Source organism: Bacillus sp. FSL E2-8887 (assembly GCF_038007205.1).
GTDB lineage: Bacteria > Bacillota > Bacilli > Bacillales > Bacillaceae_G > Bacillus_A > Bacillus_A mycoides.
In genome coordinates this window covers 2,536,130-2,592,324 of record NZ_JBBOWS010000001.1, presented here as the reverse complement: position 1 = coordinate 2,592,324, position 56,195 = coordinate 2,536,130, and the positions used below count along the sequence as shown (strand labels likewise).

Sequence of the window (56,195 nt, the reverse complement as noted above, 5' to 3'; positions counted from 1 at the left end):
GCGGTATTGTCGAAGTCATTGCAGAAGGAATGCCAATTGGAGTTGGTAGCTACGTTCATTACGACCGCAAATTAGATGCAAAACTTGCCGGTGCTATTATGAGCGTGAATGCGTTTAAAGGTGCTGAGATCGGAATTGGTTTTGAAGCGGCAAGACAGCCGGGAAGTAAAGTGCACGATGAAATTTTATGGGATGAAGAAAAAGGATACACGAGAAATACGAATAATGCCGGCGGTTTAGAAGGCGGTATGACAACAGGTATGCCAATTGTCGTAAGAGGCGTAATGAAGCCAATTCCTACATTATATAAACCGTTAGCAAGCGTAGATATTGATACGAAAGAAGCGTTCCAAGCGAGTATTGAGAGATCTGATAGCTGTGCAGTACCAGCAGCAGGTGTTGTAGCTGAAGCTGTCGTTGCATGGGAACTTGCCGGTGCACTAGTCGAGCAATTCGGAAAAGATCGCATGGAATTACTAAAACAAAATATTTCGCAACATAACAAATACGCAAAAGAATTTTAATGAAAAGGTGGATTTAACATGCGAGTAAAAGATCAACTATCATCATTACAACCGTATAAACCAGGTAAATCACCAGAGCAAATGAAAGAAGTATACGGGAATCATTCATTTGTTAAGTTAGCATCAAATGAAAATCCATTTGGCTGTTCACCTCGTGTTTTAGGAGAATTACAAAAATCGTGGCAGGAACATGCTTTATATCCTGACGGAGGTGCTGAAGTACTCCGTCAAACAATTGCAGAGAAATTACAAGTGCAAATGGAACAAGTGCTTTGTGGTAGTGGACTTGATGAAGTCATTCAAATTATAAGTCGTGCAGTGCTCTGTAAAGGAGATAATATCGTAACTGCTGGCGCGACATTCCCTCAGTACCGTCATCATGCAATTATTGAAGGCTGTGAAGTGAAAGAAATTACTTTAAAGAACGGTGTATATGATCTCGATGAAATTTCTTCAGCAGTTGATGAACATACAAAAATCGTATGGATTTGTAATCCGAACAACCCGACAGGCACATATGTGAATGAGCGAAAATTGACTCAATTCATTGAAAGCATTAGTGAAAATACGTTAATTGTCATTGATGAAGCGTACTATGAATACGTAACAGCAAAAGATTTCCCTGAGACATTACCGCTTCTAGAAAAACATAACAACATTCTTGTACTTAGAACGTTTTCTAAAGCGTACGGATTAGCTTCTTTCCGCGTTGGTTATGCGATTGGACAGGAAGAGTTAATCGAGAAATTAAATGTCGTACGTTTGCCATTTAACGTATCTTCATTAGCGCAAAAAGCAGCGACGATTGCTTTTAACGATGAAGCGTTTATTGAAGAAATAGTTCGTGTTAATACAGAAGGATTACAACAATACGAAAGTTTTTGTACAGAAAATGAAATTCCATTTTATCCGTCGCAAACGAACTTTATCTTCTTGCCGGTAGATGATGCTGGGGAAATTTATGAAGCTTGTGCGCATGCAGGGTTTATTATTCGTCCGTTCCCAAATGGTGTCCGTATTACAATCGGAATTAGGGAACAAAATGAAGGAGTGATTTCAGTGTTAAAACAACACTTTGAAAATAAAAAAGGTAAGTCTCGAGATGAGGCAAATGTGTAAAAAGGTAGTATTAATCGGTACTGGATTAATAGGAGGCTCTCTTGCATTAGCGATTAAAAAAGAGCACGATGTAACGATTATCGGTTATGACATATTTAAAGAGCAAGTAGAGCGCGCAAAAGAATTACATGTAGTTGATGAAGTAGCAGTAGATTTACAGCGTGCATGTGAGGAGGCAAATTTAATTGTATTTGCCTCTCCAGTTGAAGAAACGAAAAAGTTGTTACACAAACTTGCATCATTTCATTTACGAGAAGATGTCATTGTTACCGATGTAGGAAGTACGAAAGGGACAATCATGAATGAAGCGGAAGCTTTATTAACAAAGAAAGTTTCATTTATCGGCGGTCATCCGATGGCAGGTTCTCACAAAACAGGAGTTGAAAGTGCAAAGGCACACCTTTTTGAAAACGCATTTTACATTTTAACGCCAATGAATCACGTGCAGGCGGATCAAGTAGACGAGCTAAAAGAATGGTTAAAAGGAACAGGCTCTCATTTTCTTGTATTAAATACAAAAGAACATGATTATGTAACAGGAATAGTTAGTCATTTCCCACATTTAATTGCAGCAGGATTAGTAAAACAAGTTGAGAAACATGCTGGTGATAATCCGCTTATTCATCAACTAGCGGCAGGCGGATTTAAAGATATAACACGTATTGCATCAAGTAGTCCGAAAATGTGGAGTGATATCGTAAAGCAAAATCGCGGGCATTTATTGGAACTATTAGAAGAATGGATTTCAGAAATGGAAGAGCTATATAAGACGGTTTCTAAAGGAGATGCAGGAGAAATACAAAGTTATTTTGCAGATGCGAAAGAATATCGTGACTCTTTACCAGTTCGAAAAAGAGGGGCGATTCCTGCCTATCACGACTTATACGTCGACGTTTTAGATAAAGTAGGGGCATTAGCCCATATCACAAGCATTCTAGCAGAAGAAGAAATTAGTATTACGAACTTGCAAATATTAGAAGCGCGAGAAGGATTGCTCGGAGTTTTACGAATTAGTTTCCAAAGAGAAGAAGATCGAACGCAGGCAAAAATTGCGCTCGGAAAAGAAGAATACCAAACGTATGAAACAATTTAATGAGGAGGGTGACAACGTGAAAGAAAAAACAGTACAAACTGTAAATAACGGATTGAATGGTACAATTACAATCCCTGGAGATAAATCAATTTCCCATCGCGCTGTCATGTTTGGCGCAATCGCGGAAGGTAAAACAACAATTAAAGGATTTCTTCCTGGTGCGGATTGTTTAAGTACTATTTCTTGTTTTAAAGAAATGGGAGTAGAGATTACACAAAATAGAGACGAAGTTACGGTAATTGGAACAGGATTAGAAGGTTTACAAGAGCCAAAAGCTGTATTAGATGTTGGTAATTCTGGTACAACGATTCGATTAATGTCAGGAATACTTGCAAACACACCATTCTTTTCTTGCGTGCAAGGTGATGCTTCAATTGCGAAGAGACCGATGCAACGTGTAACAAATCCACTAAAGCAAATGGGTGCAAAAATTGATGGCCGAAAAGAAGGAACGTTTACGCCGCTCACAATACGAGGCGGGAATTTAAAGGCGATTGAATATACTTCACCGGTAGCAAGTGCACAAGTGAAATCAGCTATTTTACTTGCAGGCCTTCGCGCAGGAGGTGTAACAACTGTTACAGAACCTCATATTTCCCGCGATCATACAGAAAGAATGCTTGAGGCGTTTGGCGTTACAGTAACTCGCGTGGGGAAAACAGTGAAACTAGCAGGAGGACAGAAGTTAACCGCAACAGATGTTCAAGTGCCAGGTGATGTATCATCAGCGGCATTTTTCTTAGTAGCAGGTGCAATTGTTCCAAATAGTAAACTACTATTACAAAATGTGGGAATGAATCCGACTCGTACAGGTATTATTGATGTTCTTGAGAAAATGGGCGCTACGTTTACTGTAGAGCAGATTAACGAAGGAGCATCAGAACCTGCTGCAAATATTACAATTGAAACATCGCCGCTGAAAGGAATCGAAATCGGTGGAGATATCATTCCACGACTGATTGATGAAATCCCAATTATCGCTTTAGCGGCAACACAAGCAGATGGAATTACAGTCATTAAAGATGCACACGAGCTAAAAGTGAAAGAAACGAATCGTATCGATACAGTCGTTGCGGAACTAACGAAACTAGGAGCTCGTATTGAAGCGACCGACGACGGAATGATTATTTACGGTAAATGTAAGCTAAAAGGAAATACAGTACATAGTCACGGTGATCACCGCATTGGAATGATGCTTGCGATTGCCGGTTGTATAGCTGAAGGAGAAACAACGATTGAAGATGCAGAAGCAGTAGGTGTATCGTATCCTACATTTTTTGAAGAACTGCAAACGTTAGCTAAATAAAGTGATGAGAAGCAGATATGCAATGTATCTGCTTTTTTATGTTGGCTTTTTTCGTAAATAATGTTGCTTTATTGCGTAAGAATTTTATCCTTATTGATTTTATGAGATTTTTACGCATAATTGTAACTAAGGGAGATGGTTCCAAGTTGAGTAAACAGAATATCAGCACAACAGTTTCAGGGGATTTAATTGTTACCCATCTAATTGGCAAGATTAATACAGCTGATGTTTATGAATGGTTTAATGGCTTCGAGCAGGTTTGTCAGCAATTCATTTCCGAGGGTCGGAAATACAAATTGTTGGTGGATAGAAAAGGATACACGCCAGATCATTTTTCTGTTCAAAAAGCATGGAAAGATAAGTTCTTCAATGAAACCATTTTGAATCACAGTAAGGCAATTGCGTTTCTCCTTGAAGAAGGGGAAACAATGAATTATTTACAACAATCCAATACAAAAGAATCCGTAAAATTTTTCGATGATTATGAACAAGCATTAATTTGGTTGAATGAATATCCAATATAAACCTTTATTGAACCAGTTTCTCTCAATCAACTGGTTTTTTTATGTCCGTAATGTTGCCGTTGTCATAAGTTTCATCACTTTCAATGGTACCTCTTAGCTTCGCAAACCCAAGAGAACGCAAGGCTTTTAATATTCTTATGCCGCCAATAGAAAGCAGTTGAAAAGAGCCTTTATGTTAGAGTGTTTCTAAATCGATATCTTTTGTTGAAACATCCTCGTAATTTCACTTACCGAACTATAATAGTTTGAATTATGATATAATTCAAACGAGGAATGGAGGAGAAATATATGAACGTTATACAATTAAAAGAAGATAAGTTTAGAGAAGCATTACGTTTATCAGAATATGCTTTTCAATATAAAGCAAATGAAGAATGGATAGAGCAGAAAATTGCAAGAATGAAGGAAAGCCATCAAATATACGGTATTATGGAAGGAGAAGAGTTAGCTGCAAAGTTGCACTTAATTCCTTTTCATATTTACATAGGAAAAGAAAAGTTTAAAATGGGCGGCGTTGCGGGGGTAGCGACGTATCCGGAATATAGAAGAAGTGGATATGTAAAAGAGTTACTTCAGCATTCACTGCAAACTATGAAAAGAGATGGATATAGTGTATCGATGTTACATCCATTTGCCGTTTCATTTTATCGTAAATACGGCTGGGAACTTTGTGCGAATCGAATCGTATGTCAGATGACAAAGAGCGATTTAATAATTAAAAAACAAGTGAATGGTACAGTGAAACGTTTTAGTAAAGATAATCATCCAGAAGAAGTAGAGAATCTATATGAAACATTTGCAGAACGATTTTCTGGTATGTTAGTTCGCGGACGTAAATGGTGGCTACAAGCGGTGTATCATGATTTAACATTGGCAGTTTACTATGATGAAAATAAAACGGCGGCTGGTTACATTTTATACAAAATAGAGAATTCTAAAATGAAAGTAGAAGAATTTGTCCCATTACATAATGAAGCAAGAATTGGTCTTTGGAACTTCATCTGCCAACATGATTCTATGATTAAAGATCTAGAAATGATACTAAGTGAGACAGAACCACTTCTTTACACATTACAAGAACCACGAGTAAAAGCAGAAGTAACTCCATATTTCATGGGAAGAATTGTAGATGTAGAACAGTTTTTCAAACAATATGAATGGAACTGGAACAACGAAGAGCAAGAAGTAATTTTACATATTACAGATTCATTTGCACCGTGGAATAACGTAACGGTTCAACTTAAAAATAACGAAATAACAATCGTTAAAGAAGAAACAGCAAAAGAAAATGGAATTCAAATCGATATTAATGCGTTATCTACTATTATGTTTGGTTACAAGCGACCGCTAGAATTAAATGAAATAGACTTAATAAGCGGTAGCGAAGAGGAGATACGTGCATTTGAGAATGTAGTGCCGGTGCGTAAGCCGTTTATTTATGATTTCTTTTAATTAATGTCATGTGCTATGTATGAGTAACAAAGTACTATAATGATAAACTTTTTATTATAGTACTTTTCTATTTAATAGAGTGGAATCATTGTTTTAGGAGGAAAAGTAAAATGATTAGGCAAGCCGTAGGTGCGGTCGTATTCCAACACAGTGAATTTTTATTGGTACATAAGGTGAAAATTAGCGACATAGATGGAGAATATGCTATGTCAAAGGGGGAATGGGATTTTCCTAAAGGTGGAGTGAAACATACAGATAATGATTTAGAGAGTGCTATGTTGAGAGAGCTGGAAGAAGAAACTGGATCTACAAAGTTTAAAGTTATAAAGCAATTTGAAGATAAAATTTGCTTTGGCTTTCCTGAAGAACTCAAAATGAAAATTGGATATGAAGAGCAAGAAACTACTATGTTTTATGTAGAATATATAGGTGACAGAATAGATTTACATCCAAAAGATAATGAAATAAGTCAAGTTCAATTTTTTAAGATACAAGATGTATTGAGGGTTTTAAGTCATGATGATACAAAGAAATTTTTTGATGGGATAACGCAAAAAATGTATTAATATCTTAATTGAGTGTGTTATTTGATAAATGTTTCAATAGCGTATTTACACACTTGACTTTTAATTCATGTAATTTATAATTAAAAACGGAATGAATTTTCATTCCTGGAAATTGAGGTGAGAAAAATGGCTAAAAATAAACAAGAAGACATTTTTGATGCTGCTATAAAACTTTTCGCAGAGCGTGGTTACGATGGTACGACAATTCCGATGATCGCTGAAAAAGCAAATGTCGGCGCTGGTACTATTTATCGCTATTTTGAAAATAAAGAGGCACTCGTTAACTCATTATTTTCAAAAAGCATGCTACAGCTATCTGAAACAATAAAGACTGATTTTCCTGTTGAAGCAAATATTCGAGAACAGTTTAGTCATACGTATAACCGTTTATTTGAATTTGCGAGAAACAATGTGGATGCTTTTCTTTTTACAAATTCTCACTGTGATAGTTATTTTCTTGATGAACAGAGTAAGAAAATATTTGACGATTTTATAGGCTTCTTTATGAATATTATTGAAGATGGAATCGAAAAAGGTTTTCTTCGTCCATTGCCTATAATTGCTTTAATTATTATTGTATATCAACCACTTGAAAAATTAATAAAAGTAATGGCGACAGGGCAGTTAGAATACTCAAAAGAATTAGTAAAAGAATTGGAAGAAAGCTCTTGGAATGCTATTAGAATCATTTGATTCTATAGCCTTATAAGGACAGGAATGAACATTCATTCCTAAATAAATATAAAAAACGATTACAGGAGTTGATATAACTGCACAATTTAAGGAATGAATATTCATTCCGTGGGTAGTGATTTGATAAAATTGAAAAATAATTTAATAGGATAATAGGAATGAACGTTCATTCCTAAATGATATTTTCAAAAATAGGGAATGAATATTCATTCCCTATGCACCATGAAACTCTAATAACAGGAGATGATTCAAATGAGCAAGCTAAAAAGTTGGAGAAGTTTATCTTTTCTATTATGGATAGTTATTACTATTGCAATGATCGTAACGATGCCTAATATGGATCAGTTAGTGAAGGAAAAAGGGCAAATCACGATTCCTAATACAGAACAAAGCAGTATTGCTGACAAGATGATAAAGGAGATGGATAAAGAAGGGGCTGAAAAGTATGAAATTATAGCTGTCTTTAATAGTGGAAGTAAGAAGGCTTTAACAAATGAGCAAAAAGAGGAAATAACGAAAACGATCAATGCCCTGCAAAATGAAAAAGAGCAATTAGGAATTAAGGAAGTCGTTTCACATTTAGATAATAAAGAACTGCAGAAACAATTAGTTTCTAAAGATAATACGACTATTTTAACGCAAATATCGGTAGATAAAAAACATGGTAAAATGTCAAAAATTGCAAATAATCTTCATAAAAAAGTGCAAACGAAAGGAGTTACAACGTACTTAACAGGAAGTGATTTAATAGCGGGTGATTTTCTTACATCCTCTCAAGAGGGCGTGAAAAAGACAGAAGTTATTTCGATCATTTTCATTCTTGTAGTATTAATCATTGTATTCCGTTCACCAGTTGTTCCGATTATTTCTCTTCTTACAGTTGGTGTTTCGTATTTAATTTCAATGGGGATTATTGCCCATCTTGTAGATCAATTTAATTTTCCGTTTTCAAACTTTACGCAAGTGTTTGTAGTAGTCGTCCTGTTTGGAGTGGGAACAGACTATAACATTTTATTATATACAAGATTTAAAGAAGAATTAAGTAAACAAGAAAATGCATTTTTGGCTACGAAAGAAACGTTTAAATCGGCAGGTAAAACCGTTTTATATAGCGGGATAGCAGTACTAATTGGCTTTGCATCTCTTGCTTTAGCGAGTTTTAAATTATATCAATCTACTTCAGCGGTAGCAATTGGTGTCGCAGTACTACTACTCGTATTAACTACTTTAAATCCATTTTTCATGGTGCTTTTAGGAAAAGGAATGTTTTATCCAGTTAAAACATTTAAAGGTCATGAGGATAGTCGCTTATGGGGATTCTTTGCAAAAAATTCAGTAGCAAGACCATTTATCGCTTTAATTATCGTATTCGTGATATCGATTCCATTCGTATTAAAATATTCTAACACGCTTAATTACAATGATTTATTTGAAGTGGATAATAAATATGAATCAAAAATGGGGATTAACGTAATAGAAGAGCATTTTCCGCCTGGTTTTTCTTCACCAAGTACGTTAGTCATTCAATCGGATAAAAAGTTAGATGAGGCAACTTCTTTACAAACTTTAGATGAACTTACTGATAAAATCTCGAAAGTTAAAGGAGTCTCAGAAGTATATTCACCGACGCGTCCAACTGGAGATAAGATTAAAGAATTATATATAAATAAACAAGCCGGAGAATTGAATACAGGCTTAGGCGATGCAAATGGTGGCATAAAAGAAATTAATGAAGGATTAACTGATGCGAAAGATAAAATGGGTAGTAATGACTCAAATAGTCTTGCAAATGTTCAAAAATTAATTGATGGAACAAATGAAGCGAAAAATGGCGTATCAGCCTTAGGGACAGCTTTAAATCAATTATCGAATGGAATAAACAATGGAGCACAAGGAGCGAAGCAAATAGAGGATGGGCTAGCATCATTAAACGGAAATATCAATGCCCTGTCAAATGCAACTTCGCAGCTTCATGCTGGTTATGCTCAGTTAGAAAAAGGTTTAAGTTCGTACGATCAATATTTCGGAAGTATTTCTCAAGCGATTGATGGTGCGAAAAAAGGATATGAACAAATTGAAACGTTAATGAACAATTTCATTCAAACAAAACCAGAATTAGCAAATGATCCTAATGTGCAGCAAACATTAGGAATTGCTAAAGAAGCTCAAAAACAATTAACTGGACTTTCAAAAGAATTAAATCAATTGGCGGTGCAGCATAAAGCAGCGATGAATTCATTTAAAGAAGCGAATCAATCGTTACTGAAAGTAGATAACGGTTTAAAAGAAATGAACAATGGAGTTACCAAGTTACAAAAAGGGGCTGCTGAGCTGAACAAAGGATTGAGCGAAGGGGCTACAGGTTCAAAACAAATTGCGAACAAATCGGCTGACTTACAATCTGGATTAACGAAAATAAACGATGGGCAAGGACAGTTATTAACTGGACTGAAAGATTTACAAGAAAAGATGGGGCAATTGCAATCAGGTTTATCTAAAAGTACAGAGGGTTTAGGAAAAGTAAGTAACGGTCTAGGTGACGCTCAAAAATATTTAGGAGAGCTAAATGAGTCGAAAAGCTCTGAGAAATTTTATATTCCGAAAGAAGTTTTAGAAGGAGAAGATTTCCAAAAAGCATTGAATACGTACATGTCACATGATAGAAAGACTGCTAAAATGACAATTATTTTAGACGTAAACCCGTATTCAAAAGAAGCGATGCCTATCATTCAAGAAATTAATAAAACGATAGATGGTACGTTAAAGGGAACAGAACTAAATGGTGCGAAAAAAGCAATTGGCGGGACAACAGCTAGAAACGTTGATTTAAAAGAAGTAACCGGGCAAGATTTCCTACGTACTGCTACGATTATGTTATTAGGGATTTCGCTTGTATTAATCGTGATTACACGCTCATTCTTAAACTCAATCTTTATTATTGGGTCCTTAATTTTAGCGTACTTTGCATCACTTGGTATAAGTGAACAAATTAGTGCACATGTATTAAACGTAGAGTCATTAAGCTGGAATGTTCCATTCTTTAGCTTCATTATGATTGTCGCTTTAGGAGTGGATTATAGCATCTTCGTTATGATGCGATACAATGAGCTAGAAGGGGATTCAGTAACGAAAATTGTAAATGCATCTCGTCACATAGGAGGAGTCGTATTATCAGCGGCACTTATTTTGGGAGGGACATTTGCAGCGTTAATTCCTTCAGGAGTATTGACACTTATACAAGTAGCATCCGTTGTTGGTGTTGCTCTTTTACTATTAGCTTTAATTGTAATGCCGATATTGTTACCTGCTTTAATAGGATTGACGAGTAAATTGAAGAGTTATAAAGAGAAAATAATAAATACGAAATAAGAAAAACCTGTAGGGAATGTTTTCTCTACAGGTTTTTTGTATATAAAATATGAAATGAAAAAATGATTCAATGTATTACAGAATGAGTAGCGAATAGGGATATTAGAAAGAGGTCGATGATATACAAAAAATAGCTAGGGGAATGGATAAAAACTATTCGATTTCGTTGTAGAAAGCTAATCAACCGTTGCTATTCATCCAGCTTCTACTATATAATAGCTATAGTCTACAATAATTGAGTCGTAATATGCGATTTTTTAAGACAATCGGTGAGAAAACGCTGAAATAAGCGGTATTAGTAGGAGGACACAAATGATTACAGTAAGTAACGTTAGTTTGCGTTTCGCGGATCGCAAATTATTTGACTCCTCTATAAAACCTATATAAATCCAGTTATAACAACCCCTAGTTTGCGGTTCTGCTTTATTGAATCGTAAACTGGGGGTTTTTTAATGGTTAAAAAAAGTAAAACGAAAAGAAATTTCAGATTGTCTATGGAAGAATTAGATGTTCTCGGAGAATTGGAAGCAGCTGAGGAATATATCGAGAGTTGGGAGGAGGCTTTTGAACTTTTTCACAAAGCGGGCATTTTAAAAGGATTGAGGGAAGCGACTTTATTTCACTATCAAGCCCAATTGAAATCACTTTTAAGGTCATTACCTGTTGGAATTAAGCCATACGAGGTAACGAAAGAACATATAGAGGATGCTATTGTATTCTGTAAAGTAAAAAGAAATTTGCAGCCATCAACAATCAACATTGTAATAAGGGCAAATAAAACATTTTTTAAATTTCTATTTGAGAACAAACACATCCCCATAAATCCAATAAAAGATATTAAAAAATTAAAAACTCGTACAAAAGAGGTTGAAGTTCTTACGCCAAAACAGCTTAAAACTTTACTTTCTAAGGTAGAATGCGAAGTGTGGTCGATTATATCGAAGGGTTAGACGTATGTAACGACTGTATGGCGCTTATAGGTAGTGGCGTGAGAGTACAACGGGCTACGGATATAGAGAATGGTAATACGGTACAAGAGGCACGTATAGGCTCAAAGATACTTTACATTACAGAGTGTTCTGAATGCGGTGTAAGATTAAATTCGAAGATTACTAAACGATGTAGCACTTGTAAAAAGGAATTTATTAGGGTGCATGGTCAGAATAGACGGGCAAGAATTAAAGCATTGCCACACACATTAACGGTTAAAGAAAAATTAGAAATTATGGCACGCGGTTGCTTTGTAACTGGCGAGAAGGATATCGATAAACTAGCACTAGACCACCTTGTCCCGATTGTATGGGGATGGGGTGGTACAACAAAGGCGAATTGTATAGCGTTGCGTCGTGATTTAAACGCTAGTAAACACGCGTCAAACGTATTTGAGTGGCTAAAACGTGAAGATATCCGAGCAATAGCAGATATGGAGCGAGTACACGACGAACTAGAGTTAAAGGCGCAACAAAACGGCATCACATACGAAGATTTAGAGATAGATATGTATTGGTACGAAGCGAATAAAAGAGAGGTCGAAGGTGTTAAGGTTGCGGAGAAAGAGCCTCAATTGCAATTTACAGCCGAAGGACTGGCACTTTTAAAGGATGTTGCAAAACAATGATAAAAGAAACTATTAATCTATCAATATCGGCGCTATTATTGTACTTGAATAGGCGCTACATTATGTCTTGATGGCGCTTCGTATGATACGCGGTACACATAGGCTCATTTAATGCGCTGAAAATCGGAATGAATCCGAAGGAGGTAGCGCAGACACTAGACAGAAACGCAGAACGAGCGGTAAAAATTCAAATGAGGGATGTAGAAACGGGTGGAAACATCGAGGTATTAGAGTACACGTATAACGCACCTGCGGCAACGGTGAGTGTAACATATAAGGACGGCGTTTTGTACACCGCAACGCATACAGGGACACAAAGGAAGGGAAATAATTACGGCGGAGCTTAAACAGGAGGCAGCATAGTGTGGCGTATAGTTTTTACAAGAAAGATCAGGAGCGCGCATTTGTAAAAATGTGTATTTATTAGAACGTGCATTCGTGTTGTGCGGAAAAATATAGACCTATATAATATTAATTGTAAAGCAATCGGCTCACCACTGGCGCAAGATATACGCAGCCATGCCGATAATATAAATCACCACAGGACGGCAATAGCCGTTATACAGAAAGGCGCAGGATTAACCACCCTAGCGCTTTTCATTTTATATGGATGTAATTAATTAGGGATACTGAGGAAAGAGAGGGGTTTACATGCTTCGAATTAAGATTAAGAAGGGGCGGAAACCGTCTATTATATTACTTACGCTGGCTTTATTCGCATTGTGGCTGCTGAATGTATCGGGTAACTTTTACATACAATTATTTTCGGCACTATTCGCCTTATCTGTCATAGCCGCACAGCTTACGGAAACGGCGTTACGCTGTCGAGATAAGAGAGTATAACGATAATAGGTAATAATAATAGTAATAAGTGATAGCGTGAGAGGGGCGATGTGTAATGGCATTGCCTCTTTTTTATGCGCATTTCTTCGTTAATATCCATTGTTTTAACATTTGCATGCGCCTTTTCTTCGATGTCTAGCAGTTGTGTACGCACTTCTTTCGCGAATAAAAAAAAGAGCGCCATTTATGCGCCCTGTTCCTCTTATTTAACTTAAAGAATCAATAGGTTTATGGTGGAACTCAAATCCATATCCAGATTCTCCTAATTGTTCACTTACAATGTTATAAAACTTTTTCCCATAAAAACTAGGTTCATTCTGCGAATACACTTGTATAATGAATTTTGTTCTTCCTATTGTACTGGGAACTTTTTCATGGATTTCATCACTTTCAATGAATCCTAAATATGTATTGATTTTGTCTTGTAGAAGTAAAATGTGCTCATCGTCAAGTTCTTCGCTTTTATTCCACTCTAAAGCATCAAAGATTGTTAAGTACACATTATCTTTATTATCCTCGTCTATTAAAACTAAATCGACTTGATCCGTATCATGTAATGCCATATAAAAGCCTCCTTATTCTTCTTTTCTTATTACATTTATTTTCGTTGGTGGAATCTCTTCTAAATGTTCAAATGGTGGTTTGTTCCTACTTTTAACAATTGCACCTGATTCCGCAATTTCGGGGAAGGCTTTTTTCTGATTTTTAGTAAGGGGTGCAGTAGGTGACGATTTTAACTCCACTAAGTCAATCTTACCATTTGCGTCCTTGCCTCCTATATCTATACGAGTGCGTACGCCCGATTTTGTTTGTACGGTTATTTGTTCATTCAATTCAGATTTAGGTTTTTGTTGTTTTATAACCTCGAACATTTTTACACGAGCACGCTATTGTTATATAAAATGACGTTTCTAGTGCGATTGGTCAGCCATTAGCCGAGTTAATCCCCGACAGTGTATTCGAATTGATACAAGCAGAAAACGAAGGCCTAAACGTAACGGGCCGCGGGATCGGTTGGACTGTTTAACGAAGCGTATAAGAAACGTATGAAATAAATAACGCAACTTGACGGAGATCCTACGGGGTTTCCATCTCTTTTTTGTATGCAACAGGAAACGTCGCCGAGAAATTACGTTGTTAGATACTTTAATGGTAGCAATTCTTGTGATTATATTGCTGGTGTTTAGCGTCTTAAATTATTAATGGATTTTAGAGGAGATTTTTAAATAATTCTTTAAAAAAAGTAATAAAACAACTTATATCATAATTATAAGTTGTAATGATAAGCATGTTCTAGTAGAATTGTTTACAGATGAAAATAAAGGAATCGTAAATTACGGATTTCTGTTAAAATTGGAGAAGGGTTGAGAAACCCTAGGTATTAATAGGAGGACACAAATGATTACAGTAAGTAACGTTAGTTTGCGTTTCGCAGATCGCAAATTATTTGAAGATGTTAACATAAAATTCACGCCAGGTAATTGCTACGGTTTAATTGGAGCAAACGGTGCTGGTAAATCAACATTTCTAAAGATTTTATCTGGAGAAATTGACCAATCAACAGGTGACATACATATTACGCCAGGTGAGCGTCTAGCAGTATTAAAACAGAATCACTTCGAATATGAAGAATTCCCTGCACTAGAAACAGTAATGATGGGTCACACACGTCTTTATAAAGTAATGCAAGAGAAAAATGCAATTTACATGAAAGAAGACTTTAGTGATGAAGATGGCATGCGTGCTGCAGAACTTGAAGGTGAGTTCGCTGAGCTAAACGGTTGGGAAGCTGAGTCAGAAGCTGCAATCCTTCTAAAAGGATTAGGTATTGGTGAAGATATTCATGATAAAAAGATGTCTGAATTAACAGGGGCAGAGAAAGTAAAAGTATTACTTGCTCAAGCTTTATTCGGTCAACCTGACATTCTATTACTAGATGAGCCTACCAACCATTTGGACTTAAAAGCGATTCAATGGTTAGAAAACTTCTTAATGAACTTTGAAAATACAGTTATCGTTGTATCCCATGACCGTCACTTCTTAAATAAAGTATGTACGCACATGGCTGACCTTGATTTCGGTAAAATTCAATTATACGTTGGTAACTATGACTTCTGGTATGAATCAAGCCAATTAGCATTAAAACTAACGCAAGATTCTAACAAGAAAAAAGAAGAAAAAGTAAAAGAGTTACAAAACTTTATTGCACGCTTTAGCTCAAATGCATCTAAAGCGAAACAGGCAACTTCTCGTAAAAAATTGTTAGATAAAATTACATTAGATGATATTAGACCATCATCACGTCGTTATCCGTTCGTTGGTTTCACACCAGAACGTGAAGTAGGAAATGACCTATTAACAGTTGAAGGTATTTCGAAAACGATTGATGGCGAAAAAATATTAGATAATGTGAACTTCACTTTAAATAAAGGTGATAAAGTTGCATTTATCGGACGTAACGATATTGCGATGACAACATTATTTAAAATTCTTATGGGTGAAATGGAGCCAGATAGCGGTTCATTCAAATGGGGTGTAACAACATCTCAAGCTCATTTCCCAAGAGATAACTCTGAGTACTTCGAGAACAGTGATTACACTTTAATTGATTGGTTACGTCAGTTCTCTCCACAAGATGAGTCAGAAAGTTTCTTACGTGGTTTCTTAGGCCGTATGCTATTCTCTGGTGAAGAAGTAAAGAAAAATGTTTCTGTTTTATCTGGAGGAGAAAAAGTTCGTTGTATGTTATCTAAAATGATGTTAAGCGGTGCAAACGTATTAACACTTGATGATCCGACGAACCATTTAGACCTTGAGTCTATTACAGCATTAAACAACGGTTTAATCACATTTAAAGGAACATTACTATTCACTTCTCATGACCATCAGTTCGTACAAACAATTGCAAACCGTATTATCGAAGTAACGCCAAACGGTGTAGTTGATAAGGTAGCAACGTATGATGAGTTCTTAGAAAGTCAAGAACTTCAAAAACAAGTTGATGCAATGTACAAAGGTCAATAATAAATGATTAAAACCCTCGCTTTCTTTTATGAGAGCGGGGGTTTTTTAAGTAAACAAATATTCGTTTTAATATAAAGTGGGGGGGAGGATTAAAATGAATAATTATTCAAAAATAACATTAGCGATGGTAAGAAATTTTTGAAACGTGGATAAACCCTGAAATGATGAAGAAATGGTTTTTTACATTGGAAGGGACGGATAAAGTAACGGGAAATACTCCTGAAGTAGGAGGGAGTTGGGAAACTATTGATCATCGTGGCGGAAAAGATTATGGAGTAATTGGGGAATATATCGAAATGAATCGTCCTAAAAAAAATTAGTATTTATATTAAAAACGCCGCAGTTTAGTGAATTATTAGATAAAATCACAGTTGAAATAAAAGAGAAACAACAAGGATTTAAAATGATATTTTCACAAAATATAATCGTTGCTCATGAAGAAGATTGGACAAAATATGATGTTGAAAAAGCTTTAAAGGGGTGTCAGGATGGCTCTGATCATGGTTGGAATGTAATATTCATGGGACTGAAAGAATTGGTTAAAAGAAGAGGGGATAGCTACAAAGGATGATAAACGGTAGTCGAAAAAGTGTAGTTTGAGCAAATTGCCCAAACTACATTTTTTATTTTATGAAATTGGGTAGTTTACATGAATGTACCAAAATTGGAGATAGGTTAGTTTGCAAATGAGGAAATAAAGGATTATAGTTTGTGGAGTCATAATTAGTGGATGAGCCTTGGGAGAAAACAGGAAATGTTACAAATGTGTTTTGTTAAATAGAAACCAAGGTCAAAATGTTTAAAAAGAAATAGTTGAATAAATAAAAGCTACAAATTATAATTACTAATATTCTTCATATAGTTAAACAAATAAAATCTATTTGAAGAAGAAAAATTGAATAGAGAGACAGACTTATATAAAATAAGCCTTGGATGATCAAAAGAGGTGGAGAGATGCAACAATTTTTATTGAAGAGTAAACGAGTATTAAGTAATCATTTTGGATTTTTCGTATTTGCTGTTATTTTACTTTGGTTAAAAACATATGCCGCATATGTGACAGAATTTAATTTAGGGATATCGAACACAATCCAAAAGTTCTTACTGTTTTTCAACCCGTTAAGCTCAGCAGTTCTATTTTTAGGGCTCGCATTATTCGCAAAAGGGAAACGAGCTTACATTTGGTTAATTATTATTAATTTGCTAATGTCTATACTTTTATACGCAAACGTAGTATATTATCGCTTTTTCAGCGACTTTATTACGTTCCCGACATTAACACAATCGAATAACTTTGGAGATTTAGGTGGTAGTATTTTTGCATTGCTACACTTATATGATCCACTATATTTCTTAGATACAATCATTTTAATTGTTTTAGTCGCAACGAAATTTGTAAATCCTAAACCAGTCCGTGTTGCGAAGCATAAATTATCTCTAGTATTTGTAGCAGGTATTTTATTATTTAGCGTTAACTTAGGTCTGGCAGAATCTGACCGTCCTGAATTGTTAACAAGAACATTTGACCGCAATTATATCGTGAAATATTTAGGGGCGTACAACTTTACGATTTATGATGGTATTCAAAGTGCGAAAGCATCAACAGAACGAGCATTAGCGGATGGAGATAATATGACAGAAGTTAGAAACTATCTTTCATCAACTTATGCAAGTCCAAACCCTGAGTATTTCGGTAAAGGAAAAGGAATGAACGTAATTTATATTCATTTAGAGTCATTCCAAAACTTTTTACTAAACTACAAGCTAAATGGTCAAGAGGTTACACCATTCTTAAACTCATTTACAAAAGATGCGAATACGTTATACTTTGATAACTTCTTCCATCAAACAGGACAGGGGAAAACATCTGATGCGGAGTTCATGTTAGAGAACTCAATGTTTGGATTACCACAAGGATCTGTTTTTACAAATAAAGCTCATAACACGTATCAATCAGCACCGGCTATTTTAGGACAACAAGGATACACATCAGCAGTGTTCCACGGTAACTACAAAACATTCTGGAACCGTGATGAAGTTTATAAATCATTTGGTTTTAATAAATTCTTTGATGCGTCATACTACGATATGAATGAAAAAGATGTAGTAAACTATGGCTTAAAAGATAAACCGTTCTTTAATGAATCAATTCCGTTATTACAAACGTTGAAACAACCGTTCTATACGAAGTTCATTACGTTATCGAACCATTTCCCTTATCCGATTGATAAAGCGGAAGCAACGATTGAACCAGCTAAAACAGGTGATTCATCAGTAGATACGTACTTCCAAACAGCACGCTATTTAGATGAATCTGTAAAAGGATTCATTGATTACTTGAAACAATCTGGTCTATACGATAACTCAATTATCGTTATGTACGGTGATCATTACGGTATTTCAGATAATCATAGTGCAGCAATGTCTCAAATAATGGGTAAAGAAATGAACGCATTTGAAAATGCTCAATTACAACGTGTACCATTAATCATTCGCGTACCAGGAATGGAAGGCGGCGTACAACATCAATACGGCGGAGAAATTGACGTTCTTCCAACGTTATTACACTTACTAGGTACAGATACGAAAAATTATGTCCAATTCGGATCAGATTTATTATCACCAGAGCATAAACAAGTCGTTCCGTTCCGTAACGGTAACTACGTAAGTCCAACAGTTACTGCACTTAACGGCAAATACTATGATACAGCGACTGGGAAACCTGTAGAATTTACAGATGAAATAAAACAAAATGAGCAAATGGTTCAAAAATCACTAAAATACTCCGACCAAGTTGTTAACGGTGACTTATTACGATTCTACACACCAGAAGGATTTACACCGGTAGAACCTTCTAAATATAACTATAACAATCGTGATAAAGATAAAACGAAGGTGAAGACGACAGAAGACGGGGAAACGAAATAAATAATAAAAAATCCTACTCGTATAGAAAACGAGTAGGATTTTTTGTTTTAAGATTTACTTTCGGATTTTTGGAGTGCTACTTTTTTAGGCATAAAACATGCAATAATCAAAGCTACAAAGGATAAGACTAACATAAATACGTAGGCATCACTTGAGCTGAAGATAGAAGCTAATTTCGTTACTTGCATAGTTGATATGCTTCCGTTCTCACTAGATAACTGTGAAGTATGTGAAGTGGATTGAATTGTATATACAGTGATAATGACTGCTGTTCCTATAGCACCTGCTAATTGACGTACGGTATTATTCACTGCGGAACCATGTGAACCCAGTTCTCTTGGTAAAGCGTTTAAACCTGCTGTATTTAAAGGCATCGAAATGAAACTTAGTCCAATGCGTAGAATAATGGTACGAACCATTAAATACATATAAGTGGTGGATTCGGTCAAATCAATTACACCCCACATCGATATAATGATACATATTAAACCTATAATAAAGAGTGGTTTTGCCCCATATTTATCAAACATTTTACCCGTGATAGGTGATAAGAATGCATTAATTACAGCTCCAGGTAATAGAAGTAAACCTGATTCAAAAGCAGTAAAACCTCGTCCGTTTTGCAAGTAAATCGGTAAAAGAATTAAATCAGCATACATAATCATCGTAATGAGTACGTTAATGACTGATGTAAGAGTGAAAATTTTATACTTAAATACGGATAAATTTAATAGTGGATCGCTAGACTTTATTTGACGTAAACAGAATAGGGTTGTAACAATTATTCCGATGATAATTGTAGTAATAACAACTGGATGATCCCATCCTTTACTTCCTGCACTACTAAATCCGAATATAATACAACCAAAGCCAATCGTTGATAAAATGACACTTACGATATCTAATTTTGCTTTTGTTGTCTCAGCAACATTCATTAAATATTTTAGCGCGAGAATAATAACGATTAATAAAAATGGAGCGAATCCAATAAATAACCATCTCCATGATACATATTCAATAATAAAGCCAGATAATGTTGGAGCGATGGCTGGCGCAAAAATTATGGCGAAACCGATGGTTCCCATAATACTTCCACGTTTTTCACTAGGGTATAAATATAAAATAACTGTCATCATTAGTGGCATAATAATTCCTGCTCCAACTGCTTGAATCATTCTTCCTGTTAACAAAATGCCAAAATTCATGGCGCATGCACAAAGAACAGTCCCGATAAACAAAGAGAGCATCGAGCAAATAAACAGTTGCCTTGTTGTAAATCGTTTCATTAAAAATGCAGTAATTGGCACTAGAACGCCATTTATGAGCATAAAGCCTGTTGATAGCCATTGTACGGTTGCAGCTGTAACATCAAATACTTCCATTAAATTACTCATCGCTACATTTAATAGCGTCTGATTTAATGTTGATAAAAAACAACCGGAAATGAGCACAATTAATATAATTTTTTTATTTCTTTCTGATATTTCCTTTTGCATTGGTAAACTCCTTCATTGTTGTCTTGATTTATCGACATTGTGTCGATAAAATTAATGGTAACAAAATAAATTTTCTTTGACCATGAACAGTTTTGTTGAAAATGTTCACTACTCGACATAGAAGGTATGCACTGTCGAGTAAGTAAAGAGAAAATCTATAAAGGAGTTTCAAAATGTCTACACCTAAAAAAGAAGATCCTCGTACAGTTCGTTCAAGAGAAATGTTTAAAAATGCTGTTTTTTCTCTCCTATGTGAGAATCCTAGTATTTCAAGTTTAGCGGTTCAGAAAGTCGCAACAAAAGCAGGATTAAACCGAACAACCTTTTACTTACATTATCAAGATATTCAAGATTTACTAGACCAAATCACGAATGAGATTTCAAATGAACTTTCAAATAAAATAGCTGATTTAATACATGCAAAAGATTTATCAGAAAAACAAAAGCTAACACAATTACTTGATTATTTATATATCCATCGAAATTATTTATTTATAGTATTTAAAATGAATCAATTTGAGGAGCAATTATTTTTATTTTTAAAAGAGTTAATAGAAACGAGAAGAGAGAATACGAAAAAGGATCTGCCTGATGATTATGTTGCGGTTGATATTAAAACAGCTTCATTGGTAGGTATTATCATGTGGTGGATAAGGAATGGACTTCACTTTAGTTCAGATTATATTGCAAATCAAATTTATTTTATGTATAAAGGGTAATAAATGCAAACAATTTATCCGTATTAAAAAAAGATTAAAATAACCTAGTATAATTTAAAGTATCGGGATTAATAAAAATTTATAAAACAAAAGATCCAGAGATAGAAGGGGGATATGCATGAATTTTCAAAATGAAAAAATATCATTACATTTAGAGGTTGTAAATTACCAATATGCAGATGCAAAAGACGAGTGTGATAGAAATTGGTTAAGAGTAAAAGCGAAACTATCAGAAGAAAATAAAGTTTTTGAAACGATGGATCCTTTTTTACAAACATACGATTTACAGTACATGATAAAATGGTTTGAATCTTTACCAAACCCTACATATAACGAACTAGATTTCATAGAACCAAATTTAGCGTTTGAATTTATGGGGGGAAAAGCAGGCGAGTTTAACATTGTTATTCGCTTATCGCTGGAACTTAACCCCACATGGTGTAAGGAAGAAGAATACGAATTTTCTATCGGTATAACTCAAGAGGATAGGGAGAATATTATTCGTTCTATTGAAGAGCAACAAAGGAAATTCCCAAAACGATAAAAAAAGACTTGATAACCTACAAGAGGGAATCAAGTCTTTTTATTAAATACGATTATCATGCCAGAAGTTTAATGGGAAGTGTTCGTTCTCATTATAGGCTTCTAATTCATATCCTCTTTCTTTCAGCCCTTTAATAATACCAGGTACTGCTTTAACTGATTGTGGATGAATATCATGCATTAGAATAACTTCTGTTGGGTTTGTAGCACCATGTAGAACGTTTTCTATGATTTTAGCAGATGCAGCGTCTACTTGCATTTTGTTGTATTTCCAGTCTAATGAATCAATTGTCCAATCCCAAACTTTTAAACCATTTTCAACAACTTTGTTGCGAAGAGCTTCATTTAACCCTGGCATTGAGCCGTAAGATGGACGAGTTAATACTGGAGATTTTCCTAGAACGCCAGCGATTAAGCCTTGGTCTTCTTTCATTTCATCAACGTAATGACCTTCTGTGTAAAGTTTCTTGTAGTTATGAGTCATACTGTGCATCCCAACATAGTGGCCTTCAGCATCTTCACGTTTTACAAGATCAGGGAAAGCTTTTACGTTTGAACCAATTAGGAAGAATGTTGCTTTTGCATTTTCACTCTTTAACATATCTAAAAGCTCAGCTGTGTATTTTCCAGGACCATCGTCAAATGTTAAGTAAGCGACTTTTCTAACTTGCCCGTTATAGTGCTTTGGAGCTTCTTTCGGAGCAAGGGACGTTTGAATTTCACTTACAAGTTGAACAGATTTCGCTTCATCCTCTGTACTTGCTAGAGCGATATGTGTTGATCCGTAAGCAGCTTCGTATGTAAATAATACCCCAGCGCAAATCAACAGAGCCCTTTTCACTAAAGTTGTCATCCGAATTCCATTGTGCATAATTTTCCTACTCTCTATAAAAGTTCTACTCTACTATATTAGCAATTTTAGAGGGGGAAATGCAAAAAAACTTTTTTACAAGCGCAAAAAAGTTTGTTAAAAAGTATGTAAGATTTCACTGTTTTGCAGGTTTGAAAAAATGAAACAAGAATTAAATGAATGGAACTGCATGTAAAATGGTTCATTCACGTTTTTTGTTTTAGAAAGGGAGGATAAGTATGAAAAAATTAGCTTGTTTACATGCTCATCATTCAAATATTGAATACATTGACCGAGCGTTGCAATTTTTTGAAATAGAAATACTCCATTTTGTAGATCCAATCTTATCACACAGACTAAAAATAGAACGAGAACAAGCACGAAATAATTTAAAAGATATTATAAAGTATATAGCTGAAAGTGATGTTGATACACTTTTAATAACTTGTACAGATTATATCACGTTATTAGATGAGAATTTCAAAATAGACATACCTATATTGAAAATTGATGAGCCATTCTTTGAAATGATTTGTCAGGTTGAAGAGCCACAGACAATACTATTTACAAATAACCGTACTGTTTCAGGAACGATGGAACGTTTAAGACTATACGCTCAGCAGAATAATAAATCCATACAAGTAAAAGTAGAAGTGATAGAAGGGATATTTGAGTTAATTATGCAAGGGCGTAAAGAAGAGCATGATGTTAAATTAGAAAAATATTTATATGAAATTATGAAAGATAGAAACGAAATGCTTTCAGTTGCACAATTATCTATGGTAGACGCTACTACAAGGGTAGAAAATATAATAGGAAGGAACATAATAAATCCGTTGAATGCGCTTGTGGAGTATTGTATACAGAGTGTGAATGAACAACCGTGTGAAAAATAAGGAAGAGGATGTTTGTTGTTTTAAAGAAAATCAATAAAAATTTCACATACCGTATTTAAAAAATAAATATAGGAAAACCAAAAAATAATGTAGAATATATCGTACATACATATATGAAGTGAACATAAAACATAAAAGAGGTGGGCATATGTTACTTGAAGAAGTAATGCAGCAACTAGAAGAGTATGGGACAGAACAAACTCGTAAGACGTATAAAAACCACGGAGCGAAAGAGCCGTTATTTGGAGTTAGTTTTGCAAATTTAAAATTGTTAAAAAAGAAGATAAAAAAAGATCATGATTTAGCAATTTCATTATGGGAAACAAAAAATATGGATGCAATGACTTTAGCAACGATGATTTTAGATCCGAAGAAACTAACGTCAGAACAACTAAATAGATGGGTTCAGGATGTTGATTACTATTGTTTAATGGACGTTCTTATGACAGCTATATGTACGTCACCAATCGCGATAGAAAGAATGGAAGAATGGACGAAGTCTGATGAAGAATGGATTGGAAGAGCTGGTTGGTCATTATTAGCGAATATAGCGATTAAAAATAAAACGTTACATGATGAATTCTTCACTCCGTATCTCGAAGAAATTAAAGCAAATATACATAATGAAAAAAATAGAAAAAAAGAAGCGATGAATAGTGCTTTAATCGCGATAGGAATTCGTAATGAAGACTTAGAGCGAAAAGCGATTGAAATTGCACGTGAAATTGGGAAAGTACAAGTTGATCACGGGGCAACGTCATGCAAAACACCAGACGCAGAACCGTATATAAAAAAAGCGAGAGAAAGAGCTGAAAAAAAGAAAGTAAAATAAGAAGGGGTAAGATTATGAAACCAATTGAAGCGGCACAAAGCATAATTACATCACAATTTTCGAATTGTGATGTTGCTTTACTAGGGGGAAGTGTGGCTAGAGGAGAGGCTACGAAAACATCTGACCTTGATATTGTAATATTCGACCAAAGTTTGTCATCTTGTTATAGAGAATCTTTCTATAGTAATGGCTGGCCTGTTGAAGTATTCGTACATAATTTTGAAACGTATAAAACCTTTTTTAAAAGTGATTGTGAGCGCGGGAGACCTTCATTACCTCAATTAGTTTCAGAAGGGATTGTGCTAAAAGGAAAAGATGAAATTGTAGAGACACTTAAAAGAGAAGCGAATGGTTTAATAAATAAAGGACCAAAAAAATGGTCAGAAGAAACGATGAAGCAGAAACGCTATTTTATTACGGATACCTTGGATGATTTCATTGGTGCAACAAAGAGAGAAGAAGAATTGTTCATCGCCAATTTATTAGCTGATTTAGTACATGAATATGTTTTAAGGGTAAATGGTCAATGGCTTGGAAATTCAAAATGGTTTATTAGAGTGTTAAGAAGGTATGACGAGCGATATGCAGAACATTTTGTAGCGGCTTTTGATCATTTTTATAAAACAGAGAAGAAAAATGAATTAATTAGTTTTATAGAAAATACGTTAGAGCAGTATGGAGGAAGAATGTTCGAAGGATTTTCTATAGGGAAATGAAAAGGGGATAGCAAAGTGAATGTACCATTCGTTCAATTAAGAGAACTGACAATAGATGATGTAGAAGGTCGATATCAATGGTCATTAGATACAGAAGTAACAAAGCATTTAGTTGTACCAGATCAATATCCACCGTTCACTCATGAAGATACGAGAAGGTGGATTGAAGCATGCATAAGTCGAAAGAATGGTTATGAACAACGAGCTATCGTTACAAAGGAAGGTATACACATTGGATGGGTAGACCTAAAAAACTTTGATAATACAAATAAAAATGCTGAACTAGGGATTGCAATTGGAAATAAAGAATATTGGGGTAAAGGATATGGAATGGCGGCCCTATACAGTATGTTACAAATCGGTTTTTCTGAATTCAAATTAGAAAAAATTTGGCTACGAGTAGACGAAGATAATTTACAAGCTAGAAAGAGTTATGAAAAAGCAGGATTTGTTTGTGAAGGAATAATGAGAAATGATCGGTTACGTAAAGGGAAGTTCATTCATCGTTATCGCTATAGTATGTTAAGAGAAGAATACCAATCTTTAAATAGTAGCTTATAAAAATATTATGTTAACTTAAAGGGGCAGGATAAATATGATTCGATTACTTACGAAAGAAGATGCGGAAAAATATTGGGACTTACGTTTACAAGCTTTACAAGTAAATCCAGAGGCATTTGTAACAACTTATGAAGAGGCGATTCGCCAGGAAAATCCTATTAAGAGAGTGGAAAGTAATTTAACAGCTACTACTAGTTGTACATTTGGTGCATTTAATGAAGAAAATCATTTAGTTGGAGTTGTCACTTTACTAACAGAAGAGAGAGAGGCGTATAAACATAAAGGTCATATCGTTGCGATGTATGTAGATGCACAAAACAGGCGGAACGGATTGGCACGTGAGTTAATAACAAATGCCATTCAAAGAGCGCGAGATATAAAACTAGAGCAATTGACATTAGGTGTTGTATCTACAAACGAACCAGCAAAAAAATTGTATGAATCAATGGGCTTTAAAACGTATGGAATTGAAAAAAGAGCTATAAAGGTGAATGGTGTGTATAGTGATGATGAAAATATGGTGTTGTTTCTTTAAAGAATACATATATAATAAGAATTGCGAATTTTAATTATATTCATTTTGTTGTATCGTATAACAAGAAACTAAACAAGGGGTTTTAAAATGAAAGTTATTGTAATAGGGATATTGGCATCATTTTTCTTTGCCTTTACCTTTGTGTTAAACCGGTCGATGGACTTAGGGGGCGGGAGTTGGATTTGGAGTGCATCACTACGGTATTACTTTATGGTTCCAATGCTATTACTTATTGTCATGTATAGGGGGAATTTAAAACAACTCTTGCAATATATGAAAAACAATCCGAAAGAGTGGTTGTTATGGAGTATTGTAGGGTTTGGTCTCTTTTATGCACCGCTTAGTTTCGCGGGTGCGTTTGGACCGGGGTGGCTTGTCGCTTCGACTTGGCAAATTACAATAGTTGCAGGGATTTTGTTAACACCATTTTTTGCGGTAGACCCATTACATAAAAAACTTCCAATGAAAGAATTAGTAATGTCAGGCATTATTTTATTCGGTGTTGTTCTTATGCAAGTAGAACACGCTTCTTCTTTAGGGATTCGTGAAACCATTTTATGTGTGGTTCCTGTACTCATTGCTGCGTTTGCATATCCACTTGGAAATAGAAAAATGATGCAAGTATGTAAGGGCGAATTAGATGTCTTCCAACGAGTTCTCGGTATGACATTAGCAAGTTTACCATTTTGGTTTTTACTATCTGGTTATGAAGTATCAACAGGCGGATTACCGTCAAGTAGTCAAGTTTTCCAATGTTTTATTGTAGCAGTTAGTTCAGGGTTAATCGCAACGGTATTATTCTTCTTTGCGACAGATCTTGTAAAAGATGATCCGCAAAAATTAGCAACAGTTGAGGCGACACAGTCTGGTGAAGTTTTATTTGCATTAGTAGGAGAGCTGATCTGGTTATCGGCTCCAATTCCGTCTTCTTTATCGTGGGTTGGAATGAGTCTTGTAATTGTCGGAATGATACTTCATAGTTATGTAGCTGTAGTTGTGAAAAAAGAAGAGAAAATAACGGCGTAATGAGATTAGCTCTTTTTCAATAAAGAGCTAATCTTTTTTCATGAGAAAGGATGGAGATAGGATGTTACAACGTGTTGAGTATTTAGAAATAGATCCCATTAAAAAAGTATTAAAGCATGCGACCGGTCCGAGTGAAGCGAGCTTATTTAAAGCAGTTTCAATGTATAAAAATGATCAGGCAGTGCTATATAAATATGGGAATAAGGGTTGCATAGGTATAGTGCTAATTCATACAAATAGAGCGAGAATGTGTCACATAGCTGTTGATGAAAAATATCGTAATCGAGGAATTGCACTTCAAATGATTAAAGAAATAATTAGGGAATATGAGTTAACATATATTGAGGCTGAGACAGATACAGAGGCAGTCGGATTTTACAAGAAATGTAACTTTAAGATTGAAAGCTTGGGAGAGAAATATCTGGGGGTAGAGAGGTTTTATTGTTATTTAGAGAATGAATAAAATAAATAGCTCATCATTTGTGATGGGCTATTTCATATTAGTATAAATTAAGATTGCTAGATTGAAAGTTTTTGATTGTGTTCACCTTTCTATATTAATTTTAAATAAATACACCATAATTTAACTGTTTCCGATATGATAAAAACGACAGAGGTATAGTAATTGAAATGATTAAGTTAAAAATTAAGAAAAATATGATAATATATGTATGTATTAGTTTAAAGCAAAATGGGGGAACAATCGTGAAAATGAATGACATAGTGGCGAATACACAATTTCCAAATACAATCGAAACAATTACAAATGATTTAAAAGCATTAGGGATAGAAAAGGGAATGACAGTTATTGTACATTCTTCATTAAGTTCAATCGGTTGGATATCAGGCGGTGCAGTTGCCGTAGTAGAAGCGTTAATGAAAGTTGTTACAGAAGAAGGAACGATAATTATGCCGACGCAATCTTCGGATTTATCCGATCCAAAACATTGGTCAAGACCACCTGTACCAGAAGAATGGTGGCAAATTATTCGGGATAACGTCCCAGCATTTGATCCACGTATAACACCAACAAGGGCAATGGGAGAAGTAGTTGAATGTTTTCGTACATATCCGAATGTATTGCGCAGTAATCATCCACTCAGTAGTTTTGCAGCATGGGGGCAACACGCAGAAGAAATTACAGCGAATCATTCACTTTCCATAAGTTTTGGTGAAGAATCGCCATTACGAAAAATATACGATTTAGATGGATACATATTATTACTTGGTGTTGGTTATGACTCTAATACGTCTATACATTTATCTGAGGTACGTACAGGTGCACGCGAGTTAATAAAGGTAGGAGCACCTATTATAGAAGAAGGTGTAAGAGTATGGAAAGAATTCGTTGAAATGGATTACGATTCTGATACGTTTGTAGAAATCGGAGTTGAATATGAGCTTAAAGGAACAGTTATGCGTGGGAAGATAGGGAATGCGACGTGCCGTTTTATGAGGCAGCGTGATGCAGTTGACTTTGGAACAGAGTGGTTTCGTGCGAAAAATCAGTAAGGGATGGTTATTATGCAAGGGAAAAAAGTATTAATTACGAGCGGCGGCTGCCTAGAAAAATGGGATCAAGTACGTGGGCATACAAATTTAGCAAAAGGTACGATTGGAAGAATTATTGCAGAAGAGCTAATGAAAAAAGGAGCAAATGTTATATATTTGCATGGCTATTTCGCTGAGAAGCCAATGGATGTAAATAACCAATTAGAATTGCACCCATTTGAGGGGATTATTGATTTACAAGATAAGATGAAAAGTATTATTACACATGAAAAAGTAGATGCAGTTATTATGGCTGCTGCTGGCTCAGATTGGGTTGTCGAAAAGATTTGTGATCAAGATGGAAATGTTCTTAATATGAACGGAAAGATTTCAAGTGACATCGCTCCAATTATTCATTTTCAAAAAGCGCCAAAAGTATTAAAACAAATAAAGAGTTGGGATCCAGAAACGATACTCGTTGGCTTTAAACTTGAAAGTGACGTAAATGAAGCAGAACTTATTGAAAGAGCAAGTAAAAGAATGGAAGATGCAAAAGCAAGTGTAATGGTAGCAAACTCACCGCATTCTTTATATTCTCGCGGTGCTGTGCATCACGTTATTGGACAAGACGGTAATGTGAAGTTATGTAATGGGAAAGATGAAACTGCAAAAGAAATTGTCAATATGTTAGAGCATTTATGTAATCGTATCACTGCGATGTAAATTTAAGCTTTTAGAAAGAGATGCAGTCGCATAGTATGTAATGGAGTTAATATTAAATTAGTGGGGGAACTTAGCCCTCACTGATTATTAAATTGAATCAATGGAATAAATAGGCCATTAGCTGCTCGTAAATGTGTAATACATGATATATGCATAATGAACATTTTGTGAGGAGTGGATTGTATGGAACATTTATTAAAGCAAGCTATTAAACTTAGAAATGAAAAGAAATATGCGCAGTCTAGAGAGATACTTATAGGATTAACAAACTTTACGAGGGATGCAGAAGTACTATATCAATGCGCTTGGATACATGATGTAATGGGTCTTGAAACGGAAGCGGTTCCGTATTATGAACAGGCAATTGCGAACGGACTTGATGGTGAATCTCTTTGCGGTGCGTATATCGGTCTTGGCAGTACGTATCGTTGTATAGGGGAATATGATAAAGCGATTACTGTATTAGAAGCAGGGATAAAGAAGTTCCCGGAAAATGACGTGATGAAAGTGTTTTTATCATTAGCAAAATATAACGTAAACGAACATGAAGAAGCGATGAAATTACTGTTAGAGACAGTTGTGAAAGTAGATGAGATAAAAGAATTTGAACGTGCTATTTCATTTTATAAAGACCATTTAAATGAGGTTTTTGAATAGAGGAGAGAAGGAATGAATCCATCAATTTCACGAAGGAAAAAAGGCATTTGGATTGGACTCGTATCTTTAATTGTGTTATCAAACTATTTATTGTATGCCCTGCCAATAGTGCCAGCTGCCCCGAAAGAAGTAGTCCTCGGTTCATTATTAGATTTTATGTTTGTAATTCCAGTCATCACATATTTCTTTATTATACGGAAAAGATATTCGTTAACGTATATGTTTCCTGTAGTTATAGCTGGATATGTATTCGCAAGATTTATAATTCCTAGTGATTATTTACAAGCTTTTTCATTTGTTTCGTATGTAATAGTTGCTGGAGAAATTGTGTTCGTATGTTTTGAACTGTTTCTTATATTTAAAATTATAAGAGTACTTCCTAAAATAATAAAACGATATAAAGAATATAGAAGTGAGTATTCTTCATTTTCTTATGCGATTGATGCAGCATTTGATGCTAATATGAAGAGAAGTAAGACAGTAAATATCATTCTAACAGAGTGTAAATTACTCTATTATGCTTTTTTATCGTGGCGTGAAAAAGTATTAGAAAGTGAATCCACATACTCATATCATAAAAAGACCGGTGCAATAGGTGTTTATATCATGATTATTCATGCAACATTAATTGAAAGTATCGGTTTTCATTATTTACTTCATCAATGGAATCCAGTAATAGCTTGGGTTTTACTCATCTTAAACATATATGCGATGTTTTATTTTTTAGCTGAAATACAAGCGATGCGTAAAAATCCAATTATCGTTGCGGAAGAAAAAGTGATTATTCAAATTGGATTAGGAAAGAAAATCGTTATATCATTTACACAAATTGATAACATTGTGTTTTATAAAGGCGAATCTTTAACGAAAGAAGAAGAGAAAGAGGTTCTTGACGCAACTGTTATGGAATTTATAAAGGAACCTCCAACTTTTGAAATAACGTTAAAAGAGCCAATTAAAGCGCAGTTTTTATATGGATTTTCTAAAACAGTAAGTCGTATTCACTTAAATGTAGACGATGAACGGAAATTTTATGATGTAGTTAAGGGAAAGTTAAAACATGAGTAAGCTCCTAAATATCATCGTGCGTTTGGTGTATATGGAGTTTGTATTGAAAAAAATAAAAGACCATATATGAATTGTGGTTAATAAAATAGTAGTAGTTCATTAACTCCTTCCATTATAGAAGGAGTTTTTATGATGCGGAATACGGTATACTTTCTTAATCAGGAGCGTAAAGGATATAATTAAAAACGGACTATATGATAAAAGGGGTAACTAAAAAATGAATTGTTTACATACATCAAGGATTGAAATTATAGAAAGAAAAATACGTTATGATTCTACAACTGTAGATCACGTTTGTTTATTAGTAGAAGCACAACCGAAGAGAATCGTACTATTTCATGAGGTACAGTACCCTTTTACTATGACAGCAAACGAAATAAAATTAACTATTCCTAAAGGTAGTTATACAACCGCATATTATTGGGAAGATCGTCCGTATAACCTATACATATGGAGAGATGATGCTGGGCATTATTTAGGGTCATATTTTAATATCATAAAAAACACACATGTAGGAAATGAGTTAGTAACATTTGAAGATTTAATCATTGATATTATGGTTCTTCCTAATGGTGAGTATTTCATATTAGATGAAGTCGAATTACCTGAGTCATTAGATCAATTTGAAAATGGTTATGTGAAAGAAGCTCTTAACGTATTAACGGATACAATTCATGTCTTCTTACCTCAAATGATTTTAGAAACGGAGACTATATTTAAACAGAAAGAGATTTTTTCTACATGAAAAATAAAAAAACTCGCAGCTTACTAGCTTGCGGGTTTTCATCGTAAACTATTAGAAAATATGATAAAATTAAGAGGTAACTTATGGTACGGTTGGTTGTTCAATTATCACTTCTCCAAAGTAGGAGGGGGGTGATAATAAGTGAGTGAAATTGCGTTGTTATTGCAAGGTGGACTGTTTCTCATTGCATTGTTAACGTTTATTGTCGTCTTAATTGACAAGCTCAAAAAATAACAACCCACCTATGCCTATAGAAAGTGGGTTGTTGTGTTTGTACGAAACAAATAGGATAAATGAACAATCCAATCTGCTAAGTTACGTGGACTAGTGTGTAGCCGCACACTAGTCTTTTTTATTTATATACAGGTTTTAATTGTTTTATGTGATTGTATTGTTCTTTTCACACTTATTATAACACAGTGTCTTTTCATGAAGAAAGGAGACCGTATGTTCCCATATGGATTAAATAGAACGTGTAGTTTCTTTAAATAGCCCATCCATATACTGTTTTAAACTTTCCACAAAAAATCCTTTTTTGTCTACATTATTTACGCCGACAATTGGTGATGGAAGATTGTATCTTTTTTCTGATAAATGAACAACAACATCAAAAATATCAAATAGGCGAATGAAGCAGAATAGACCGTCTTTATCACTAAGTAAAATAAAGTAATGGTTTTCGCTCGTTGTATTTAATGTATTCCATAAAGAGCTTTTGCTTAAGTCACGAACGATACTCTTTTCCTTTAATTCCATGAAATCGGCATTTAATAGAATGGTAGAAATATCAATCGCATCTGGATCGTCAAAGTAGCCATCAATTGTTTGTACAGCAAAAGTATAAGCCATTTTTAATACACTCATTTTATATTTACGGTTATCTAAAAGCAATTCACGTTGAATAGAACTAGCTACTTTTGTTACGCGCTCTTCTTTCCAAATTTCATTATGTAATGAAATATCGTGCTTTTTACATAGTTTCATAATTAATGCATTGGAATAAAGTATCTCATCACTTACTTCGACTACATCTGTCTCAGCGGCTGCTAGCTCCTCACCATGTTCATTCGTATAGAGAGGGGAGTCGATTTGTTTTTTCATTTGCTCAATCTTATATTGACTTAATTTATGTCTAATTAAAGGACGGTCAATATTTGTTGTCATATGTTCATGACAGGAATCACAAATTGAGTTTATGAAATAATATCCACATAATATCTCTGGAATGACATATTGTTCACTAAGTTCTTTCGTATCTTTTCTGCAAATGATGCATTGTGTCATATTTATCACCTTTACCTGCAAATTTGTCTGTAATCTCATTGTAGTGTATTTAATGGGATTTTGGAATATTGTAAAGGAAAATATTATGTGAAATCTAAGTTTAATTTGGTACAATGAAGAGAAGTGCTAGTTTAAAGGAGGACGTTTTTTTGAAATCGAAAGTGCACTTTTGGACATTAGAAGTGCTGATGGTTGTAGGAATTATATTTATTTGCACAAAAATATCGTTTCTATTTCAACCGATTGGTATCTTCATATCAACATTATTTTTCCCAATTTTAATCGCGTTATTTTTATACTTCATATTTAATCCATTGTTAGTCTTTTTGGAGAATAAAAAGGTACCTAGAGGTTTAGCGATTTTACTACTGTATCTTTTTATCATCACATTAACTGGAGTTGCTATTGGAGTAGTTGTTCCAACCATCTCACAACAGTTAATGGATTTAGTAAAAAATATGCCGACTTACATAAAAGAGGGAAAAGTATACATACAAGATCTATCCCATCATAGATTATTTGAATGGCTATCTACACAAAACTACGTTTCCATTGAGACAATTGAGAAAAATGCAATTGAATACTTAAAGGAAATACCAAACACACTTACGTCGAGTGCAACGGCTTTATTTGGTATTATCACGAACGTGGCGTTAGTTATCTTTACAGTACCGTTCATTTTATTTTATATGTTTAAAGATGGACATGCATTTCCAGGAAAAGCTGTTAGTGTATTACCAGAGTCTTACCGTGAAGAAGGACTTCGTATCATAAAGGAAACGAACGAAACATTATCTGCATATATTCAAGGCCAAGCGCTCGTTTGTATGTTTATTGGTGCCTTTACATTTACTGGTTATTTAATCATCGGTTTACCGTATGCTTTCGTTTTAGGAATTATCGCAGCATTTACAAATATAATTCCGAACTTAGGTCCATTTATCGGAGCAGCACCAGCTGTCATTATAGGTCTGTTCGTATCTCCGATGCAAGCTCTGTACGTAATTATTATAGTAACAATCGTACAACAGTTTGAAAGTAACATCATTTCACCGCGTATTATGAGTTCAAAATTAAATATCCATCCGTTGACAATTATCATCCTTATTTTAGGGGTAGGTAATTTCGCGGGAATTATCGGAATGATTTTAGCAGTACCAGCTTATGCGGTAACAAAAACAGTTGTTTCGAACTTAGTGAGATTGTTTAAGACGAAACGAAGTAAACGGAAATAGAATATGTTGAGAAAGATACACCGCTTAATAAAAAAGGGGTGTATCTTTTATTTTTTAGTGTATGAAATACTTATTATTGTATATTTTTTACACATCAAATCAGGCTGTGAATTTTTGTTAAATAAACTTTATCCCGCTATTTGTGGGCAGTAAAACTCCCACCTCAAAATTCAGGTGAAGAAAAAAGAAGTTAGGAGGGAGATCAACTGCGCGTAAACGCCCGATTGGTGAGAGCTAATAATCAGTGGGGGATGAACAAAACCCCCACTGATTAAAGTTTCACTTTATAAACTATGTGGAATCCCTCTGAACTATCCAAATCATTTCTTTACACCGCGTTATTAACATCATAATCGACTCCTTTCATTTCTAATATAAGTTCAAACAATTATAGGCGAGTGTAGTACTTGCTTCTACGATCACGAATTTCATCTATAATCTTTTTATACTGTTCCTCTTGTTTTACTTCATTTGCAGATATAGTTTCTTTTTGAATCGTAATGGTTAAAAAGAAAAGGTGAAACCTCATACATGAATTCCTCCTTTCGAATAGGAATTACAGGTGACTACAATAATGACTTTGTCGCTCTTTTACGTTGTACATAGCCTGCTCAATTTGTCGATCATGAAGCATATCAGACTCAGACAGTTTATTTTTTTGAATGGTAATCGTTAAAAATAATACTCTGAATTTCATTGGATTTTTACCCCTTTATAATTTATTTAGTAAAGACGATTGTAATAAGAGGACTGGCGCTCTTTCACATCATCCATAATATTTTTAATTTGTTGTTCACGAGAAATTTCATCTCTTGAAAGTTTACGCTTTTGAATGGTAATCGTTAAAAAGAAAGCTTTGAATTTCATTAGGATATTACCCCTTTATAATTTATTTAGTAAAGACGATTGTAATAAGAGGACTGGCGCTCTTTCACATCATCCATAATGTTTTTAATTTGTTGCTCACGAGAAATTTCATCTTTTGAAAGTTTGCGTTTTTGAATGGTAATCGTTAAAAAGAAAGCCTTAAATTTCATTAGGATATTACCCCTTTATAATTTATTTAGTAAAGGCGATTGTAATAAGAGGACTGACGCTCTTTTACTTCGTCTATAATAATTTTAATTTGTTGTTCACGTAAGATTTCAGCTTTTGAAGATTTACGTTTTTGAATGGTGATAGTTAAAAAGAAAGCTTTGAATTTCATTAGGAAATTGCCCCTTTAAAAAATATTTTTAATACATTTGTGTATAATACGAACTTTTAATGTCCGTTATTTTATCCATAGTTTGTTTTAATTGTTGTTTACGAAAGATTTCAGCTTCAGATAAAGTTTTTTTCTGAAGTGCTGTCGTAAAAAAGAAAATATGAAAAGTCATAGACGAATTCCTCCTTTCGAAAAGGAATTACAGGTGATCGCAATAAAGCACTTGGCGCTCCTTAACATCATTCATAGCTTTTGTAATTTGCTCATTATGAAGAATTTCAGCTTTGGAAAGTGTATTTCTTTGAATCGTAATACTTAAAAACAATACGCTAATTGTCATCGAATGTTGCTCCTTTCTTTAAAAAATAATGTATGAGACTAAAAAATCGCACAAAAAAGCCACAGGAAGATGTCGTTCTCCTATGGCTGGGCGTGAAAAAGCCACAGGAAAGTATACGACCTCCTGTGGCGAATTTATGAATTAAAAGAAATAAAGTACGATTTTTAATTCTCCATTAGGGTGGTCGAATTCATATTTAATTGTCCGAAAAACACAGATGCAGTTAACGCTAAAGTTAAAGCATGTAATTGTAATTTCATCATTTCCTTCGACCTCCTTTTAGAATATTTTTCTTACGTTAGTAATTATATACAATTAATGGATAATTGTAAACAGAAAAATTGAAAATTTTTAATTTTGATTAAAATGCGTATATTTAAAAGGGTTTTTTAAAGGATACATTGTATAGATTGGATAATAAATAGAACTTGGTGGTGTCTAATGAACTATATGAATAGAATAGCAGGTATTATGCTAACAATTTTATTAGTTATTACTGCTTGTTCTAATGGGGAGCAAATAAAAGAAATGTCACATATTGAACCTGGGGCTTTTAAAAAATATACGGGGACATACGTTGGAAATAATTCCGACGTTATTGCGATTGTTACAAACTTACCCGGTGGTGAAACAGTTCAAAGTTTAAATTTAGAAAATGAAAATATTAAAGTGGAATATGGTGCAAAAGAGAATGGAAATCTTACAGAAGAAATGATTGAGACGTATTGGTTTGATGGGAAGGATACGATGAAGAAGAATTTACTCTTTAATGCTATTTATCTTGCAGTTTTAGTACCGAATGCGAAAGGGTATGAGTTTCAGATTGAAAATCAAAGTTTTGCATTAAAAAGAGAAGAACTTTTACCCATACTGTATAAAGAATTTAATGATTTGCCCAAGGATGATCTTATATGGAATAAGGGAATCGTAATGAATTTCTTTTACGGTAATCAAGAAAAAATAGAAAAGCTAGTTAATAATAAAGATTTTCGAAAGCAATTTTTTAATGAACATCCTGTGCGGGAATCTAAGTGATATGGAGGAAGATGTGGTTATTTTACGATTGAAAATACGGACATTTTTTAAAGGGAGTCATTCAGTATCGAATGATTCTTTTTTTTTTGATGAAAATTATGGAAAAAAATATAACGTTGTGCTATGGTTAATTATACAAGTAATGAACCTATGAACCTAAGGTGGTGAAATCGTGAAACTTACTCTAGAACAAAATAAGTTAATATACATACAAATTGCAGAAACAATTGAATCTGATATTTTAAAAGACATATTACTTGAAGAAGAACAAGTTCCGTCGACAAATCAATTTGCGAAGATGTTACAAATTAATCCGGCTACAGCTGCAAAAGGAGTAAATCTACTAGTAGATGAGGGGATTTTATATAAAAAGAGAGGGATCGGGATGTTTGTTACAAAGGGAGCAAAAGAAGTCGTACTAAAAAAAAGACAGCATGTTTTTATGACTGAGTATTTACCTAAAGTGTGGGAAGAAGCAAAAGTACTAGAAATATCAAAAGACGAATTGATGGACATGATACACAAAATTACGAAGGAGGGGAAAGAGGGATGATTGCACTTGAAACGAAAAACTTGTCTAAAAAATATAAAAAGAAATTAGCTGTTAACGAAGTAACTATTTCATTGGAAGAGCATAAAATATATGGTTTACTTGGAAGAAACGGAGCGGGGAAAACGACATTATTAAACATACTTGCTGGTCAAATTATTTCAAGTAGTGGAAGCGTAGCTGTATTTGGTGAAAATGTTTTTGAAAATAGTAAAGCGATGCGAAATATTTGTTTCGTAAAGGTGAAAGAAAACATTAATTTAAGTAGTAAGGTAAAAGATGTTTTTTATTTGTGTAACATGTTTTATGAAAATTGGAATCAAGAATATGCTGAGGAACTTATTAAAAAATTTCAATTGAATGCAAAAGAAAAGTATTATGATTTATCCCATGGTATGCAAACAATTGTTGGTATTATTAAAGGTTTAGCTAGTAGAGCACCAATTACTATTTTTGATGAGCCGACTACCGGTTTAGATGCAGCACATCGAGAGTTGTTTTACGAATTACTATTGGAAGATTATAGTGAATATCCACGAACAATCATCTTATCAACACATTTAGTTGAGGAAGTGTCCCATGTTATAGAAAATGTAATCATATTAAAAGAAGGATCATTAGCTGTTCAATCCTCTGTGGAAGATTTTTTAGAAAAAGGACACATAATATCAGGACATAAAGATAAAGTGACAAATTTTTTAATGGGGAAAAATGTTGTAAAACAAGAGTTGTATGGGAATAAAGAGATTTCTGCGATATGGGGAGATCTTTCTGCTAGAGATTATGAGCTGATAGAAACTGAAGGGTTAGAAATAGACAGAGTAACACTGCAAAAACTATTTATTTATCTAACAGATAATGAGGTGAAATGAAAATGCTTTTAAAACAATTAAAGTTACATATGAAATTTCATTATAAGGCTATTCTTATCTTTTGGTGTGTGGCATTACTTATAAAATGGACAACAACTGCAACTGATATAAAGGGACTAAAGGTAGCATTTTTACATGATATCTTCAATAATTCATCTATTGCAATTGCAATATTTATTGTGGCAAGTATTTTTCTTGTTCAAGATGACATATTTCGTACAGTTGTCTCATTTGGCGTTACTAGATTACAATTCTTTATTGGTTCAGTATGTTTTATCATATTACAATCAGTAATTTTTTCATTTCTACAAGTTTTGCTTTTACAAGGTACATTTTATGAAACGAAACATATAAATTTAGGAGCACATACAATCGAACAATTCTTTGCACAGTTCGTGTTCTATCTATTATTAGCTAGCTTATTTCAATTAACAACTATTTTTCAGAAAAGATTTAATTGGATAGGCTTTGCTTTTAGTGTGATTTTTTTCTTGGGGTTGACGAGTACAATTTATGGTAAGGTAGGTTTGAAAGAATTGGTATTTATTGATAGTAAATCGTTAATTGATATACCCAATGTTATATCAATTTCGATAGTACTTATTTTAATATACTTTATAATTAGCGCTCTATTTATTCGTAAAGTTTCTTTTGAGGATACGATTTAAGCACAAATACTTTAAGAGAGAAGGAAGACTGTATGGGAGATACTTCTTCACTAATAACCGTCTTTTTATGCGTGGCACTGCTAATTTTTTGGCGACGATATCGTTCTATGTATAAGCCGATAAAGGGAACGGGAAAACGTATTTTGTGGCCATTACTATTTTTAACACCGGGTATTTTATTGTTTTTTGGTACAGTACATCCAGCTATAGTACAAGTGACTATAGCAGCATCCATTGGGGTGATTTTCGCAATCCCACTTATATTTCTAACAAACTATGAGCGAAGAGAAGACGGAAACATTTATACGAAAAAAAGTGCTGCCTTTTTAATTACTTTTATCGGAATTGTTATTTTAAGATATGGTTCAAGACAATATATTGTTGACTTAGATCAGCAAACAATAGGTTTATTATTTTACGTAGTTGCGGTGTCTTATATTATTCCGTGGAGAATTGCTTGTTATATAAAGTTTAGGAAAGTTTGGCACGGGAATAGTAATCATGTGATATAAAAATAAAAACTTCTCATTTGAGAAGTTTTTATTTTTATAGGCTATTTGCTTGTAATACAAGTTTCGAAACATCTTTAACAGAACCTATTTCAAATGCTCTCATACGAGCATTTACTGCACGTTTAAATTGCTCTGTTTGAGGTGTCGCTCCTGTAACAGTTGGGAGAAAACATAGCACAGAGTTAGCAACTGAAATAGCGAAGGATATTCCTAGTTTTCATGAGAAGTTAAATTGTGTAATTGATAGAATTAGTGTGGAACGAATTGGTGAGAATGGAGAATCAATTATTGAATTTGAAGTACCATTGCAAAAAAGCTGACAAAAGTCAGCTTTTTTATTTCGAACTATGAAGTAAAGCACCAACTGCACCACTATAACCACCGTCTTGTAAAAAGACTGGTATTTTGTTTTGATATTCTGTATAGCTACTAATAATATTTTGAAGATGTACGTTATTACATAGAGTAGAACCGATGTAAATGATATGGTCAATATTTTTTGCTTCGGCGAATTGAAGACTTAATGCTGTGACGACTTCACCGACAAGTCCTTGAACGGTAGCTAGTATATCTGAATTACTATAATTTGAGTCTGTAATGGTCGCTTTTCCGAAATTGCTAGCAGTTAAGTTATTATCAAGAGGGGAGAGAATCCCACCATAAATATCTCCAACTGTAATATCTAGACTGTTTCTTGAACCAATTTTCGTAAGCGGAATCACGTCTTCAAAATGATCTATATTTGTTAATAGTTTTGAAAGACCCATAATAGTACCACCGCCAACTCCAGTTCCACCAACGCGAACATATTGCTTGTCGTGAACATAGTGAATGGAAGTACCTGTACCGATATTTGTTAATACAAAGTTGTTTATAGCACGTTTTTCTTCTTTTAGTATGTATCGTACTCCTGCTAAAGTAGCTTCAAACTCGTTTAATTCTACTATTTTATATGAACTTGAAAGGAGTTGTTCTAACTGTGTAGCTTTACCACCTGTAATGCATAATTGTGTAATTGAATTATTATTATGAAGCCATTCTTTAATTCTTTCTTGTTCATATGAATAAAATTTTTCGAAAACTAATTTGTTCATTTCATTAAAGTAAGCAATTTTTGTTAATGTTCCCCCAGCATCAATACCAACAACATTCCGCATTTCCCTACCCCTTACTATGTAATCTGTTTAATCAGCTTGATATATTAATAGCTTTTCAATGGTAACGATTGATTGACCGTTTACAGAGGCAATTCCTTTCCCAAGAACAAAACCTCGTCTGTTACGTGTTAATTCATAATGTAAGTCAAGTTTATCACCGGGATACGCATTTTCATGAAATTCCACCCCATCTAAAGAGGAGAGGAAACCAAGTCCTTCAGATTCACTTGTACTTACAAAAGCACTAAGTTGAGCGAGTGCTTCTACAATTAGCATATGAGGCATATAGTTTTGATTTTTATTAATAAACCACTCGTTATTTGTAATCAGTTTGTATCCTGTAGCCGATTGAGATTCTTTAACGTTTGTAATTTTATCAATCATTAAAAATGGATAGCGATGGGGAAGAGTATCTTTAATATTCATATCGTACCTCCAGGAATAATAATACCCCTGCTAAAGTTAAGCAGGGGAGTTATTATTAATTCTTAACTAATTCTTCTATTTTTTCAATAGAGAAAATACCACTATTTTTAATGTTTTCAACTGCTTCTTGTAATACTACTTTATCTTGAACAAGTGCAATACGTACAAAACCTTCGCCATGAGGACCAAATGCATGGCCTGGTGTGACAACGACATTTGCACGATCCATAAGTGCATAAGCGAACTCTAGCGAAGTCCATCCTTTCGGAATTTCAGCCCAAACGAACATACTTCCAGCTGGTTTATCGACATTCCAACCGAATTTGCGGAATCCGTCCACTAAAGTATCTCTACGTTCTTGGTAAATTCCACGGTTTTTTTCACAAAATGCAGCGCCGTGTCGTAATGCAGCGGATGCAGCTTTTTGAATTGGTAAAAACACACCGTAATCTGTATTAGACTTAAATTGCGTAAGCGCGCCGACAATTTCTTCGTTACCAATCATATAACCAATACGGCTACCAGCTAAACTATAACTTTTAGATAAAGAATTAATTTCAACGCCAACTTCTTTTGCACCAGGTACAGATAAGAAGCTAATTGGCTTTTGACCATCAAAATAAAATTCAGCATAAGCAAAATCATGGACAACGATAATATTATGTTTTTTCGCGAATGCGATTACATCTTTAAAGAAATCTTCATGTGCCATTGCTGGAACTGGATTTCCTGGGAAGTTCAAAATCATCATCTTTGCTTTATTGGCGATTTCTTCAGGGATAACTTCTAAGTTAGGTAAGAAATCATTTTCTTTTTTTAATGGCATGTAGTAAGATGTTGCACCGGCCATTTGAATTCCTGTTTCATAAGCTGTATATCCTGGATCAGGAACTAGTATTATATCTCCCGGATTTGCAAAAACCATAGGTAAATGAACGAGTCCGTCTTGTGAACCCATTAATAATAAAACTTCTTTTTCAGCATTTAATATAACGTTATGAGTGTTGTTGTAATATTCAGTTACAGCTTCGTGAAATTCTTGAATACCAGATAATGTATATCCGTAACTTTCTTTTGCACTTGCTGTATGTACCATTTCTTCTCTCACAAAATCAGCAGGAGGCATATCAGGATTCCCGATACTTAAATCGATCATTTTATGACCTGCTGCAATTTTCTCTTTTTTATAGGCCCCTAATTCACTAAATATAGAAGATTGGAATGCTTTCATTCTAGTTGCTAAAGTGTAAGTCATCAAAACCCCTCCTAAAAACAGTGTTTTCTTTCTGTGTTTTTAATTATTCTGAAAACACATGTTTACATTTTATCATTTTTTTATGAAAATTAAAACGATTGACAAATTTAGAGGGAGGATAATAAGGGGAAATATAAAAATAACGTAGAAAATATTTTCTACGTTATAAATGAAGATTAATTGTTTGTTTTTTTATATGTACATGTGTTTTCAGTTGTAAAAAAGTATACATTTAATTCATTATCGACAACTTTTAAAGATTGATCCGATGTAAACGAGTTACCATAATCAATACGATACACGTTAGAATTTTTAACAAACGATCCTTTAAATAAATCCTCTTTTTTATTTGTTGTTTGCATTTCCACTAAATTGTGAACAACCTTTTCTTTCTTTTCTTCTTTCACAACTGTTTCAAATTTATAATATACAGGGCATTCACCTTTTTTATTATCAATGACTTCCCAAGAGCCGTATATATCATTATTGCTACATCCACTAAGTAGAACGATTAATATAGGGAAAATAAATAGAAGCTTTTTCATTGTGTACTCCTTTCTTATTAGTTTTTATAAACGTGCGAATACGATAGGAATATTGTAATGAATAAAGTTTAAATTTTTATAAAGAATTATTTAATTTCACATAAAAATTTAGGGGGAATTGAAAAAGCATGAATCTAGTGTAAAGTCAGATTCATGCCGAGTACTATAGTCTATGTTATGTCTCTTTTGAGGAAAAATAATGAGGAAAGTAGGATCACTATTCCATTTAAGATATATATAATTGCAACAATAAAGGCTAGCCCACCTGCGCTAAATCCAGCTTTATCAAATATAGAAGCGAATGCTGCGGTAGTCAAAAAGATAATGGGAGTCAGTAATAAAAATATGAAACCTGCCACGATTCTTCTTTTAAAGCTATGTCGAGATAAGGAAATGGCTAAAAAGTTTATGAGGCTAAACATTACTAATACAAAAATAAAGATAATAAATAACTGCATACCATCAGACATTTTCACGCCTCCTATATATCTTATGTATATACTATATTCGAAAGCAAAATGGGGTACTCCTTTAAATCATTTCAATAAACGTAATAATTAGGATTATAATAAAAGAAAGAGGCATGGATCTATATAAAAACAAATCCATGCCTAAAATATTTATGTTATAAATTCGCAGATTGTGACGGTTGTTTTTCATACTGTTTCTGTTTAGAAAGGGATATGAAAATAATTAATAATGAAATAACACCGAAAATGAGAACCATATATTGTAACCCAATCGTATCTAAGAAGAAGCCAGTTCCAAGTAAGACAATTTGGAACATAACTCTTTCAAACATATTACGGAATGAGAAGAGACGTCCGTGATAGCTTTTTTCGACTTTCGTTTGGAAAATTGTCGACATAATAGGGAAGAAGCAGCCTACACTAAATCCAAACAAACCAAATGAGGCAAGTGCCATCCATTTAATATCGCTAAAGAACAACGAAAGGTGTGCAAAAGCGGTACAAATTGCGAAGAAGTATAGTAACTTTTCAGGTTTGAAATGATCAGATAAACGTTTAATAACGAAGGCACCTAACATAAATGCTACACCTTCAATTGTATATATGAATCCTTTAATCGTTGGGTCATGTTGCATTTCGCTAATGTTAATAACCATTAAATTGAATCCAGCTATAAATAATAGAGGGATAATACTTAATATAAGTGCTGTAAAAGCAATAGGAATTCCTTTTAAAATACGAAATACTTCCATAAAACTATTATCTTTAGCTGATTGTTTACTTGATGTAGCGGATTTTTTATCTTCAAATTGTAGGAAGAAAGTTGAGAGGAATAATAAAGCGTATGCTGCCATTGAGAAGGCATACATATACTGTAAACTCATTACAACTAAAAGAATACCACCTAGTGAAGTACCTGCAATACGAGCGATTGTACCGATATTCATATGTACACCGTTCATTTGTAATAGCTCATGTTCATTAACGATGAGTGGAATTACAGATTGTAATGCAGGGAAATAAAATGCCGCGGAAATTTGAAGTGCAATCATAAATGCAATCATGAAAGCGATACTTTCATATTGAATAGCGAAAAACATGAAAATAACACTAATAACACGACCAAATCCAGCGTAAAGAAGAACTTTCTTTTTTTCATATTGATCAATGACACGCCCAGCCATTGGACCGACTAGAACACCAGCTAACAGTCCGATAAATAATATAACGGATTTCATAAAATCAGAAGGGACGTATTTTTGCATAAATTCAAGATTACCAAGAATACCAAGCCATAACCCTAGACCAGCAATAAACTCCCCAATTAATACGATCCAAACATTTTTATTACGCCACATAATTTAAACCTCTCAGTCTTTTAAAATTAACAACTCGTATATAAAACCTCCTAATTTATTCATTATTTTTTAACGCGCTTTTTTTAGAGTCAGAGTCTATATTACGTGTTTCATTAGTGAATTTCAATCTTTTTGATTTGTTGAAAATTTGATTAATTATATGATGAAATAAGTAATTCAAAATGTGAAAAACTCTTGATTAAATACAAATTGAAAATAAAGAAAAACATAGAGAAAATAAAAAAGTGAGAACGTAGTTACTACGTCTCACTTTTCTCAAATGCAACATCAAACAATAGATTCCTTTAGCAACACTTATGATCTTGTCCAATAGCTAAACCACTAAAAGATAGAGGGCCAACAACGTCTGCACTTGCAGCATTTGTTAGATTTTCCACAGTTAATGAATATTCGTGAGTCCCGCAGCTTACATCTTTATCAATAGCTTGAAATGTTTGAGCGTAGAATTGTTCTGAATCTGTAGATTCAATACCTACTTGCGTGTTGAAAATTTCAGTGTTGTCACGGAAAATTCTAAATAATATTTGTGATATATCAGTTATACCTTTAACTCCAACTGTAGCGATTAATTCTACTCGATTATTACGTGAATCGCTTCTTGAAATTTTTAATTTAATATTTGCTAGAATTGCTTTGTTTGGGGAATGAGGAATTACAAAAGTTATTTCATCTGTTTTATTTATTGGTTGAGTAGCTTGGTAATCAATGATATGAGTCATGTTCGTCACCTCCTCATATGCTAAAATATGAAAGTAACGATGAATTAGCTTGGACATATACTATAAGATGTTAATAGAATTGAGAATAAAGTTGAATATGGGGCGATAATATAAAAGCATCAAGAAAGAGTCACAATACTGTGAGTTGTTTCTCGATGCTGTTTGTACATTAGGCAGAGTATTCCTCTTTACGTACTTCGAAGAATTCATTCCGGCGTAAGTAATTAAAAATTTTCTCTGAAACCTCTTTTTCTTCGGATATTAAGAAACGATGATCAAAAGCATAGAAAGATTGACCTTTAATTAGTTTTACGTAGTATATTTTACACGCCTCCTTTAAATTAGGATTCTTAAATACTTTATATTATGATGACCTATCTGGTTGTTAATAATACTTAAAGTTTCAAAGGGGAGAAGTATAAATTCAAAAAAACATTGAAATAGCTTACAAATCTGTAATGTTTTTGTCACCTTTGCCGATAGTTAAAATTAACCAGTATCTTCTATACTACAAATAGGTTCCATAAAACAAGGGGGTAGAAAGATGGAGGAAGTAATTGGAGAAGTTGTAGCAGGGATTTGTGAATTTGTAGTTGAAGTTACGGTGGATGTTTTAGGAGATTTAGTTTCCGGAAATGATGCAGAGAAAGAAACATTATAAAATTTGTAAAAAGTTTAAAGATAAACAATGTGTAAAAGCTGATTTCTAAAGGGAAGTCAGCTTTTATATTTTTTACATTATATTAATAATATCTAAGTATTAACCTGTTACGATATTGGTGAAATCAATAAAGGAGCTGACCGATATGAATATGCCGAATTCTAGATGTGATGTACATGATTCTAGTACGATTGTAGCGAATATAAATGAAAAAGAATATCACTTTATTGTTCGTATACATCCACTTGCAGGAAAGATGATAGCACTATTTGAAAATGGGAAAGAATATGGCTTGCTTGATAAGGAAATCGCTAGTAGGGATAAATTTATTAGGTCAGAGCTTACTAAGTTGAAGCATTTCAACATAGATATTCTTTATGATAGTCCTGGGTGGATATGGATTGGCATGGACCAATATGGATTGCATGCAAGAGAGGCTACTAATAGCGAAGTAGAAGTTATTGTGAAGTTACAGGGGGATTAGACGTGTAAGAAGATCCTCAAATATAAGAGATACTTTGTGTGGGTGTGGGATAATTCCCCATAACCTTTTTTGTTTTGTGCTTAAAAATAAAAGAGTTAAATTTTTTTGATAGAAGGTCTCTAATACAAGAGACGAGACTAAACTAAAAGAGGATTTGAAATTATATAAAGAGAACTTATAAATTAAATATAATACTTTATAGAAAGAAGATGATAAAAATGAGTAAAGAAGAACTTGTGAAACAACAATTTGGTAGTAATGCAGAGAAGTATGTAAAAAGTAAAATTCATGCAAAAGGACTGGATTTACAATATGTAGTTAAGCAAGTTGAAACTCGTCATAATACTCGTCTTCTTGATATTGCTACTGGTGGTGGACATGTTGCTAATTTGTTAGCCCCAATGTTCAAAGAGGTAGTCGCTCTTGATTTAACAGAAAAAATGTTAGAAAAAGCAAAAGGTTTTATAGAAGGGAACGGACATGAAAATGTATCATTTGTAGCAGGACATGCAGAAAGGTTACCATTTGCTGATGAATCCTTTGATACAATTACATGCCGAATTGCAGCACATCACTTTGTTGATCCTTTGCAATTTATTTTTGAAGTAAATCGAACGTTAGAAGATAATGGGTTATTTATATTAATTGATAACGTTTCACCAGAAAATAATGAGTTTGATACATTTTATAACTTTATCGAAAAGAAGAGAGATCCAAGCCATGAACGAGCTTTGAAAAAAACAGAATGGATTACTTTATTAGAAAAACATGGTTTGCAAATGCAGTCATGTCATACTTTTGACAAGAAGTTCGATTTTGATTGGTGGTGCGATATGATGGATGTTCCTATGCAAAAACGTGTAAAGTTAACAGAGTGTATGATGAAAACATCAAATGAAATGCAAGAATTTTTCAAAATTCAATTTGAAAACAATAAAATAGAATCGTTTTATACTGAAATGGCACTGTTCGTATGTAAAAAAAGTTCAACATTAAAAAGATAAATTTCTTGCAGTCTTTCTGATGTACGATATACTTAGTACAGAGAAAATGAGAATTGAGGAATAGTAATAATGATTCGTGTACGTATTGAGGGAACTGAGGAAGAGATGCTTGAATTTTTAGAGAAAATGCCTGACATTCCTGGGTTTGAAAAAACACATATGAGAGAACCGAGAAAAGGGAATAATCCGAAATATGATTCAAGCAAAAGTATACTAGCATATTTATCTTATAAAAAGATTGAAGTCGCCAATAAATAGGCGGCTTTTTTAATTATCTCCGTTTCACCACCTTGTCTTTTTCGCATAATAATGATAGTAGATTATGCTGGAGAGGGGTGAGGAATGTTAATAAAAAAATAATCTTTTTCGGAGATTTTGGTATTGATGATGCAGTAACCTTAATTTATGCGAATAAAACATGCAAATTAGATATTATAGGTATCGTTGCAGAGTATGGAAATGTGTCAAGAGAAATTGTAACGGAAAATGTTTATTTTTTAGAAAGATACTATGCTACAAAAGTGAAGATTATTGAAGGTGCCAGTAGACCGATGACAGCTGAAGAACCTTTGTTTTTTCCTGGAATTCATGGGGATCACGGTTTAGGTCCAATTATTCCACCGAAAATGAGAATTTGTGACAGAGAAAATTTTTGTGAATTGATTAAATTAATTGAGCCTTGTCCAGAAGATATTATTATAGTCGCGACGGGACGATTAACAACACTTGCAACATTATTTTTATTGTACCCCAATTTAATGAATCGAGTATGTTCTTATTATATAATGGGCGGTGCTTTTCTATTTCCGGGAAACGTTACACCTGTATCAGAAGCTAATTTTTATGGTGATCCAATTGCCGCGAATATCGTTATGAAATATGCGCAGAATGCTACAATATATCCGTTAAATGTAACGCAGCGTGCTCTTATCACCCCTGAAATGGTCGATATTATTGATAAAGAAGGAACAGGGCAGGCGAAACTCATAAAGCCAATGATCGATTTTTATTACGAGAACTTTTACAAAAAAGAATATCCAGGTATTGCTGGGAGTCCGATTCACGATTTACTTCCGTTCATTTCATTTATAAATGATGATATTTTTGAATATAAAAAATCAGCAGTTTGGATTAGTACGACGAATGATGTAACGAGAGGTCAAAGTGTTGCCGATTTTAGAAAAATAGCTGAGCCAACGACGTTTGATAATCGTCCTATACAAAAAATTGCCGTTGAATTTAATTATCAAGCGTTTAAAGATGAATTTATGAGAACAATATTGAAGCCAGATTGTCCTTAAAAGGGTGAGCAGATTTGAATGATTTTCATAAGACGAATAACTTACGAAAAATGTAACATAACTAATGGTAAGCAATTGTTTCTGATTATAATTTTTATTGGTCAATTATAAAGGAGGAAATGATATGATTTGGTCTTTAATCGTTGGTGGTATATTAGGATGGTTTGCAAGTTTAATTACTGGGAAGGATGTACCTGGCGGTGTAATCGGTAATATTATTGCAGGTATTGTCGGTTCTTGGCTTGGTACAGCGTTACTTGGTAAATTCGGACCTGTTATAGGCGGATATGCGATTGTTCCGGCTTTAATAGGCGCGATTGTTTTGATTTTCATCGTAAGCTTTATATTCCGTGCAATGCGGAAATGAATACAGGGGACTGTTTACATTTGTAAGCAGTCCCTTTGTATTATGTTGTCTAATCTGTTATGCTACTGTTATACAATCAGGAGGTGTCAGCATTGAAATCATTTACAGTAAATTTTCATCAAGAGGATAATGCAAAGGCAACAACAGTACATAAATTAAGTGAAGAGGACTTCGAGAAAGCAACAGAAAAAGGTACTCGTCATCTATTTGATTTAGATACAAACGTTGGTTTCTTCGTATTCTTTGATGCTGAAGATACAGAAGGAAACGAGCAATACTTAATGTTACAATATGAAGGAGATCATGAAGAACCAAGTGCTTGCTACGGATTTGATTTGAAATTGTTCTATCAATTTTTAGCACTATACTTAAATGATCTTGAATTCCAAGGTGAGACAAATGAAGAAGAGGAAGAAAATGGTCCAATTCATCATTTAGCGCACTTACTTTACCATATCGTTGAAGACGGTAAATCTATCGAAGTATAAAATACATAATTGAGGCTGTCCTTTAATAGGACAGCTTTTTTAATTATATAAATAGTTAATCTTAATGGATTTCTGATCATGACAAATGATTTGAATAAGATTCAGAAGGAACAAAACATTAAACCAGCAGAGAATGAGTATTCACTTTCTGCTGGTTTTTTGCATTTAAAGGAGATTTTGTAGCAGTTTAATTCAAGTTACAAAAAGGATATAGCGAGTATGGAGAGAAGGTGTATACAAGGAGATGAATAAGATGATTAACAATACAATTCCAAGCTTTTTGAAGCTTTTGGAAAGCGATGATATAGGATTACATGACTTGGACAAATATTATGATATGTATCCAGAAGCATTTGAAGAGTATTTTAATTATCATTGTCCTAAGACGGAAGACCGTCTTTCTAGTGCAATTAAAAAATATCCTGAAAAACTAAAAGACATCCGTATTATTTCGGAAACTTTACCATCTATTATTCAAGAAATTAGTGAGGAGTATCACATTCAATTTGGTTTTAATATAGATTTGACTTTTCATCTATTTGTAGGTGGGTTTGGCTCCAATGCATTTGTAGAAAGAGATATTATTGGGGATATATTTCTTTCGGCAGAAAAATTATCTCCTGAAAGGGAGCATCTTCGTGTTATCGTTGCTCATGAAATTGGTCATATATATCATAATTTCGTATTGCAAGAGAGTGGAATGGATTGGACTAAAGCACAATGGACTGATGCTGCGGTTAGTTTATATCGTGAGGGAGTCGCGACATATTTATCGCAAAGAATAGCTAAAGGATTAAGTAAATCAGTCTATTATTCATATGATAATGATGGTGACGATTGGTTGTATTGCTATGAAGAACATAAAGATCATATTAAGAAACATTTTTTACAAGATTATGTTAAAGGGTGGACAGATGAAAAAGAAAAAGAATGGTTCCGTTTATCAGGAGGGACTTATTTCGGATGCAACCGACTCGGTTATTTTTTAGGAACATCGTATATGGAGTATATTGTGAATACTTTCGGGGAAAGCGAAGCACTTACTTTTTGGACTAAAAATAATTTAAAGAGTAGTGTAATGGAATGGTTACAAAAGTGAATATGTTGAAGAGGGAGGCTGAAAATGATGAAAGTATATATGAAAGTACTTATATTTTTTCTAACTTTAACGTGTGTAGCGGCTTTAACCGCATGTACTAACGCTGAGGAAAAGAAGCAAACTAATTCAACATCAGAAAATAGTACGGAAAAAAAGAGTGATACTTCAGAAACGGGTAAAAAGAATGAAGAGACTGCTCCCAAAAAAGAGAAAGAACCTGTGGAAAAACCAAAAGGTCATGATTCGGTAAAACCTTCAACGGAGTCTAATACGAAAAATACAGTGCTTAATCAAAAATCAATTAACCATGTAAAAGATTTATTTGAGCAAGCGAAAGTAGGTAAAGTACCTAATGTTCCATATGCGGCGCATACAGGTGACATCGAGGAAATAGAAAAAGAGTGGGGAAAAGCAGATAAAACTGATCAAGCAGGCAACGGGATATATGCAACTTTTACAAGTAAAAATGTAGCATTTGGCTTTAACAAAGGATCTCAAGTCTTTGACGTTCGCTCATATCATTCAGAACTCAAATCGATTACGTTACAAGAAATCGAAAAGGTTTTAGGAAAACCAGCGTCTGTTAAAGTAAATGGTAATGACAAAATATACGTTTATAAAGTAAATGACCAATTTGAATTGAAATTCGTTATTCCAAAGTCAACTGGTAAAGTACATCATATTTCTGTGTTCTCACCGGAGGATAGTATTAATAAAATGGCAGGTTAAATGAAGAGCTGTTCCTATAGGGACAGCTCTTTTGTTTTGTTTCTTTCTAACGATTGAACAAAAAAAGCTTGAATGATACCACCGATTATTAATAAGAAGGCGCAAATATAAAATAGAGTACTACCGTTTAATTTACTTAATAACAATGCACCTACAAAAGGCCCGAAAGTTCTTGAAATATCCCAATGTATACCGTATATAGAAAAATATAATCCGCGTCTATGACTTGGAGCGATTTGTGAAACGAATCGTAGTAAGTGATTCAAAGCTATACTTTGCCCAATTACTAAAAAGAGCAATGTGAAGAATAATGACCATATTGTTGTGGAATAACCGTAGCCAATCGCAGCTAACGTATAGCAAGTATAGGAAATAACAATGATTTTAGGCATAGAAAATCGTTCAGACCATTTCACAAGGAAAATTTGGAGCATAACTTCCATGATTGCTTTACAAGTTGAGATAAATACGAGTATGAATAAAAAATTTGGAAATACACTTTCGGCGAATATACGATAATTTGATTCGGTTTGAGCGTAGAAAAAACTAATAGGTAGTGTAGAAACCATAAGTCCAAACACAGCATAATGCTTTGAAATAAATTGTTTTGGCGAATATACTTCTTTAGTTTTATTAACGCTTTGTCTGAGTGGGACCGTTTCAGGAAGCTGCGTCCAAACGAGAATAACATATAGCGTAAGGGCTACACCTTGCAAAATAAATAAATACTCAGGGTGACTAGTATAGAAAAAGGCGCCGATTAATGGGCCAATTACAGAGCCGATTGCTCCCGTAGTATGCAGAACAGCAAATATTTCTGCCTGTTGTTCTTCCTTCGTTAAGTCAGCGATTTGTGCTCGCTGTGCCGGAATATATAAAGAGCGTCCAATACCATTTACTACATACAATAAGGCGAAAAAGGCGACCGATTCAGCAAAAACGAAGCCGCTTACGGCAAAAGCTTGTAAAAGTAATCCGAGTAACATTATTTTCTTTCGGCCGTATTTATCTGTTACACCCCCAGCGATTAATGTAAACACAATATCAGCGAGAGGCTGTAATCCGAAAAGAAGCATTGTAACGATGACATTACCATTTAACGCTTTATTAACATGAATGATAAAAATGATAGCTAACATCGCTTCAGTCGTTCGGACTAACAATTCACCGAACAATCGAATGAGAATAGGCTTATTATAACGTTTTAAAAGATACTTCATTTTTATTTCCTCCTTTCTATATTGAAATGATAAGATGGAAGCCAGAAATGAAAAAGGGTAGAATGAAAGAGGAAGATTTTTCATCTTTTAGGGGGCGTTTTATGATTATTTTGGAGCAATATATGCACCTGTGGCTCCAGTATGGAAATGGGAGAGCAGAGGGAGAACAATTAGAAATAACTATACAAAATATATCTGAAACATTATTTTGTACAGAGCGAAATAGTAAATTAATCATAAAAAAATTAGAAGAATTTAATTGGATTATGTGGTTTCCAGGCCGAGGGAGAGGAAATCGTTCAAAGTTGTTATTTCAAAAACATCCACTTTCTTTAATTTTAGAAAGAGGAAAAGAAATAACGAAACAAGGGGACGTAAAAAGTGGAAGTGCATTTATTGAAAGATATAGCTCGTATTTTCCATCACTTCAAACGCAATTTCAAACGTGGATTGATTCGATATTCGGTTATCAAGTCGAAAGGACATCTAAAGGGAGAAGAGATGTGCTACGTTTGCAAGTCCAAATGAATCTAGATATTGCATTAGATCCTGTATACGCTACGATGCGTTCGGAATGTCATATGGTAAAACATATATACGACACGTTAGTGTATATAGACGGAAATACAAACAGTGTAGAGCCAAGACTTGCGTTTTATTGGGAATATGATGACCAGAAATATATATGGACCTTCTACTTACGAAAAGGTGTTCAGTTTCATAACAGGAAAGAATTTACTGCTTATGACGTTGTACATACATTTAAACGATTTATGAAAGAGAAAAATAACCCGCATGCTTGGATGTTACAGCACGTTGAAAGTTTACATATTCTTGATGACTACATTGTGCAGATTCGTTTATCTACAGATAATAAGTTGTTTTTACATGCTTTAAGTACAGAACAGTGTTCTATTGTAAATGAAGATGGAGATGGAAGGTTAATCGGTACTGGACCGTTTCGATTATGTGAAAAGAATGAGGATGTATTCGTATTAGAAGCAAATGATTTATATTTTCGCGAGCGACCATTTCTCGATCGAATTGAATTATGGAATGTAGAGCAAAGCGTAAATACGTGCGATATTTTAGCGAAAGCACACTATAACAATATAGAAAAGCATCATAAAGAACTAACTAGACTTGAGTCGAATGTAACATACATTACATTAAATACCGCAAAAGAAGGACCTATGCAAAACACGATGTTTCGGAAAGCTCTATATAAAATCATTCATAGCAATGCGCTTATCGAGGAATTGCAAGGAGCACGCGGAGAAATAGCAGAAGAATTGGTTCTAACAAAGGGTGGCACTATACATATAAATGAGGACATATATACGCTTATTAAAGAGAGCTCTTACCGTAATGAAACACTGCGACTATATACATTTATAGAACAAGATCATGTTGAAGACTCATATTGGATACAAAAAGAGTGTGCGAAGTATGGCGTCACTATTGAAGTCGTTTTTCTTGAAACAAAAGAGTTATTGCAAACAAGTACGATACAAAAGGCTGATATAATACATGATAGTGCGACAATTAGTGAGCGTATTGAAGAGAGTTTACTATATATGTTTCTTACAAAAAACAGCTTTATTCATCAACATAGCAATATAAAATTTAACGAAGTATTGCAGTCTTATTTTATAGAGAATCAATTAGAGAAACGGATGACACTGTTACAAGATATTGAAGACACATTGTTACGCCAAATTCATATTATTCCTTTATATCGTAACAAACAGCAAGTAAGTTCACACGAAAAAGTGCAAAATATAATGATTAATCCACAAGGTTGGATCGATTTTTATCAAATATGGTTTAAGCCTTGATATATAAAGGTTCTTATGCATTTTAGTAAGATGTGTAAGAACCTTTTTTGTATGGAAATGAAGTTTGTTTTGCACATTTTTACGCTACATGTTATAAAAGTTCATTTACAGCGTAACAGTGTTATGTTACATTGTTGTTAGGAAGGAGTGATATACAGTTGATTACAAATTTAATTTCAAAAAAAGATTTATTAGAGTTAACTGGTATTTCATACGGACAGTTATATAGGTGGAAGAGAAAAAATTTAATACCGGAAGATTGGTTTGTACGGAAGTCAACGTTCACAGGTCAGGAAACATTTTTTCCGAAAGAAAAGATATTAGAGCGTATTGATAAAATTCAAACGATGAAAGAGGATCTATCGCTTGATGAATTGGCAAATATGTTTTCACCAAGCGTAACAGAGATTCTTTTAGCAAAGGAAGATCTCATTCGTAAAGAGATTACATCAGAACCTGTTTTACAATTTTTCATGGAGCAAACGAACAAAACGGCAGATTTTCAATTTGCAGATATTCTTTATGTATACGTGTTAGAAGAACTTCTTCAATCAGGAGACGTTAGCTTAGAAGAAGGGAAAATGGTTTTACAAGTTTTACGTGAAAATTATGAAGCGATTAAACATAAAAATTGTGACTTAGTTATTATTCGGAAGTTAGGGATTTCTACATGCTTCTTAGTATCAAGCGTTGAGGATTTAATTTTTGAAAAGGGAACAAAGATTGTTTTACGTGTAGCAATTATGAAATATACCGAAGCATTAAAAACTAAACTGTTGTAGTGGAGGAGAAATAATGCGTACAGAAAATTTAATTATAAACGGATATGGTTCATCAAACGGTGGAGAGTTTCATAAAGTGCAACTAAATGGAAAAGGAACTGTTAATGGAAACGTTGAGTGCGACCAATTTGAATGTAATGGTTACGGAATTGTTACTGGTGATTTGAAAAGTAGCGATGCGAGAATTAGCGGATCAGGTAAAGTTGAGGGTACAGTTAGTGCGGAAATGATGCGAATCGATGGGAAAGGGACAATTACACAAGATGTAAAGGCGACCACTTTAAAAATTGCAGGAAAAGGGACGATAGGTGGTAATGTAACTGGTGAAGAATTTAAAATCAATGGTCAAGCGACGATTGATGGTAATTGTGAAGTTGATATTTTTTCTTCAGAAGGGCAATTTACAGTTGGTGGATTATTAAGCGCAGATGAAATTAATATAAATATTCATGGTACATGTAGAGCGAAAGAAATTGGTGGCCAAACCATTAAAGTAAAACATAGATTGAGTGCTTTTAGTAGACTATTTAAAACAGTATTTGGCTTACAGTTAGAAGCTGAACTGCTAGAAGGTGACAATATCGATATTGATTATGCTCACATTAAAACAGTAAGGGGAAACAATGTTACTGTAGGGCCGAACTGTGAGAT

At 34.0% G+C, this 56,195-nt stretch carries 70 protein-coding genes and 2 pseudogenes (2 of these 72 running past the window's edge); 49 read left to right on the top strand and 23 right to left on the bottom strand.

Features of this window, described 5'->3' with window-relative positions; all coding sequences use genetic code 11:
• The 12 genes and pseudogenes from aroC to NSQ08_RS13030 form a co-directional block, all read left to right on the top strand.
• Positions 1-524: the 3' portion of a chorismate synthase gene (gene aroC / locus NSQ08_RS13085; RefSeq protein ID WP_002013434.1), read on the top strand. The gene continues 649 nt to the left of window position 1, outside the view; 524 of the gene's 1,173 nt are visible here — the last part of the coding sequence; its start codon lies off the left edge, out of view; it ends in the stop codon at positions 522-524.
• 18 nt (positions 525-542) lie between these two features.
• Positions 543-1,643, top strand: coding sequence for a histidinol-phosphate transaminase (gene hisC / locus NSQ08_RS13080; protein WP_340775508.1), 1,101 nt, complete (start codon positions 543-545; stop codon positions 1,641-1,643).
• Positions 1,636-2,736 carry a prephenate dehydrogenase gene (tyrA, locus tag NSQ08_RS13075; protein WP_033716373.1) on the top strand — a complete coding sequence of 367 codons (1,101 nt, stop codon included), beginning with the start codon at positions 1,636-1,638 and terminating at the stop codon, positions 2,734-2,736. The genes hisC and tyrA overlap by 8 nt, the downstream gene beginning before the upstream one ends.
• 16 nt (positions 2,737-2,752) lie before the next feature.
• Positions 2,753-4,042, top strand: a complete 1,290-nt coding sequence (aroA, locus tag NSQ08_RS13070) for a 3-phosphoshikimate 1-carboxyvinyltransferase (protein ID WP_340775500.1) — start codon at positions 2,753-2,755, stop codon at positions 4,040-4,042.
• Between the two features lie 17 nt (positions 4,043-4,059).
• On the top strand, positions 4,060-4,566 hold the full coding sequence (locus tag NSQ08_RS13065; protein WP_002142244.1) for a SpoIIAA family protein: 507 nt from the start codon (positions 4,060-4,062) through the stop codon (positions 4,564-4,566).
• Positions 4,567-4,854: 288 nt separating this feature from the next.
• Positions 4,855-6,018: a GNAT family N-acetyltransferase gene (locus tag NSQ08_RS13060; RefSeq protein WP_002142242.1), complete on the top strand. Its 1,164-nt coding sequence runs from the start codon at positions 4,855-4,857 to the stop codon at positions 6,016-6,018.
• A gap of 110 nt (positions 6,019-6,128) precedes the next feature.
• Positions 6,129-6,584: an NUDIX domain-containing protein gene (locus NSQ08_RS13055; RefSeq protein WP_215589795.1), complete on the top strand. Its 456-nt coding sequence runs from the start codon at positions 6,129-6,131 to the stop codon at positions 6,582-6,584.
• A gap of 126 nt (positions 6,585-6,710) precedes the next feature.
• Positions 6,711-7,277 carry a TetR/AcrR family transcriptional regulator gene (locus NSQ08_RS13050; RefSeq protein ID WP_002013443.1) on the top strand — a complete coding sequence of 189 codons (567 nt, stop codon included), beginning with the start codon at positions 6,711-6,713 and terminating at the stop codon, positions 7,275-7,277.
• Between the two features lie 252 nt (positions 7,278-7,529).
• Positions 7,530-10,646, top strand: coding sequence for an MMPL family transporter (locus tag NSQ08_RS13045; RefSeq protein ID WP_340775490.1), 3,117 nt, complete (start codon positions 7,530-7,532; stop codon positions 10,644-10,646).
• Between the two features lie 452 nt (positions 10,647-11,098).
• Positions 11,099-11,578, top strand: a pseudogene (locus tag NSQ08_RS13040) (tyrosine-type recombinase/integrase); the annotation flags it as partial.
• The gene (locus NSQ08_RS13035; protein WP_033709213.1) at positions 11,572-12,264 is read left to right on the top strand and encodes a hypothetical protein; all 693 of its coding nucleotides are present in this window, start codon (positions 11,572-11,574) and stop codon (positions 12,262-12,264) included. The pseudogene NSQ08_RS13040 and the gene NSQ08_RS13035, both read left to right, overlap by 7 nt.
• 128 nt (positions 12,265-12,392) lie before the next feature.
• Positions 12,393-12,611, top strand: coding sequence for a hypothetical protein (locus NSQ08_RS13030; protein ID WP_002032771.1), 219 nt, complete (start codon positions 12,393-12,395; stop codon positions 12,609-12,611).
• A gap of 455 nt (positions 12,612-13,066) precedes the next feature.
• Here NSQ08_RS13030 and NSQ08_RS13025 read toward each other — a convergent pair whose 3' ends face one another.
• Genes NSQ08_RS13025 through NSQ08_RS13015 form a run of 3 tightly spaced genes read right to left on the bottom strand, consistent with a single transcriptional unit; the run spans position 13,067 to position 13,979 of the window.
• Positions 13,067-13,291 carry a hypothetical protein gene (locus NSQ08_RS13025; protein WP_002032773.1) on the bottom strand — a complete coding sequence of 75 codons (225 nt, stop codon included), beginning with the start codon at positions 13,289-13,291 and terminating at the stop codon, positions 13,067-13,069.
• Positions 13,292-13,313: 22 nt separating this feature from the next.
• Positions 13,314-13,670 carry a DUF6572 domain-containing protein gene (locus NSQ08_RS13020; RefSeq protein WP_340775482.1) on the bottom strand — a complete coding sequence of 119 codons (357 nt, stop codon included), beginning with the start codon at positions 13,668-13,670 and terminating at the stop codon, positions 13,314-13,316.
• 12 nt (positions 13,671-13,682) lie between these two features.
• On the bottom strand, positions 13,683-13,979 hold the full coding sequence (locus tag NSQ08_RS13015; protein WP_033702155.1) for a hypothetical protein: 297 nt from the start codon (positions 13,977-13,979) through the stop codon (positions 13,683-13,685).
• 526 nt (positions 13,980-14,505) lie between these two features.
• Between NSQ08_RS13015 and NSQ08_RS13010 the strand changes: the two genes are divergently transcribed.
• The 4 genes from NSQ08_RS13010 to NSQ08_RS12995 all read left to right on the top strand — a co-directional run bounded on the left by NSQ08_RS13010 (position 14,506) and on the right by NSQ08_RS12995 (position 19,059).
• Positions 14,506-16,131: an ABC-F family ATP-binding cassette domain-containing protein gene (locus NSQ08_RS13010; RefSeq protein ID WP_002032778.1), complete on the top strand. Its 1,626-nt coding sequence runs from the start codon at positions 14,506-14,508 to the stop codon at positions 16,129-16,131.
• Positions 16,132-16,292: 161 nt separating this feature from the next.
• Complete coding sequence (locus tag NSQ08_RS13005) at positions 16,293-16,451, top strand: hypothetical protein (RefSeq protein WP_002032780.1); 159 nt, start codon at positions 16,293-16,295, stop codon at positions 16,449-16,451.
• A gap of 83 nt (positions 16,452-16,534) precedes the next feature.
• Positions 16,535-16,702 (top strand): hypothetical protein, encoded by a 168-nt coding sequence (locus NSQ08_RS13000; RefSeq protein ID WP_002032782.1) that lies wholly within the window; start codon positions 16,535-16,537, stop codon positions 16,700-16,702.
• Positions 16,703-17,085: 383 nt separating this feature from the next.
• Complete coding sequence (locus NSQ08_RS12995) at positions 17,086-19,059, top strand: LTA synthase family protein (RefSeq protein ID WP_033709215.1); 1,974 nt, start codon at positions 17,086-17,088, stop codon at positions 19,057-19,059.
• Between the two features lie 47 nt (positions 19,060-19,106).
• On the opposite strand, the gene NSQ08_RS12990 is transcribed toward NSQ08_RS12995, so the two are convergent.
• Positions 19,107-20,555 (bottom strand): DHA2 family efflux MFS transporter permease subunit, encoded by a 1,449-nt coding sequence (locus tag NSQ08_RS12990; RefSeq protein ID WP_340775466.1) that lies wholly within the window; start codon positions 20,553-20,555, stop codon positions 19,107-19,109.
• A 173-nt stretch (positions 20,556-20,728) separates the two neighbouring features.
• Between NSQ08_RS12990 and NSQ08_RS12985 the strand changes: the two genes are divergently transcribed.
• The gene (locus NSQ08_RS12985; RefSeq protein WP_340775463.1) at positions 20,729-21,274 is read left to right on the top strand and encodes a TetR/AcrR family transcriptional regulator; all 546 of its coding nucleotides are present in this window, start codon (positions 20,729-20,731) and stop codon (positions 21,272-21,274) included.
• Between the two features lie 118 nt (positions 21,275-21,392).
• Complete coding sequence (locus NSQ08_RS12980; protein ID WP_002032758.1) at positions 21,393-21,818, top strand: WapI family immunity protein; 426 nt, start codon at positions 21,393-21,395, stop codon at positions 21,816-21,818.
• Between the two features lie 42 nt (positions 21,819-21,860).
• Here the strand turns inward: NSQ08_RS12980 and NSQ08_RS12975 are convergent, their stop codons facing one another.
• A complete protein-coding gene (locus tag NSQ08_RS12975; RefSeq protein ID WP_340775460.1) occupies positions 21,861-22,688 on the bottom strand; it encodes a peptidoglycan-N-acetylglucosamine deacetylase in 828 nt (275 codons plus the stop codon).
• Positions 22,689-22,906: 218 nt separating this feature from the next.
• Between NSQ08_RS12975 and NSQ08_RS12970 the strand changes: the two genes are divergently transcribed.
• The 13 genes from NSQ08_RS12970 (at position 22,907) to NSQ08_RS12910 (ending at position 32,151) form a co-directional block, all read left to right on the top strand.
• Positions 22,907-23,563, top strand: coding sequence for a hypothetical protein (locus NSQ08_RS12970; RefSeq protein ID WP_061674126.1), 657 nt, complete (start codon positions 22,907-22,909; stop codon positions 23,561-23,563).
• A 148-nt stretch (positions 23,564-23,711) separates the two neighbouring features.
• Positions 23,712-24,395 (top strand): DNA alkylation repair protein, encoded by a 684-nt coding sequence (locus tag NSQ08_RS12965; RefSeq protein ID WP_159146792.1) that lies wholly within the window; start codon positions 23,712-23,714, stop codon positions 24,393-24,395.
• 14 nt (positions 24,396-24,409) lie between these two features.
• Entirely contained in the window at positions 24,410-25,111 is a 702-nt protein-coding gene (locus NSQ08_RS12960; protein WP_033709808.1) for a nucleotidyltransferase domain-containing protein, read from the top strand.
• 15 nt (positions 25,112-25,126) lie between these two features.
• Positions 25,127-25,672, top strand: coding sequence for a GNAT family N-acetyltransferase (locus tag NSQ08_RS12955; RefSeq protein WP_002032749.1), 546 nt, complete (start codon positions 25,127-25,129; stop codon positions 25,670-25,672).
• A gap of 34 nt (positions 25,673-25,706) precedes the next feature.
• Complete coding sequence (locus tag NSQ08_RS12950) at positions 25,707-26,207, top strand: GNAT family N-acetyltransferase (RefSeq protein ID WP_002032747.1); 501 nt, start codon at positions 25,707-25,709, stop codon at positions 26,205-26,207.
• 87 nt (positions 26,208-26,294) lie between these two features.
• Positions 26,295-27,233: a DMT family transporter gene (locus NSQ08_RS12945; RefSeq protein WP_340775444.1), complete on the top strand. Its 939-nt coding sequence runs from the start codon at positions 26,295-26,297 to the stop codon at positions 27,231-27,233.
• 61 nt (positions 27,234-27,294) lie between these two features.
• The gene (locus tag NSQ08_RS12940) at positions 27,295-27,696 is read left to right on the top strand and encodes a GNAT family N-acetyltransferase (protein ID WP_340775441.1); all 402 of its coding nucleotides are present in this window, start codon (positions 27,295-27,297) and stop codon (positions 27,694-27,696) included.
• 248 nt (positions 27,697-27,944) lie between these two features.
• Complete coding sequence (locus NSQ08_RS12935) at positions 27,945-28,745, top strand: aminoglycoside N(3)-acetyltransferase (protein ID WP_340780155.1); 801 nt, start codon at positions 27,945-27,947, stop codon at positions 28,743-28,745.
• A 12-nt stretch (positions 28,746-28,757) separates the two neighbouring features.
• Positions 28,758-29,447 (top strand): phosphopantothenoylcysteine decarboxylase domain-containing protein, encoded by a 690-nt coding sequence (locus NSQ08_RS12930; protein ID WP_107886737.1) that lies wholly within the window; start codon positions 28,758-28,760, stop codon positions 29,445-29,447.
• Between the two features lie 183 nt (positions 29,448-29,630).
• A complete protein-coding gene (locus NSQ08_RS12925) occupies positions 29,631-30,104 on the top strand; it encodes a tetratricopeptide repeat protein (protein ID WP_002084932.1) in 474 nt (157 codons plus the stop codon).
• A 12-nt stretch (positions 30,105-30,116) separates the two neighbouring features.
• Positions 30,117-31,172 (top strand): hypothetical protein, encoded by a 1,056-nt coding sequence (locus NSQ08_RS12920; RefSeq protein WP_340775427.1) that lies wholly within the window; start codon positions 30,117-30,119, stop codon positions 31,170-31,172.
• A 217-nt stretch (positions 31,173-31,389) separates the two neighbouring features.
• Positions 31,390-31,917, top strand: coding sequence for a DUF402 domain-containing protein (locus NSQ08_RS12915; RefSeq protein ID WP_002032735.1), 528 nt, complete (start codon positions 31,390-31,392; stop codon positions 31,915-31,917).
• 141 nt (positions 31,918-32,058) lie between these two features.
• The gene (locus NSQ08_RS12910; protein WP_001289318.1) at positions 32,059-32,151 is read left to right on the top strand and encodes a putative holin-like toxin; all 93 of its coding nucleotides are present in this window, start codon (positions 32,059-32,061) and stop codon (positions 32,149-32,151) included.
• A gap of 228 nt (positions 32,152-32,379) precedes the next feature.
• On the opposite strand, the gene NSQ08_RS12905 is transcribed toward NSQ08_RS12910, so the two are convergent.
• Positions 32,380-33,201, bottom strand: a complete 822-nt coding sequence (locus tag NSQ08_RS12905; RefSeq protein ID WP_000189680.1) for an HNH endonuclease — start codon at positions 33,199-33,201, stop codon at positions 32,380-32,382.
• A 149-nt stretch (positions 33,202-33,350) separates the two neighbouring features.
• Here NSQ08_RS12905 and NSQ08_RS12900 point away from each other — a divergent pair, with 149 nt between their 5' ends.
• Positions 33,351-34,436, top strand: a complete 1,086-nt coding sequence (locus NSQ08_RS12900) for an AI-2E family transporter (protein WP_000837889.1) — start codon at positions 33,351-33,353, stop codon at positions 34,434-34,436.
• Positions 34,437-34,824: 388 nt separating this feature from the next.
• On the opposite strand, the gene NSQ08_RS12895 is transcribed toward NSQ08_RS12900, so the two are convergent.
• From NSQ08_RS12895 to NSQ08_RS12865, 7 genes are read right to left on the bottom strand one after another with little or no spacing between them, the layout of a single operon-like run.
• Positions 34,825-34,965 (bottom strand): YrzI family small protein, encoded by a 141-nt coding sequence (locus tag NSQ08_RS12895; RefSeq protein ID WP_002189927.1) that lies wholly within the window; start codon positions 34,963-34,965, stop codon positions 34,825-34,827.
• Between the two features lie 27 nt (positions 34,966-34,992).
• Positions 34,993-35,133, bottom strand: a complete 141-nt coding sequence (locus NSQ08_RS12890) for a YrzI family small protein (RefSeq protein WP_000672237.1) — start codon at positions 35,131-35,133, stop codon at positions 34,993-34,995.
• A gap of 26 nt (positions 35,134-35,159) precedes the next feature.
• Complete coding sequence (locus tag NSQ08_RS12885) at positions 35,160-35,303, bottom strand: YrzI family small protein (protein ID WP_002120145.1); 144 nt, start codon at positions 35,301-35,303, stop codon at positions 35,160-35,162.
• Between the two features lie 26 nt (positions 35,304-35,329).
• Positions 35,330-35,473, bottom strand: a complete 144-nt coding sequence (locus NSQ08_RS12880) for a YrzI family small protein (RefSeq protein WP_002013394.1) — start codon at positions 35,471-35,473, stop codon at positions 35,330-35,332.
• A gap of 26 nt (positions 35,474-35,499) precedes the next feature.
• The gene (locus tag NSQ08_RS12875) at positions 35,500-35,643 is read right to left on the bottom strand and encodes a YrzI family small protein (protein ID WP_003189685.1); all 144 of its coding nucleotides are present in this window, start codon (positions 35,641-35,643) and stop codon (positions 35,500-35,502) included.
• Positions 35,644-35,671: 28 nt separating this feature from the next.
• Positions 35,672-35,815: a YrzI family small protein gene (locus tag NSQ08_RS12870; RefSeq protein WP_000142704.1), complete on the bottom strand. Its 144-nt coding sequence runs from the start codon at positions 35,813-35,815 to the stop codon at positions 35,672-35,674.
• A gap of 27 nt (positions 35,816-35,842) precedes the next feature.
• Entirely contained in the window at positions 35,843-35,983 is a 141-nt protein-coding gene (locus NSQ08_RS12865; protein ID WP_000156202.1) for a YrzI family small protein, read from the bottom strand.
• A 441-nt stretch (positions 35,984-36,424) separates the two neighbouring features.
• Between NSQ08_RS12865 and NSQ08_RS12860 the strand changes: the two genes are divergently transcribed.
• From NSQ08_RS12860 to NSQ08_RS12840, 5 genes are all read left to right on the top strand, one after another.
• Entirely contained in the window at positions 36,425-37,018 is a 594-nt protein-coding gene (locus tag NSQ08_RS12860; RefSeq protein WP_002189924.1) for a DUF4825 domain-containing protein, read from the top strand.
• 172 nt (positions 37,019-37,190) lie between these two features.
• Complete coding sequence (locus NSQ08_RS12855) at positions 37,191-37,571, top strand: GntR family transcriptional regulator (RefSeq protein ID WP_002035177.1); 381 nt, start codon at positions 37,191-37,193, stop codon at positions 37,569-37,571.
• Positions 37,568-38,440, top strand: a complete 873-nt coding sequence (locus tag NSQ08_RS12850) for an ABC transporter ATP-binding protein (protein WP_033709655.1) — start codon at positions 37,568-37,570, stop codon at positions 38,438-38,440. Before NSQ08_RS12855 ends, NSQ08_RS12850 begins: the two co-directional genes overlap by 4 nt.
• Positions 38,437-39,108: a DUF4052 family protein gene (locus tag NSQ08_RS12845; protein ID WP_033709654.1), complete on the top strand. Its 672-nt coding sequence runs from the start codon at positions 38,437-38,439 to the stop codon at positions 39,106-39,108. The genes NSQ08_RS12850 and NSQ08_RS12845 overlap by 4 nt, the downstream gene beginning before the upstream one ends.
• Positions 39,109-39,140: 32 nt before the next feature.
• Positions 39,141-39,620 (top strand): CcdC family protein, encoded by a 480-nt coding sequence (locus NSQ08_RS12840; protein WP_215589785.1) that lies wholly within the window; start codon positions 39,141-39,143, stop codon positions 39,618-39,620.
• Positions 39,621-39,654: 34 nt separating this feature from the next.
• Here the strand turns inward: NSQ08_RS12840 and NSQ08_RS12835 are convergent, their stop codons facing one another.
• Positions 39,655-39,798 carry a hypothetical protein gene (locus NSQ08_RS12835; protein ID WP_154214672.1) on the bottom strand — a complete coding sequence of 48 codons (144 nt, stop codon included), beginning with the start codon at positions 39,796-39,798 and terminating at the stop codon, positions 39,655-39,657.
• On the opposite strand from NSQ08_RS12835, the pseudogene NSQ08_RS12830 reads away from it, so the two are divergent.
• Positions 39,773-39,940, top strand: a pseudogene (locus NSQ08_RS12830) (2'-5' RNA ligase family protein); the annotation flags it as partial. The gene NSQ08_RS12835 and the pseudogene NSQ08_RS12830 sit on opposite strands and share 26 nt — an antisense overlap.
• A gap of 15 nt (positions 39,941-39,955) precedes the next feature.
• Here the strand turns inward: NSQ08_RS12830 and coaW are convergent.
• The 8 genes from coaW to NSQ08_RS12790 all read right to left on the bottom strand — a co-directional run bounded on the left by coaW (position 39,956) and on the right by NSQ08_RS12790 (position 45,893).
• Entirely contained in the window at positions 39,956-40,777 is an 822-nt protein-coding gene (coaW, locus tag NSQ08_RS12825) for a type II pantothenate kinase (RefSeq protein ID WP_340775388.1), read from the bottom strand.
• Positions 40,778-40,804: 27 nt separating this feature from the next.
• Positions 40,805-41,203 (bottom strand): 3-hydroxyacyl-ACP dehydratase FabZ family protein, encoded by a 399-nt coding sequence (locus NSQ08_RS12820; protein WP_340775385.1) that lies wholly within the window; start codon positions 41,201-41,203, stop codon positions 40,805-40,807.
• A 55-nt stretch (positions 41,204-41,258) separates the two neighbouring features.
• Positions 41,259-42,458, bottom strand: coding sequence for an LL-diaminopimelate aminotransferase (locus NSQ08_RS12815; protein ID WP_016120380.1), 1,200 nt, complete (start codon positions 42,456-42,458; stop codon positions 41,259-41,261).
• A gap of 176 nt (positions 42,459-42,634) precedes the next feature.
• On the bottom strand, positions 42,635-43,003 hold the full coding sequence (locus tag NSQ08_RS12810; protein WP_061674110.1) for a hypothetical protein: 369 nt from the start codon (positions 43,001-43,003) through the stop codon (positions 42,635-42,637).
• Between the two features lie 170 nt (positions 43,004-43,173).
• The gene (locus NSQ08_RS12805) at positions 43,174-43,473 is read right to left on the bottom strand and encodes a hypothetical protein (protein WP_340775376.1); all 300 of its coding nucleotides are present in this window, start codon (positions 43,471-43,473) and stop codon (positions 43,174-43,176) included.
• A 155-nt stretch (positions 43,474-43,628) separates the two neighbouring features.
• Positions 43,629-44,831 (bottom strand): MFS transporter, encoded by a 1,203-nt coding sequence (locus NSQ08_RS12800; protein WP_061674109.1) that lies wholly within the window; start codon positions 44,829-44,831, stop codon positions 43,629-43,631.
• A gap of 305 nt (positions 44,832-45,136) precedes the next feature.
• The gene (exsC, locus tag NSQ08_RS12795) at positions 45,137-45,571 is read right to left on the bottom strand and encodes an exosporium protein ExsC (protein ID WP_340775373.1); all 435 of its coding nucleotides are present in this window, start codon (positions 45,569-45,571) and stop codon (positions 45,137-45,139) included.
• A gap of 169 nt (positions 45,572-45,740) precedes the next feature.
• Complete coding sequence (locus tag NSQ08_RS12790) at positions 45,741-45,893, bottom strand: YqbF domain-containing protein (RefSeq protein WP_078176551.1); 153 nt, start codon at positions 45,891-45,893, stop codon at positions 45,741-45,743.
• 484 nt (positions 45,894-46,377) lie between these two features.
• Between NSQ08_RS12790 and NSQ08_RS12785 the strand changes: the two genes are divergently transcribed.
• From NSQ08_RS12785 to NSQ08_RS12750, 8 genes are all read left to right on the top strand, one after another.
• On the top strand, positions 46,378-46,716 hold the full coding sequence (locus tag NSQ08_RS12785; RefSeq protein ID WP_340775369.1) for a hypothetical protein: 339 nt from the start codon (positions 46,378-46,380) through the stop codon (positions 46,714-46,716).
• 218 nt (positions 46,717-46,934) lie between these two features.
• Positions 46,935-47,720 carry a class I SAM-dependent methyltransferase gene (locus NSQ08_RS12780; RefSeq protein ID WP_061674108.1) on the top strand — a complete coding sequence of 262 codons (786 nt, stop codon included), beginning with the start codon at positions 46,935-46,937 and terminating at the stop codon, positions 47,718-47,720.
• Positions 47,721-47,789: 69 nt separating this feature from the next.
• On the top strand, positions 47,790-47,978 hold the full coding sequence (locus NSQ08_RS12775) for a DUF3970 family protein (protein WP_002065918.1): 189 nt from the start codon (positions 47,790-47,792) through the stop codon (positions 47,976-47,978).
• Positions 47,979-48,055: 77 nt separating this feature from the next.
• Positions 48,056-49,021: a nucleoside hydrolase gene (locus NSQ08_RS12770; protein WP_340775365.1), complete on the top strand. Its 966-nt coding sequence runs from the start codon at positions 48,056-48,058 to the stop codon at positions 49,019-49,021.
• Positions 49,022-49,145: 124 nt separating this feature from the next.
• Positions 49,146-49,388: a GlsB/YeaQ/YmgE family stress response membrane protein gene (locus NSQ08_RS12765; RefSeq protein WP_002013368.1), complete on the top strand. Its 243-nt coding sequence runs from the start codon at positions 49,146-49,148 to the stop codon at positions 49,386-49,388.
• A gap of 92 nt (positions 49,389-49,480) precedes the next feature.
• On the top strand, positions 49,481-49,876 hold the full coding sequence (locus NSQ08_RS12760) for a hypothetical protein (RefSeq protein WP_002084959.1): 396 nt from the start codon (positions 49,481-49,483) through the stop codon (positions 49,874-49,876).
• Between the two features lie 253 nt (positions 49,877-50,129).
• Positions 50,130-50,975 (top strand): DUF5700 domain-containing putative Zn-dependent protease, encoded by an 846-nt coding sequence (locus NSQ08_RS12755; RefSeq protein WP_215586450.1) that lies wholly within the window; start codon positions 50,130-50,132, stop codon positions 50,973-50,975.
• 24 nt (positions 50,976-50,999) lie between these two features.
• Entirely contained in the window at positions 51,000-51,704 is a 705-nt protein-coding gene (locus tag NSQ08_RS12750) for a YjgB family protein (protein ID WP_340775355.1), read from the top strand.
• Positions 51,705-51,718: 14 nt separating this feature from the next.
• On the opposite strand, the gene NSQ08_RS12745 is transcribed toward NSQ08_RS12750, so the two are convergent.
• Entirely contained in the window at positions 51,719-52,924 is a 1,206-nt protein-coding gene (locus tag NSQ08_RS12745; RefSeq protein ID WP_340775352.1) for an MDR family MFS transporter, read from the bottom strand.
• Positions 52,925-52,986: 62 nt separating this feature from the next.
• Between NSQ08_RS12745 and NSQ08_RS12740 the strand changes: the two genes are divergently transcribed.
• The 3 genes from NSQ08_RS12740 to NSQ08_RS12730 form a co-directional block, all read left to right on the top strand.
• Positions 52,987-54,762: an ABC transporter substrate-binding protein gene (locus NSQ08_RS12740; protein ID WP_340780147.1), complete on the top strand. Its 1,776-nt coding sequence runs from the start codon at positions 52,987-52,989 to the stop codon at positions 54,760-54,762.
• 158 nt (positions 54,763-54,920) lie between these two features.
• Positions 54,921-55,544, top strand: coding sequence for a YhbD family protein (locus NSQ08_RS12735; protein WP_012261120.1), 624 nt, complete (start codon positions 54,921-54,923; stop codon positions 55,542-55,544).
• A gap of 13 nt (positions 55,545-55,557) precedes the next feature.
• Positions 55,558-56,195, top strand: the 5' portion of a protein-coding gene (locus NSQ08_RS12730) for a bactofilin family protein (RefSeq protein ID WP_002189907.1). It continues 73 nt past the right edge of the window; only the first 638 of its 711 coding nucleotides appear in the window; the start codon lies at positions 55,558-55,560; its stop codon lies off the right edge, out of view.

What these genes read in the sequence shown, in the direction of transcription:
- exsC (WP_340775373.1), bottom strand. Translation starts at nt 45,571, where the DNA reads ATGACTCATATCATTGATTACCAAGCTACTCAACCAATAAATAAAACA.
- NSQ08_RS12990 (WP_340775466.1), bottom strand. Translation starts at nt 20,555, where the DNA reads ATGCAAAAGGAAATATCAGAAAGAAATAAAAAAATTATATTAATTGTG.
- NSQ08_RS12935 (WP_340780155.1), top strand. Translation starts at nt 27,945, where the DNA reads ATGAATGACATAGTGGCGAATACACAATTTCCAAATACAATCGAAACA.
- NSQ08_RS12920 (WP_340775427.1), top strand. Translation starts at nt 30,117, where the DNA reads ATGAATCCATCAATTTCACGAAGGAAAAAAGGCATTTGGATTGGACTC.
- NSQ08_RS12865 (WP_000156202.1), bottom strand. Translation starts at nt 35,983, where the DNA reads ATGACAATTAGCGTATTGTTTTTAAGTATTACGATTCAAAGAAATACA.
- NSQ08_RS13020 (WP_340775482.1), bottom strand. Translation starts at nt 13,670, where the DNA reads ATGGCATTACATGATACGGATCAAGTCGATTTAGTTTTAATAGACGAG.
- NSQ08_RS12995 (WP_033709215.1), top strand. Translation starts at nt 17,086, where the DNA reads ATGCAACAATTTTTATTGAAGAGTAAACGAGTATTAAGTAATCATTTT.
- NSQ08_RS12805 (WP_340775376.1), bottom strand. Translation starts at nt 43,473, where the DNA reads ATGTCTGATGGTATGCAGTTATTTATTATCTTTATTTTTGTATTAGTA.
- NSQ08_RS12960 (WP_033709808.1), top strand. Translation starts at nt 24,410, where the DNA reads ATGAAACCAATTGAAGCGGCACAAAGCATAATTACATCACAATTTTCG.
- NSQ08_RS12750 (WP_340775355.1), top strand. Translation starts at nt 51,000, where the DNA reads ATGATGAAAGTATATATGAAAGTACTTATATTTTTTCTAACTTTAACG.
- NSQ08_RS12975 (WP_340775460.1), bottom strand. Translation starts at nt 22,688, where the DNA reads ATGCACAATGGAATTCGGATGACAACTTTAGTGAAAAGGGCTCTGTTG.
- NSQ08_RS12985 (WP_340775463.1), top strand. Translation starts at nt 20,729, where the DNA reads ATGTCTACACCTAAAAAAGAAGATCCTCGTACAGTTCGTTCAAGAGAA.
- NSQ08_RS12880 (WP_002013394.1), bottom strand. Translation starts at nt 35,473, where the DNA reads ATGAAATTTAAGGCTTTCTTTTTAACGATTACCATTCAAAAACGCAAA.
- NSQ08_RS12775 (WP_002065918.1), top strand. Translation starts at nt 47,790, where the DNA reads ATGATTCGTGTACGTATTGAGGGAACTGAGGAAGAGATGCTTGAATTT.
- NSQ08_RS12890 (WP_000672237.1), bottom strand. Translation starts at nt 35,133, where the DNA reads ATGAAATTCAGAGTATTATTTTTAACGATTACCATTCAAAAAAATAAA.
- NSQ08_RS12885 (WP_002120145.1), bottom strand. Translation starts at nt 35,303, where the DNA reads ATGAAATTCAAAGCTTTCTTTTTAACGATTACCATTCAAAAGCGTAAA.
- NSQ08_RS12740 (WP_340780147.1), top strand. Translation starts at nt 52,987, where the DNA reads ATGAAAGAGGAAGATTTTTCATCTTTTAGGGGGCGTTTTATGATTATT.
- NSQ08_RS12970 (WP_061674126.1), top strand. Translation starts at nt 22,907, where the DNA reads ATGAAAAAATTAGCTTGTTTACATGCTCATCATTCAAATATTGAATAC.
- NSQ08_RS12930 (WP_107886737.1), top strand. Translation starts at nt 28,758, where the DNA reads ATGCAAGGGAAAAAAGTATTAATTACGAGCGGCGGCTGCCTAGAAAAA.
- NSQ08_RS12860 (WP_002189924.1), top strand. Translation starts at nt 36,425, where the DNA reads ATGAACTATATGAATAGAATAGCAGGTATTATGCTAACAATTTTATTA.
- NSQ08_RS13025 (WP_002032773.1), bottom strand. Translation starts at nt 13,291, where the DNA reads ATGGCGCTCTTTTTTTTATTCGCGAAAGAAGTGCGTACACAACTGCTA.
- NSQ08_RS12765 (WP_002013368.1), top strand. Translation starts at nt 49,146, where the DNA reads ATGATTTGGTCTTTAATCGTTGGTGGTATATTAGGATGGTTTGCAAGT.
- NSQ08_RS13000 (WP_002032782.1), top strand. Translation starts at nt 16,535, where the DNA reads ATGATATTTTCACAAAATATAATCGTTGCTCATGAAGAAGATTGGACA.
- tyrA (WP_033716373.1), top strand. Translation starts at nt 1,636, where the DNA reads ATGTGTAAAAAGGTAGTATTAATCGGTACTGGATTAATAGGAGGCTCT.
- NSQ08_RS12745 (WP_340775352.1), bottom strand. Translation starts at nt 52,924, where the DNA reads ATGAAGTATCTTTTAAAACGTTATAATAAGCCTATTCTCATTCGATTG.
- NSQ08_RS13050 (WP_002013443.1), top strand. Translation starts at nt 6,711, where the DNA reads ATGGCTAAAAATAAACAAGAAGACATTTTTGATGCTGCTATAAAACTT.
- NSQ08_RS13005 (WP_002032780.1), top strand. Translation starts at nt 16,293, where the DNA reads ATGATGAAGAAATGGTTTTTTACATTGGAAGGGACGGATAAAGTAACG.
- NSQ08_RS12915 (WP_002032735.1), top strand. Translation starts at nt 31,390, where the DNA reads ATGAATTGTTTACATACATCAAGGATTGAAATTATAGAAAGAAAAATA.
- NSQ08_RS12850 (WP_033709655.1), top strand. Translation starts at nt 37,568, where the DNA reads ATGATTGCACTTGAAACGAAAAACTTGTCTAAAAAATATAAAAAGAAA.
- NSQ08_RS12950 (WP_002032747.1), top strand. Translation starts at nt 25,707, where the DNA reads ATGATTCGATTACTTACGAAAGAAGATGCGGAAAAATATTGGGACTTA.
- NSQ08_RS13015 (WP_033702155.1), bottom strand. Translation starts at nt 13,979, where the DNA reads ATGTTCGAGGTTATAAAACAACAAAAACCTAAATCTGAATTGAATGAA.
- NSQ08_RS12875 (WP_003189685.1), bottom strand. Translation starts at nt 35,643, where the DNA reads ATGAAATTCAAAGCTTTCTTTTTAACTATCACCATTCAAAAACGTAAA.
- NSQ08_RS13055 (WP_215589795.1), top strand. Translation starts at nt 6,129, where the DNA reads ATGATTAGGCAAGCCGTAGGTGCGGTCGTATTCCAACACAGTGAATTT.
- NSQ08_RS12845 (WP_033709654.1), top strand. Translation starts at nt 38,437, where the DNA reads ATGAAAATGCTTTTAAAACAATTAAAGTTACATATGAAATTTCATTAT.
- NSQ08_RS12940 (WP_340775441.1), top strand. Translation starts at nt 27,295, where the DNA reads ATGTTACAACGTGTTGAGTATTTAGAAATAGATCCCATTAAAAAAGTA.
- NSQ08_RS12820 (WP_340775385.1), bottom strand. Translation starts at nt 41,203, where the DNA reads ATGAATATTAAAGATACTCTTCCCCATCGCTATCCATTTTTAATGATT.
- NSQ08_RS12780 (WP_061674108.1), top strand. Translation starts at nt 46,935, where the DNA reads ATGAGTAAAGAAGAACTTGTGAAACAACAATTTGGTAGTAATGCAGAG.
- NSQ08_RS13010 (WP_002032778.1), top strand. Translation starts at nt 14,506, where the DNA reads ATGATTACAGTAAGTAACGTTAGTTTGCGTTTCGCAGATCGCAAATTA.
- NSQ08_RS13065 (WP_002142244.1), top strand. Translation starts at nt 4,060, where the DNA reads ATGCAATGTATCTGCTTTTTTATGTTGGCTTTTTTCGTAAATAATGTT.
- NSQ08_RS12785 (WP_340775369.1), top strand. Translation starts at nt 46,378, where the DNA reads ATGAATATGCCGAATTCTAGATGTGATGTACATGATTCTAGTACGATT.
- NSQ08_RS12895 (WP_002189927.1), bottom strand. Translation starts at nt 34,965, where the DNA reads ATGAGGTTTCACCTTTTCTTTTTAACCATTACGATTCAAAAAGAAACT.
- NSQ08_RS13030 (WP_002032771.1), top strand. Translation starts at nt 12,393, where the DNA reads ATGAATCCGAAGGAGGTAGCGCAGACACTAGACAGAAACGCAGAACGA.
- NSQ08_RS12965 (WP_159146792.1), top strand. Translation starts at nt 23,712, where the DNA reads ATGTTACTTGAAGAAGTAATGCAGCAACTAGAAGAGTATGGGACAGAA.
- NSQ08_RS12905 (WP_000189680.1), bottom strand. Translation starts at nt 33,201, where the DNA reads ATGACACAATGCATCATTTGCAGAAAAGATACGAAAGAACTTAGTGAA.
- NSQ08_RS12815 (WP_016120380.1), bottom strand. Translation starts at nt 42,458, where the DNA reads ATGACTTACACTTTAGCAACTAGAATGAAAGCATTCCAATCTTCTATA.
- NSQ08_RS12800 (WP_061674109.1), bottom strand. Translation starts at nt 44,831, where the DNA reads ATGTGGCGTAATAAAAATGTTTGGATCGTATTAATTGGGGAGTTTATT.
- NSQ08_RS12755 (WP_215586450.1), top strand. Translation starts at nt 50,130, where the DNA reads ATGATTAACAATACAATTCCAAGCTTTTTGAAGCTTTTGGAAAGCGAT.
- NSQ08_RS12945 (WP_340775444.1), top strand. Translation starts at nt 26,295, where the DNA reads ATGAAAGTTATTGTAATAGGGATATTGGCATCATTTTTCTTTGCCTTT.
- NSQ08_RS12925 (WP_002084932.1), top strand. Translation starts at nt 29,631, where the DNA reads ATGGAACATTTATTAAAGCAAGCTATTAAACTTAGAAATGAAAAGAAA.
- NSQ08_RS12980 (WP_002032758.1), top strand. Translation starts at nt 21,393, where the DNA reads ATGAATTTTCAAAATGAAAAAATATCATTACATTTAGAGGTTGTAAAT.
- NSQ08_RS13060 (WP_002142242.1), top strand. Translation starts at nt 4,855, where the DNA reads ATGAACGTTATACAATTAAAAGAAGATAAGTTTAGAGAAGCATTACGT.
- NSQ08_RS12810 (WP_061674110.1), bottom strand. Translation starts at nt 43,003, where the DNA reads ATGAAAAAGCTTCTATTTATTTTCCCTATATTAATCGTTCTACTTAGT.
- NSQ08_RS13045 (WP_340775490.1), top strand. Translation starts at nt 7,530, where the DNA reads ATGAGCAAGCTAAAAAGTTGGAGAAGTTTATCTTTTCTATTATGGATA.
- NSQ08_RS12870 (WP_000142704.1), bottom strand. Translation starts at nt 35,815, where the DNA reads ATGACTTTTCATATTTTCTTTTTTACGACAGCACTTCAGAAAAAAACT.
- hisC (WP_340775508.1), top strand. Translation starts at nt 543, where the DNA reads ATGCGAGTAAAAGATCAACTATCATCATTACAACCGTATAAACCAGGT.
- coaW (WP_340775388.1), bottom strand. Translation starts at nt 40,777, where the DNA reads ATGCGGAATGTTGTTGGTATTGATGCTGGGGGAACATTAACAAAAATT.
- NSQ08_RS12840 (WP_215589785.1), top strand. Translation starts at nt 39,141, where the DNA reads ATGGGAGATACTTCTTCACTAATAACCGTCTTTTTATGCGTGGCACTG.